The sequence below is a fragment of the Pseudomonas sp. NPDC086112 genome, assembly GCF_044746425.1.
In the GTDB taxonomy this organism is placed as follows: Bacteria; Pseudomonadota; Gammaproteobacteria; order Pseudomonadales; family Pseudomonadaceae; genus Aquipseudomonas.
Genome location: NZ_JBIVCD010000002.1, coordinates 1 through 57,671 on the forward strand (window position 1 = coordinate 1; position 57,671 = coordinate 57,671).

The following is a 57,671-nucleotide window of genomic DNA, read 5'->3' on the forward strand; positions in this document are numbered from 1 at the left end:
GGGCGCCGACACGCCGCTGAGCTATGCCTTGTCGAGTAACACCAGCGGCTTGCCGGCGCTGAGCTCGGCCGGGGTGGCGCTGGTGTACAGCGTCGCGGGCAACACGCTCACCGCCAAGGCCGGCGTAGCCGGTGCCGACGTGTTCACGTTCAGCCTCACCGCAGCGGGTGTGTACAGCTTCACGCTGCTCAAGCAGCTGGATCACGTGGATGGCAACGACGAGAACGACATCACCATCAACCTGGGCACGCTGCTGCAGGCCACCGACTACGATGGCGACACGGTGACGGCCGCGGCCGACAAACTGGTCATCACCGTCGACGACGATACGCCCGTTATAGGGACCGCCCCTGTGCAGGATCTCGATCCCACTTTGGGTGCGACGTCATGGACCTTTTCGGGTGACTTCGCCTACTCGATAGGTGCGGACCAGCGCGGGCCGACCTACTCTTCGGCAGCGGACAGTGATTTTGCCGAACTCGCCCTCTCTGGTTCGGCGAACGATGTTGCGATCGTTAATCCAACGGTCACCTGGGATTCAGAGAATCTCAACGCTGCCACGTTTAACATGTCGTTCGAATACGATCACGATCGCAATGCTGCCACCGCGACTGAACTGGTGGAAGGCACGCTGGTGTTTGACAAAGTCAATGACACCTATACCTTCGAGATGGATGCGCTGCAAGTGAAGCAAGACGTCACGCTGGGCGAAGGCACTGGATACGAAACGTATGACGTGGGTGGCACGAGTCCTTCCAGTGGCCCATCACCTGTGGCTACTGGGAAGCTTGGGGAAGGTTTCTACATCCAGATCACGGGCTTCGAGGCACCACTTAGTGCCGGCGGCAATACTGCCGTGGCGGCGGGTGAGCTTGTGAGCGGCACGCAGGCCCCTGTAACCTTGTCCAGCACTGCTCTGGGCGTTTCCGGAAATACGATCCAGGCAGGTGAAGCGGCCAACATCAATTTCTTCCAGACTGATCCGAAAGGAGATCTGGGCGCGACCAATTTTAGTTACGCGACCGATTTCTTTATCAAGTTCGATGGATACGAGACTGAAAGCGATGATCTTGTGCTTATAGTCAGTCTTGCTGATGCAAATAATTCTTCCATCACTACGACACGTGCCATCTACGTCGACCAAGGCGATGTGTACGAGAACGATACAAACAACGCCGATCTTGTTGGAACCAAGTACGAGGCCCTTATCCTCGATGACCTAGCCGATCCGAACGACCCGTTCCTGGACAACAATGATGCTCTATTGATTGTTGAAAGTAATGACTTCAACATTCAGGCCGGTGATAACTGGCTCATCAAGGGTATTCAGATTCTTTCGAATGATGCTGGCCTTACGGGCAGCGCGATAAATCTGAATCGCAATGTCGGTGCCGATGGCGCAAGCAGCACTGCCGCACAGCCGGTCGTTGGTCTCGTCGGGCCTGGAAACACGATTGCGGAGGATACGAGTACGAATCCGCTGAAGATCATCGATGCTGGTTTCTCCACCACCACGACTACACCAGCTACCCTTGATCTAACGCTGGATTTCAAAGTCGTCGATAGCGATAGCGATTTCACCGCTGTACAGACGATTGATATCGAAAATCCTGTCGTGGTCGAACTGGTGGGATTAACTAACTTGGCACCGACAGATTTCGTGCTTTGATCCGCTAAGAAGAGTACGCGCGCGACAGGATGTAAAACCTGTCCCGCGCGGTAATGCTGGCGACACGGTGATCGTATTGGTCGGTGTCAATCTTGCAACCGAAGTTGCACCGGGAGACTTCGTCTGATCCCTTAATTTGCATGACTTCTTCAGGAGGTGTTTATTGGTTAGCCTCGCGGCCCACAAGGCAGCGGGGCTTTCCATTTCCGGTCTACCTCCCGGTATCCAATGTCGGTTGCCAAACGGAATCGAGTCCCCAACACCCTCTCTGATCAGGGCTTATGGTTGATCCATGGACCCTGTACTCATCCCGTCGCCCCCTCCCAAGTAGTCTGAAACTCCCACCCCACTTGGGAGTATCGGCCGATGCGCAATAGCCGGCGCTTATCCATAGTTGCGGCCAATGGTCAACGGTCAGGCCAAGATGACCGCAACTGCTCTGGAGAAAGATCATGGCTATTGGAATCACCGGCGTGAACGTTTCGCTGGACGAAACGTCCGGTTTGCAGAATGCCACCGCCACGCCAACCCCTACGGGAGACGCTGACGACAACGACATTCTGGTGACCTCCCTGCCCTCGACCTTTGCTACCCGTTTGACCGCACTGAGTGCCGGTACCGCAACGGGGGCAGCGTTGAGTGGCTATACCGGTGCCGTGGGCAATACAGGCAGCAATGCGTTCACCATCACCGCAGACCCCGGAGCCAGCATTACCAATATCAGCTTCGTCGACAGCAATGGCGCACCGCTCAATGGTCTGGACAGCGGTCTGGATACCCTCGATGGCACCAGCATCCTTCTCTATACGGACGCGAACAACGACAACATCGTTCTGGGCCGAGCCGGGAGCGCTACCGGCGCGATCGTGTTCGCCGCCTATATCGAAGAAACCGGATCGCCGGTCTCGGGCGGCAAGATCTGGACCGTGGAGTACCAACCGCTCAAGCATCCAGATGCTGCGAACGCCGATGATTCGCTCAATCTGCTGAATAAGGTATTCGTCGGAACCAGTCAGGACCTGGAATTCAGCCTGGCCGGTGTGCCTTCCGGTGCGAACCTCTTCCTGATGTTCACGAAGGCAAACCCGGCAACTGAAACGGTCGATGGTGTCGTGCGGATCACGGATCCCACCATCATCGCCACCGGTAAGGACCCTGCAGACCAGTCAAGCGGCGCCAATATCAACACTGGCGACACGATCATTACCAGCCAGGCGGCTAACCCGACCACCTTCGGCACCAACAATCAGATGATTACGGAACAGGATGGCATCCGCTTTTCGTTCGTCACCGGTGCCAGGCAGGATGTGACCATTCCCAACCTGAGTCAGACCGAAGCAAATTTTGAATCCAACATCGACTTTACCGGCGTCTTCAACGCAAGGATGGCTAATTTCGACGTCGTACAGCTGCAAAGCGGCAAGAGTGCCGTGGTAAAAATCAGCGCATTCACCACCGCTGCTGAACCTGGCGTGAACTTCATCAACGGCTATGCGGGTGATACGTCAATTGCCATCACCAATGTTCGCGTCTTCAACAGCGCCGGGGTGGTGATCGAGAATTCAAACGGATCGGTGAATGATCCGGCCATTGGCATCACCTTTTCCGGTGGGGTTGCTACCATCACCGGCGTTTTGGCCGGCTACCAGATTGAATACACCACAGCGTCGGATCACAACCGCGTGCTCGTCGAGAACGGCGCGGCCCTCGACGCCAGGGGTAATACCCACGCCGATTTCGATATCGGTGGTTTCACGCTGGTCCAGGCCTCTGTTTCGAAAACCGAAATCGGCTCCAAAATGATCTTCGAGGACGACGGCCCGAGCGCGGACGTGGTTGATGGCGGCGGCGCGGTGACGATCGACGAGACGGCTGGCAACCAGGACAACGACAGCGACCTGGCAGCGGTTCTGGCCCTGTTCGACACAGAAGTAACGAATAAAGGCACGGACTTGAATCCAACCGAGTTCGCGATCAGCACCACACCTTTGGCCACCACGACACTGAGCAGCTTTGGCCAGGACGCCGCGGGCGGGACGAAAGTGCTGTCGCTGGCGATTGTGGGCGGTGATGGCACCGACTCGTTGCTCAACACCACCGATGGCAAGGACATCAAGCTGTTCAAGGAAGGCAATCTGATTGTCGGCCGCTATGACGTGGCCAATGGCACGGTCACGGCAGATGATCCGGCGGCGTTCGCGATTGCGCTGCAGCAGGACGGCAACGTGGCGGTGGCGCAGTATGTCTCGCTCACGCACCCTGTCGCCGGTAGTTCGGCGGCGGATCATGACGACCGGGTCGATTTGGCCGGCCTGGTCAATGCGGTGGTGACGGTGACCGACGGCGACGGCGACACCAGCACCGACAGCGTCGGCATCGGCGATGACATCAACTTCGACGACGACGGGCCGAGCGCGGACGTGGCCGATGGCGGCGGTTCAGTAACAATCGACGAGACGGCCGGCAACCAGGATAACGACAGCGATGCGGCGGCGGTTCTGGCGCTGTTCGACACGGAAGTGCTGAACAAGGGCACGGACTTGAGTCCAGCGGAGTTCGCGATCAGCACCACGCCTTTGGCCACTACGGCGCTCAGCAGCTTTGGCCAGGACCAGGAGGGTGCGACGAAAGTGCTGTCGCTGGCGATTGTGGGCGGTAATGGCACCGACTCGCTGCTCAACACCACCGATGGCAAGGACATCAAGCTGTTCAAGGAAGGCGATCTGATTGTCGGCCGCTATGACGTGGCCAATGGCACGGTCACGGGAGCCGATCCGGCGGCGTTCGCGATTGCGCTGTTGCAGGACGGCAACGTGGCGGTGGCGCAGTATGTTTCGCTCACGCACCCTATCGCCGGCAGCTCGGCGGCTGCCCATGACGATCAGGTCAATCTGGCCGGCCTGATCAACGCAGTGGTGACGGTGACCGACGGCGACGGCGACACCAGCACCGACAGCGTCGGTATCGGCGGCGACATCAACTTCGACGACGACGGACCGGCGGCGTCAGCCAACAGCACGGTGCTGCTCGACGACGATGCACTCACCGGTGGCAATCCCGGCGGTACGGACGACGATGTAAACGCGGCTAACGCAAGCGGCACGCTGGGCCACGACTTTGGTCAGGACGGGGCCGGAACGGTGGCCTATCTGACCAGCGGCGCACCCACAGGCTTCACCTATGTGGCCGATGGCACCAGCTTGTTGGTCAAGCAGGGCACGACCACGGTGCTGACCCTGACGATGGTTGCGGCAACAGGTGCCTACTCGGTGGTGCAAAACAATCCGATCGCTCATGCGGCGGGTCTGAACGAGAACAACCAGGCGTTCACCATCAGCTACCGGGTGACCGATGGTGATGGCGATACGGCCGACGGCACGCTGGGGATCAACGTCGATGACGATACCCCCGTTATCGAGACAGCCCCTGTGCAGGATGTCGATCCCACTTTGGGTGCGACGTCATGGACCTTTTCGGGTGACTTCGCCTACTCGATAGGTGCGGACAAGCGCGGGCCGACCTACTCTTCGGCAGCGGACAGTGATTTTGCCGCCCTCGCCCTTTCTGGTTCGGCGAACGATGTTGCGATCGTTGATCCAACGGTCACCTGGGATTCAGAGAGTCTCGCCGCTGCCACGTTTAACGTGTCGTTCAAATACGATCACGATCGCAATGCTGCCACCACGCCTGAACTGGTGGAAGGCACGCTGGTGTTTGACAAAGTCAATGACACCTACACCTTCGAGATGGATGCGCTGCAAACGACGCAAGACGTCACGCTGGGCGAAGGCACTGGATACGAAACGTATGACGTAGATGGTACGAGCCCTTCCAGTGGCCCATCACCTGTGGCCACTGGGAAGCTTGGGGAAGGTTTCTACATCCAGATCACGGGCTTCGAGGCACCACTTAGTGCCGGCGGCAATACTGTTGTGGCGGCGGGTGAGCTGGTGAGCGGCACGCAGGCCGCAGTAACCTTGTCCAGCACTGCTCTGGGCGTCTCCGGAAATACGATCCAGGCAGGTGAAGCGGCCAACATCAATTTCTTCCAGACTGATCCGAAAGGAGATCTGGGCGCCGACAACTTTAGTTACGCGACCGATTTCTTTATCAAGTTCGATGGATACGAGACTGAAAGCGATGATCTTTTGCTTATAGTCAGTCTTGCTGATGCAAATGATTCCTCCATCACTACAACACGGGCCATCTACGTCGACCAAGGCGATGTGTACGAGAACGATACAAACAACGCCGATCTTGTTGGAACCAAGTACGAGGCCCTTATCGTCAACGACCTAGCCGATCCGAACGACCCGTTCCTGGACAACAATGATGCTCTATTGATTGTTGAAAGTAATGACTTCAACATTCAGACCGGTGATAACTGGCTCATCAAGGGTATTCAGATTCTTTCGAATGATGCTGGCCTTACGGGCAGCGCGATAAATCTGAATCGCAATGTCGGTGCCGATGGCGCAAGCAGCACTGCCGCACAGCCGGTCGTTGGTCTCGTCGGGCCTGGAAACACGATTGCGGAGGATACGAGTACGAATCCGCTGAAGATCATCGATGCTGGTTTCTCCACCACCACGACTACACCCGCTACCCTTGATCTAACGCTGGATTTCAAAGTCGTCGATAGCGATAGCGATTTCACTGCTGTACAGACGATTGATATCGAAAATCCTGTCGTGGTCGAACTGGTGGGAGTGACTAACTTGGCACCGACAGATTTGGTGCTTTGATCCGGTGACCGACATCGCAAGCACTGACATTGTCTGAAAACCGCTGCAGGTACACAGCCTGGCTCCCGCAAGGGGCCAGGCTGTTTTTTATTGGGCCACTGCGGTCCCTGAGCCAAGGCCAGACGAGCCTTGCGGCATATCCTCATTCCCAAACGGAATAGGCGGCACCGTTCCTTAACGCCCTCGTGCTGTTCCCCCATCCAAGTAGTCTGAAACTCCCATCCCGCCTGGGAGTATTGGCCGATGCGCGATCCCCGGCGCTTAGCCATAGTTGCAGCGATAGGTCAACGGTCAGGCCTCGATGACCGCAATTGCTCTGGAGAAAGATCATGGCTATTGGAATTACCGGCGTGAACGTTTCACTGGACGAAACGGCCGGATTACAGAACGCCACCGCCACGCCAAGCCCTGCGGGAGACGCTGACGACAACGACATTCTGGTGGCATCGCTGCCCTCGACCTTTGCTACCCGTTTGACCGCACTGAGTGCCGGTACCGCAACGGGGGCAGCGTTGAGTGGCTATACCGGCGCCGTGGGCGACACGGGCAGCAATGCGTTCACCATCACCGGTGGAGCCAGCATTACCGATATCAGCTTCGTCGACAGCACTGGCGCACCGCTTAATGGCCTGGACAGCGGACTGGACACCCTCGATGGCACGAGCATCCTTCTCTATACCGATACGAACAACAACATCCTTCTGGGCCGAGCCGGGAGCGCTACCGGCGCGATCGTGTTCGCTGCCTATATCGAAGAAACCGGATCGCCGGTCTCGGGCGGCAAGATCTGGACCGTGGAGTATCAACCGCTCAAGCATCCAGATGCGACGAACGCCGATGATTCGCTCAATCTGCTGGATAAAGTATTCGTCGGAACCAGTCAGGACCTGGAATTCAGCCTGGCCGGTGTGCCTTCCGGTGCGAACCTCTTCCTGATGTTCACGAAGACGAACCCGACAGTTGTCGACGACAGTGGTGTCTTGCGGATCACGGATCCCACCATCATCGCCACCGGTAAGGACCCCGCAGACGAGTCAAGCGGCGCCAATATCAACACTGGCGACACGATCATTACCAGCCAGGCGGCTAACCCGACCACCTTCGGCACCAACAGTCAGATGATTACGGAACAGGATGGCATCCGCTTTTCGTTCGTCACCGGTGCCCGGCAGGATGTGACCATTCCCAACCTGAGTCCGACCGAAGCAGATGTTGAATCCAACATCGACTTTACCGACGTCTTCAACGCGAAGATGGCCAGCTTCGAGGTCGTGCAGTTGCAAAGCGGCAAGAGTGCCGTGGTAAAAATCAGCGCATTCACCACCGCTGCTGAACCTGGCGTGAACTTCATCAACGGCTATGCGAACGATACGCCGGTTGCCATCACCAATGTTCGCGTCTTCAACAGCGCCGGGGTGGTGATCGAGAATTCAAACGGATCGGTGAATGATCCGGCCATTGGCATCACCTTTTCCGGTGGGGTTGCTACCATCACCGGCGTTTTGGCCGGCTACCAGATTGAATACACCACAGCGTCGGATCACAACCGCGTGCTCGTCGAGAACGGCGCGGCCCTCGACGCCAGGGGCAATACCCACGCCGACTTTGATATCGGTGGTTTCACGCTGCTCCAAACCGCTGTTTCGACTGCCGAAATCGGCTCCAAGATGATCTTCGAAGATGACGGCCCTTCACTCGCCTTTGGTAACCTGATCGGCACCGGTAGCGTCCTGCCACAAACCGGATATTGGAGTCATTCGGCCGGCGCCGACGGGCTGGATGCGAACGGTCTGGATATTTCGGTGAATAGCTCGTTCACCCTCGTCAGGCCAGACAACACCACCACGACCGGGACCGCCACACTCGACGAGCTATCGCCCTCACCGGACGGCAATGGCGCATACCAGTTCGCCGGGACGTTGACCGGCGATTTCGACAACAACGCCGCCACAACGGATACCACCATCGACTACACGCTGAGTGCCTTGGCCGATGGCAGCTATGTACTGGATCTGGTGCAAGGCTTCAGTTCGACGGTCGTGCTCAGCAGTGCCGATGGCTCGCTCGGTGCCGGCGGCCCGGATCCAGTGCGCACCTTGTTGATTCCAGAGCAGGATCCGCCGACTATTCCTTCGCCATCCGAGGAGATTGTCTTTTTTGGTGTTACCGCGACCACGTCCTCAAGCGACATATTTTCCGCCATCGGGCTGGGAGCACCCGACCTCACCGAAGCACAGATAGAAAGTGGCGGGTTTGCGTTTATCGGCGCCGCGAACATGAACGTCAGCACCTCCGGCATTGGCATCGCCAACAACAACCTGGATGGAAACACGACAGCAGGCATCAATGCCGGTGACGAGAGTTTCGTCATCAATCCCGAGTCTTTGTTGTCGAGCATGAAAGTGTTCATCGACAACTCAGTACAAGGGTACAACCCGGCAACGGAAGAGCTGTACTACACGATCTTCTACGCGGACGGCACCACTTCGGGTTCGCCGACGAAGGTTCTTGCCGCTGATCTGACCTCGGAAGCCGGAGGACAGAAGTCCTTCGTCATCGAGAAGGCGGACGCGACGCTGATCGACGCTGTTCAGCTCACGATGGGCCTGGGCACGATCAAGATCCCGGTGATCCAGTTCATTCAGGAGACCGAGAGCCTGGCCAGTGATATCCAGCTGACATTCAACGCGACGGTGACGGACAGGGATGGGGACTCGGCGACGAGTACGTTCGACGCCAACCTGTTCGCCAACGACTTGACCGGATCTTTCGACTACACGCTGGTGGGTACGGGCGGTGAGGCTGATGCCTTCAACGTCGACTTGTCATTCACCGAGAACCTGTACCAGGTCACCGGCTTCGATGCGGGCGCAGACCTGCGAGATACGCTGGTGCTCAACGGCGACCAGAACGCGGTTGTCCAGATTGACAACAGCGGCTCAGACAGCATTGTGTCGGTCACCGAAACGGGCGGACAAGTCACGACCATCACCTTGGTCGGGGTTGATCTTCTGACTAGCAACGACATCGTTATCGGCAGCGTCTGAGGCGTCGCGCGCGTGAAAGGATGCGAGGGTGGCGCAAGTCACCCTCGCATTGTTTTTGCAGTTCCAATAGGCGATCCGCACGCTCGCATCACCTTGGGCACCCTGCGGCAGACCACCGACGAAGACGACTAGGCCGAAACTCCCACCCCGTTTGGGAGTATCGGCCAATGTGCAATTCCGGGCGCTTGGTCATAGTTGTAGAGGTCAATGGTCAGACCTCAATGACCGCAATTGCTCGGGAGAAAAATCATGGCTATTGCAATCACAGGCGAGGACGTTGTGCTGGACGAGACGGCCGGGTTACAGAACGCCACCGCCACGCCAACCCCTGCAGGAGACGCTGACGACAACGACATTCTGGTGGCATCCCTGCCCGCTTCCTTCTCTACCCGCTTGACCGCACTTGGAGCCGGTACCGCAACGGGTGCGGCTTTGAGTGGCTATACCGGTGCCGCGGGCAACACGGGCACCAATGCGTTCACCATCACCGGTGGAGGAAGCATTAGCGACATCAGCTTCGTCGACAGCGCTGGCGCCCCCCTCAATGGCGTGGACAGCGGACTGGACACCCTTGATGGCACCAGCATCCTTCTCTATACCGATACGAACAACAACATCCTTGTGGGCCGAGCCGGGGGCGCCGATGGCGCGATCGTGTTCGCTGCCTACATTGAAGAAACCGGATCGCCGGTCACCGGCGGCAAGATCTGGACCGTGGAATACCAACCGCTCAAGCATCCAGATGCTACAAACCCCGATGATTCGCTCAATCTGCTGGACAAGGTGTTCATCGGAGCTACTCAGGACCAGGGATTCAGTCTCGCCGGTGCGCCCTCCGGTCAGAACCTCTTTTTGATGTTCACGAAAGCGAACCCGACAACTGAAACAGTCGATGGTGTCGTGCGGATCACCGATACCACCATCATCGCCACCGGCAAGAACCCCGCAGACCAGTCGAGCGGCGCCAATATCAACACTGGCGACACGATCAATACCAGCCAGGGTGGTGGCCCGACCACCATCGGCACCAACAACCAGATGATTACGGAACAGGAAGGCATCCGCTTTTCGTTCGTCACGGGCGCCAGGCAGGATGTGACCGTTCCCAATCTGAGTCAGACCGAAGCAGATGTTGAATCCAACATCGACTTTACCGGCGTCTTCAATTCGACGTCGGCCAGTTTCGACGTCGTGCAGTTGCAAGGCGGCAAGAGTGCGGTGGTCAAAATCAGCGCATTCAACACCGCTGTTGAACCTGGCGTGAACTTCGTCAACGGCTATACAGGTGATACGGCGGTTGCCATCACCAATGTGCTCGTCACCAACATCAGCACCGGGCAGGTGATCGAGAATTCAGACGGTTCGGTGAATGATCCGTCCATTGCCATCACCTTTACTGGTGGGGTTGCAACCATCACCGGCGTTCTGGCCGGTTACCAGATTGAATACACCACAACGTCGGACCACAACCGCGTGCTCATCGAGAACGGGGCGGCCCTTGACGCCAGGGGCGATAACCACGCCGATTTTGATATCGGTGGCTTCACGCTGCGCGAAGCCTCTACTACGATCGCCGAAATCGGCTCCAAGATGAACTTCGAAGACGACGGACCAAGCGTCAGCGCCACCGGCACGGAGCCAGTACTGACGGTCGACGAAACGGTGCTGACGACCGACGCCACCCAGAGCTTTACCGCCAACTTCAGCTCGGCGTTTGGTGCTGATGGCGCGGGCACGCTGACCTATGCGTTGGGCATGACGGCCGGCCCTTCCGGACTGACCGACACGGCCACCGGCGAAGCGGTGAACCTGTCGCTTAACGGCACCGTGGTCGAAGGCCGCACGGCCACCACCAACCTGCTGGTGTTCACGGTCACCGTCGCCGCCAACGGTGACGTCACCCTCGACCAGCTGCGCGCGGTGGTGCATCCCGATGCCACCGATCCCGATGATGCAACGAGCCTGAGCTCGGACGATCTGGTCACCCTGACGGCAACCATCACCGACAAGGACGGTGACAGTGCCCAGGCGACCCTCAACATCGGCCAGAACCTGGTGTTCGAGGACGACGGACCAAGCATCCACACCACCGGCGACGAACCGACGCTGACGGTAGACGAAACGGTGCTGACAACCGACGCCACCCAGAGCTTTACCGCCAACTTCAGCTCGGCGTTTGGTGCTGATGGCGCCGGCACGCTGACCTATGCACTGGGCATGACGGCCGGTGCTTCCGGGCTGACCGATACGGCCACCGGCGAGGCAGTCAACCTGTCGCTCAACGGCGGTGTAGTCGAAGGCCGCACAGCCACCACCAACCTGCTGGTGTTCACGGTCAGCGTCGCCGCCAACGGTGACGTCACCCTCGATCAGCTGCGCGCCGTGGTGCATCCCGATGCCACCGATCCCGATGATGCGACGAGCCTGAGCTCGGACGATCTGGTAACGCTGACGGCAACCATCACTGACAAGGACGGCGACAGTGCCCAGGCGACCCTCAACATCGGCCAGAACCTGGTGTTCGAGGACGACGGACCAAGCATCCACACCACCGGCGACGAACCGACGCTGACGGTAGACGAAACGGTGCTGACAACCGACGCCACCCAGAGCTTTACCGCCAACTTCAGCTCGGCGTTTGGTGCTGATGGCGCCGGCACGCTGACCTATGCACTGGGCATGACGGCCGGTGCTTCCGGGCTGACCGATACGGCCACCGGCGAGGCAGTCAACCTGTCGCTCAACGGCGGTGTAGTCGAAGGCCGCACAGCCACCACCAACCTGCTGGTGTTCACGGTCAGCGTCGCCGCCAACGGTGACGTCACCCTCGATCAGCTGCGCGCCGTGGTGCATCCCGATGCCACCGATCCCGATGATGCGACGAGCCTGAGCTCGGACGATCTGGTCACCCTGACGGCGACCATCACCGACAAGGACGGCGACAGTGCCCAGGCGACCCTCAACATCGGCCAGAACCTGGTGTTCGAGGACGACGGACCGAGCATCAGCACCACCGGCGACGAGCCAACGCTGACGGTGGACGAAACGGTGCTGGCGACCGACGCCACCCAGAGCTTTACCGCCAACTTCAGCTCGGCGTTCGGCGCTGATGGCGCCGGCACGCTGACCTATGCGCTGGGCGCGACGGCCGGCCCCTCGGGGCTGACTGATACGGCCACCGGCGAGGCAGTCAACCTGTCGCTCAACGGCGCCGTGGTCGAAGGACGCACGGCCACCACCAACCTGCTGGTGTTCACGGTCAGCGTCGCCGCCAACGGTGACGTCACCCTCGATCAACTGCGCGCCGTGGTGCATCCAGACGCCACTGATCCCGATGATGCGACGAGCCTGAGCTCGGACGATCTGGTCACGCTGACGGCCACCATCACCGACAAGGACGGTGACAGTGCCCAGGCGACCCTCAACATCGGCCAGAACCTGGTGTTCGAGGACGACGGACCAAGCATCCACACCACCGGTGACGAACCGACGCTGACGGTCGACGAAACGGTGCTGACAACCGACGCCACCCAGAGCTTTACCGCCAACTTCAGCTCGGCGTTTGGTGCTGATGGCGCGGGCACGCTGACCTATGCGTTGGGCATGACGGCGGGTGCTTCCGGGCTGACCGATACGGCCACCGGCGAGGCAGTCAACCTGTCGCTCAACGGCGCCGTGGTCGAAGGCCGCACGGCCACCACCAACCTGCTGGTGTTCACGGTCACCGTCGCCGCCAACGGTGACGTCACCCTCGACCAGCTGCGCGCCGTGGTGCATCCCGATGCCACCGATCCCGATGACGCGACGAGCCTGAGCTCGGACGATCTGGTGACACTGACGGCAACCATCACTGACAAGGACGGTGACAGTGCCCAGGCGACCCTCAACATCGGCCAGAACCTGGTGTTCGAGGACGACGGACCGAGCATCCACACTACCGGCACGGAGCCAATACTGACGGTAGACGAAACGGTACTGGCGACCGACGCCACCCAGAGCTTTACCGCCAACTTCAGCTCGGCGTTTGGTGCTGATGGCGCGGGCACGCTGACCTATGCGTTGGGCATGACGGCCGGCCCTTCCGGACTGACCGACACGGCCACCGGCGAGGCAGTGAACCTGTCGCTCAACGGTGGTGTAGTAGAAGGCCGCACGGCCACCACCAACCTGCTGGTGTTCACGGTCAGCGTCGCCGCCAATGGTGACGTCACCCTCGACCAGCTGCGCGCCGTGGTGCATCCCGATGCCACCAACCCTGATGATGCGACGAGCCTGAGCTCGGACGATCTGGTAACCCTGACAGCAACTATCACCGACAAGGACGGTGACAGTGCCCAGGCGACCCTCAACATCGGCCAGAACCTGGTGTTCGAGGACGATGGACCAAGCATCAGCACCACCGGCACGGAGCCAATACTGACAGTAGACGAAACGGTGCTGACAACCGACGCCACCCAGAGCTTTACCGCCAACTTCAGCTCGGCGTTTGGTGCTGATGGCGCGGGCACGCTGACCTATGCGTTGGGCATGACGGCGGGGGCTTCCGGGCTGACCGACACGGCCACCGGCGAGGCAGTGAACCTGTCGCTCAATGGCACCGTGGTGGAAGGCCGTACGGCCACCACCAACCTGCTGGTGTTCACGGTCAGCGTCGCCGCCAACGGTGACGTCACCCTCGACCAGCTGCGCGCCGTGGTGCATCCCGACGCCACCGATCCCGATGATTCGACGACTCTGTCGGCGGACAATCTGGTGACGCTGATAGGGACCATCACCGACAAGGACGGCGACAGAGCCCAGGCGACCCTCAATATCGGGCAGAACCTGGTGTTCGAAGACGACGGCCCGTCACTTGCATTCGGCAACCTGATCGGCACCGGTAGCGTCCTGCCGCAATTCGGCTTCTGGGACCATTCGGCGGGCGCCGACGGGCTGGGTGCGGCGGGTCTGGATATCTCGGTGAATAGCCAGTTCACCCTCGTCAGGCCAGACAACACGACCACCACCGGGACCGCAACGCTCACCGAGCAGTCGCCCTCACCCGACGGCAATGGCGCATACCAGTTTGCAGGGACGTTGACCGGTGATTTCGACAACAACGCCGCAACGGCGGACACCAGCGTCGACTACACGCTGACCGCCTATGCCGATGGCCGCTATGCACTGGATCTGGTGCAAGGCTTCAGTTCAGAGATCGTGCTCAGCACTGCCGACGGCGCGCTCGGTGCCGGCGGTCCGGACCCAGTGCGCACATTGTTAATTCCAGAGCAGGATCCGCCGACAATTCCTTCGCCATCTGAGGAGGTTGTGTTCTTTACCGCGAAGGCGCTTGCGTCGACTTCGGACATCCTGACCGGTATCGGGCTTGGAGCGCCCGACCCCACCGAAGCCACGCTACAGACCAACCCCCTGCCCTCGTACATCGACCCGAGGGCCATGAACGTCAGCACCGCCGGCATCGGCGTCGCCAATAACCTGTTCCAGGGAGACAACCTGGCGGCAATCGGCGCTGCCGATGAAAGTTTCGTCGTCAATCCGGAGAGCTTGCTGACGGGCATGAGGGTCTTCATCGACAACTCCGTGGGAGGTTACAACACGGCGACCGAGGACCTGTACTACAGGGCCTTCTACGAGGATGGCACGTTCTCGAATCTCATCGAAGTGAACACCCTGACTCCGGAGGCAGGCGGACAGGTATCCTTCCTCATTGAGAGCGATGGCACGAATCTGATCGACGCTGTTCAGCTCACGATGGCCCGAGGCGAGATCAAGATCCCGACGATCCAGTTCATCCACGAGACCGAGAGCCTGGCCAGTGATGTCCAGCTGACGTTCAACGCGACGCTGACCGACAAGGATGGGGACTCGGCGACGAGTACGTTCGACGCCAACCTGTTCGCCAACGACCTGTCCGGCACCTTCGACTTCTCGCTGGTGGGCACGGGCGGTGAACGTGATGCCTTCAACATCGATTTGTCAGTCGATGAGAACCAGTACCAGGTTACCGGCTTCGATGCGAACGCAAGCCTGCGAGACACACTGGTACTCAACGGCGACCAGAGCGCGGTTGTCCAATCGATCGACATCAGCGGTGCAGACAGCATCGTCACGGTTGCCGAAACGGGCGGACAAGTCACGACCATCACCTTGGTCGGGGTCGATCTTCTGAGTAGCGACATTGTTTACGGCAGCGTCTGAGAAACGCGCGTGAAAGAATGCGAGGGTGGCGCAAGCCACCCTCGCATTCTTTTGTCAGTTCCAGATCGTATCAACCCCGGCACCCTGCGGCAGACGCGCCCAAGGGTGTCAAAACGTCTTTTTTTGACGTGAAACCAAATCCAGTTCCACCCACGTGGACTCGGGTGGTTTTTCGTTGTTGGTGAGCCCGTGCTTGAGCGCATACATCAGCAAATCGATGCGGTTGATCAGATTAAGCTTTTGATAGATGTTGCTGAGGTGGTTGTGCACGGTGTGCTCGCTGATGCCCAGACGCCCGGCGATGCTCATGTATTTGGCGGACGGATCCCCGACAATGGCGCGAATCAATTCCCTCTCGCGTAGCGTCAGCCGCGCCTGTTTTGCCTGCTCCAGATTGCATTTCAAATGGATATTCCCGGTCGCGGCATAGCCGGAAAGCCCACCGGCCCAGGCTCTATCCAGTCCGGTGTCGCGATGATGGACTGTGATGATGGCCTGGATGATCGATTCCGTCGGGTCTTCCGCCAGCACGATGCCACGTGCGCCCGCCTCTATTGCCTGGGCAACGGGGATGGCTTCGTACAAACCCTTGAGCACCAGCACTTTCATTTCGGCGTTGCGGGTGAGTCCCGCAACGACTTCCAAAGGGTTCAACGCATCTGGAAAAAAACTGAAAAAAATCACATTGGGGCGCAACTGATCGGCAAGGTCCAGCGCATTGGTATAGGTGGTGGCCTGGCCGCTCACTTCCATCTGAGGCTTCCTGGCATTGATCAAGTCTTGAAGGCCCATGAGAACGAGGGGACGACAATCGATCAGCATCACACGTATTGTTTTTTTGTGGGTCGTCATATTTTCCTGACTCCCTTGAAGAATTAATGACCTCCCTCCCTTGGCCTTCCTGAATCAGCAGCTCGCTCACCTGCCCATCGTGATCGAAGGACAGATGCGAACGCCGACAGGCCTTAACGGTGCCTGCCCGGGTATTCATTTTTGGGGCCCTTCCCACTGGCTTCACAAGCAGGGGTTGCGGGCGTTTCCGAAAGCCGGGCAAAGCCATCGAGGCAACATAAATAGGAATAATCATCAATCACTTGCGCGTGATGACGTGCTCCCTCGATCTGTTCAACTGAGTCTAGGCCAGACCAGCACACTGCCAGCACGCCCATCCGCCAGTCGTCGACTCACGCCTCATGCGGGTAGCCCAGCGGTTGTCAAAAACGCCCATTTGACCCTTTAAAATCAATATCTTAGGTTCTCCACGGCCGACCTGCGACCAAGGTCTGATCGCGATCGAAATCGTCAATTAACCGACAAATGGTCCGCGCACAGGCGCAACCGCGATATTGGCGTCAATTTATCGGCGACACAGTGGGTGTTCGGCAGGATCAGGGGGATGTGAAGTTTTGGCTGGAGCGGCCGGAGCTCAACCAGCCATTAACGCTTTCGACACTTTCGGTAGGCAGCTTTCCCGCCCAACGATTGAGCGTGAGGACATTCGTGATGAATTCGTATTGCGTCTTGAGCAGGTCACGACGCGCCCGGAATTCGTTGCGTACGCTGGTCAGTACATCGACGGCATTGACCATTCCGTAATCGAGCGCTTTCTCTGCGGCCACTCTGGACAGCTGTGCCGAAGCCAGGGCATTTCGGCTCGCGCTGATCTTTTCTCCGCTCGAATTGGCGGTCAGGTAAGCGCTGGTGATCTCCTTGACCACCCGGCGCCGGATCGCTTCCAGTTCCTGCTCGGCGGTAATCTGATCCTGGTAGAGCCCACGGACCCGCGCTGAGGTCGAGCCACCGCTGTACAGCGGCACCTGAACGCCAATCCCGGCGACATAGCTGTCGGTGCGCGGCGCCAGGGTATTGTTGTAGCCCTCGTTGGTCTGCTGCGCACTGAGCGTAAGGCTCAGGGTCGGATAGTGCCCGCCCTTGCCGCTGCGCAACGCAGCGCCCGCGGCTTCCACACCGCTTTCGTTGGCCTTGAGCGCCGGGTTTAACGCTATACCCTCGCGCACCCAGGTTTCCAGGCTCTGCGCCGAAACCCGTAGTTGCACGTCATCGCGAATCCGGTTGAGCTTCTCCTTGACCGGCCGGCCGACGATCTCCGCAAGGGCCTCGCGACTGATACTGGCCTGGTTCTGGGCATCCAGTTCCTGCGCCGCCAGCAAATCGACCCGGGCCTTGAGGTCGAGCTGATCAGTAATCATTGCCAGCTGCTTCTCATACAACGCATTGACTCGGTCCAGACTCTTTTGCGTGGTTCGACGCTCCGCCCTCACCAACTCCAGTTCATCCTCGGCGGCCAGCGCGGTGAAGTAACGCTGTGCCAGGTCCACTGTGGCCTCGGCCTGAGCATCCAGCGCTTGCGATTCGGACTGCTTGGCCAGGCTTTTGAATTTTTGGTAGTTCTCCCACGCGGCCTTGTTGTAGAGGTACTGACGCAGCACCAAGCTGTAGTTTTCGCTATCGTAACTGCGCTGCACCAGATCGCTCTCCTGATGAATCCGATTCGTCCCGGCATTGAGCGAGACCTGCGGAAACAGCGCCCCCATAGCCTCGCGCTGATGCTCCTTACCCGCCTGCGCTTGCGCATAGGAGGCCAATACCCGCGGATCTTCCAGCCTCGACTCACGGTACAACTGCATGAGGTCGGTGGAAAATGTCGAGGCACTGACACCGGTCGGCGTGGCCGCAATGGTTTGCGCCAGAGCGGTACCCGCCGCAAGCATGAACACACCGCCCAGCAAAACTGCTGATGCGCTCATGGTCATTCCTCGATCAACGATTGAGACATGGCATCGCGAGCAGGCTGCATCAAGTACTGCAACAACGTGCGTTGCCCGGTGATGATTAATACGTCCGCCGGCATCCCCGGCAACAATTTGCGCTCACCCAAGGTGCGCACGCCCTCCTCGGTTACCCGCACCCGCGCCAGGTAATAGGCCGTCCCGGCCTTTTCGTTGACCAGCCGGTCAGCCGATACGCTGCTGACCTCGCCTTCGATCACCGGCGTGGTCGAGCTTTTGAACGCGCCGAAACGGATATCGGCCCGCTTGCCGATGCCGATACGATCAATATCCACCGGCGCCACCTGGGCCTCTATGACCAGCTCGGAAACCGATGGAACGATATCCAGCAGCGGCGTCGCCGGGCTTACCACACCACCGATGGTGTGCACGGTCATGCCAATCACCATGCCCGCGTCGGGTGCGCGGATGACAATACGACTGAGCCGGTCTTCCAGGGACGAGGTTTTCTCTTGCAGGTCGTACATCCGGGTCTGTACCTCGGCCAGCTCCTTGACCACCTCAGTATTGAAATCCTTGTCAATTTGCAGAATCTGCAACTGTGTTTCGTTGATCTGTAGACGGGTCTTGTTAATAGCGGAACGGTGATCAGCCACCTCCGACCTGAGCATCCCCAGCTTGCGTTCCTGATCGAGCAGACGTTGTTTGTCAACGAACCCTTGCTTGAGCAGGTCGGTCAATTCAACGATTTCACCGCTGTAGGATTTCTCCAGATGAACCTTGGCAGCAATCATCGATTCCAGTCCCTTGATCTGTTGACTCAACTGGCCAATGCGTTCGCGCAACACCGAGATCTGACCCAGCCGCGAGCCCTGCCGGGCGTTGAATACCTGGGTCTCGCCCTGACGCGCCTCCACGCCGCGCAGACTATCCGGATCGGCTATCTCGCCAAAGCTGATCGCCGACAGTGTGTCGCGTTCGGCCCTGAGTCTTGCCTCCATGGCTCTGGTGGCGACCAGCTGGCCTCGGGTCATCTCGTATTCGAAGCGCAACTGGGCATCATCAAGAATGATCAGCGGATCACCACGCTTGACGATGTCACCGTCATGGACCAGTACCGCTTTGACGATGCCGCCTTCAGGATGCTGGACCGTTTTGCGGTAAGTCTGCACGGTGACCACCCCCGGCGCGTAAGCGGCACCGTCCAGGGGTGCAAGCGCCGCCCAGGTGCCGAACAGGCCAAAGGTCACCCCGACAATACCAATGCCCAGGCGGCGTGCTTTACGATCAGATGTCGGCAGGCCGGCGAAGCTTTCAATTTGACGACTGGGCATCGTAGGGTTCATCGGCATCGCCCTTGCTGGTTTTGACCGAAGCCATGGTGGCGCCTGCCGACATGGCGTGCTTTTGTGCCTGCTGTTTCTGCGCGAGTTCGGCGAGCACTTGCTCGCGTGGCCCATAAAGACTGATAGCCCCTGCGTTCATCACCATGAGCCGGTCCAGTTGCGACACGATGTTGGTTCGGTGGGTAATGACAAACAGGGTCGCGCCGCTCTGCTTGATCTGCTGGATGGCTGCCACCAGGGCGCGATCACCGACTTCGTCAAGATTGGAATTGGGCTCGTCGAGAATAATCAGTCGCGGGTTGCCATACAGGGCGCGGGCCAGTCCGATGCGCTGACGCTGCCCTCCCGACAGCGTGAGGCCCTCACTGCCAATGACCGTGTCGTAGCCATCGGGCAATTGCAAAATCATTTCGTGAACGCCAGCGGTCCTGGCTGCCTGAATGACTTTTACCGAGTCGACCTCGGCGAAGCGGGCAATGTTCTCGCTGATGCTGCCTTCGAACAGCTCAATGTCCTGGGGCAAGTAACCTATATACGGTCCAAGTTCATCTTTATCCCACGCGCTGATGTCCGCGCCATCGAGCCGGACCACGCCATGCAGCGGTGCCCATACCCCCATCAATGCCCTGGCCAGGGTCGATTTACCCGCGGCGCTGGGACCGATGATGCCGACAACACAGCCGGCAGGTACGCTGAAACTCATGTTGTTGATGATCGGGGTTCTCGAACCAGGGGCCGCGACGACCAGGTTCTCCACCTGCACGTGCCCCTGAGGCGCAGGCAATGACATACGCTCGGGCTGGGCCTGTTGTTTGTCGAGGATGTCGTTGAGACGGCCGTATTGCGAGCGAGCCGCAATAAAGCCCCTCCAACTGCCGATGATCAGATCGATGGGGGCCAATGCACGCCCTAGCAGCACGGCCCCGGCAAACACCAGGCCTGCCCCCACTTGATGGTCCACGGCCAGGTATGCCCCCAGGCCAAGGATCAGTGATTGCACCAGGATCCGGAAGGTCTTGGAAAGCGTGCTGATTATGGCACCTCTGTCGCTCGCTTGGGCCTGCAGCAACAGGACGTTTCTTTGACGATGCCCCCAACGGTCCATCAGGGTTTCAAGCATGCCCATGGACTCGATGACTTCAGCGTTGCGCAGATTTTTCGTGGTGTAGAGCGTCGCGCCGATATGTTCCTTGTTAGCCTGGGCCAGCGTCGGCCCCGTCAGCCTCTCATTGATAAACGCGAGCATTAACAACAGCAGCGCACTGCCCGTCGCTACCCAGCCAAACCAAGGGTGAAACATGAACATCACGGCGATGTAGATAGGCAGCCAGGGCGCATCGAAAAAGGCGAACAAACCATTACCGGAGAGAAACTGTCTCAAACCCGTCAGGTCGTTGAGCGACTGGGCCGAGGCATCCATACCACCGCTGTCCAGCGCCCGCTTGAAACTGGCCTTATAGACCTGGCGACTCAGCAACACATCCAGTCGGGTACTGACCCGAACCATGATGCGCGAACGGATCCATTCCAGGGAGCCGAGCGTGATGATCAGCCCGGTCATGATCAGCGTCAGCATTGCCAGGGTTGTCAGGCTTCCGCTGGTCATCACTCGCCCATACACCTGAAGCATATAGAAGGTGGGAACGAGCATGAGCGCGTTGATGAAAAGGCTGAAAAAACCAACAGAAATAAAGCTGTCTCTACAGGCTTTCAACGCATTTTTCAGGCTGTTTTCAGGTGTGCTCCGCATTGAAACCCCTGCTCGCAAAAACCATCTTCTGGAGCTTAGATCATGCCGAACGACTGTGTGCAGCAAATGGCCGGATCGCCTCCTCCCCCACAACGACCCGGCAGTGAGGGGCGCAAGCGATCGGCGACGAAGCCAGGATGCTCTATAACGTGCTGTCGCCCTTATCACGGGCTGGAGAGAGGTTTCTGGTGCAGGTTATTGGCCAAATAGCGGATTGCCAGGCAGGCGCGTCGTGCGCCTTCCTTCGCTTATGGCAATCCGATAGTCGGCACCGACAGGCCGGACTTCGTCGACCACATGGGTGGCGGAGGCTCAGAGGAAGGCGGTCAAGTCACGCACTGCGACAAAATGCGTCGCAGTGCGTAGCCCTCGCTGGCTGACGGGTGCCAGCCGTTTACAGATCGGTGATTTCCTTATGGCGTGGTACCAGCGCCTTCATGACGCTCCATGCCACCAGATAGGCCAACGCACAAATGGCAAACATGATCATGTAGCCGGTATGAATATCGCCGATCAGTTTGTAGTGATCGATCACCCAACCGCCGATCTTGGTCATCACTACGCCGCCCAAGCCACCTGCCAAACCGCCGATACCGACCACCGAAGCGATGGATTTTTGCGGAAACATGTCAGACACCGTGGTGAAAATGTTGCACGACCATGCCTGGTGCGCCGACGCGCCCACGCCAATCAGCAGCACCGGCACCCAGAAACTGATGTAACCCAATGGCTGCGCCAGTAACACCAGCAACGGAAAGAATGCGATTACCAGCATGGCTTTCATGCGACCGTCATACGGCGCGTCACCGCGTGACATGAAATAGCTGGGGAACCAGCCGCCGCCGATACTGCCGATCATGGTCATGCTGTACAGCACGGCCAGCGGCATCACGATGGCCTGGCCTTTCATGCCGTATTGCGCCGACAAATAGGTGGGAAGCCAAAACAGGAAGAACCACCACACGCCGTCGGTCATGAATTTACCGAAAGCAAAAGCCCATGTCTGGCGGTAGGTCAGCAATTTGAACCAGGATACTTTTTTGTCGGCAACACCCGGTACCGGGCGAGTGACCACCTGCACGACCTGGTCGCTGCGGATGTAGGCCAGTTCCTGCGCCGAGAGGCGTTTTTGCTGCTCCGGCTTCTCGTACAGCGCAATCCATACGCCCACCCAAACGAAGCCCAACATACCGATCACGATGAAAGCCGCTTCCCAGCCCCATAGACTGGCGATCAGCGGCACGCAGATCGGCGCCAGGATCGCGCCCACATTTGCACCGGAATTGAAAATGCCGGTGGCGAAGGAACGCTCTTTCTTCGGAAAGTATTCTGCGGTGGCCTTGATTGCGATCGGGAAGTTGCCCGCTTCGCCTATCGCCAGCACGGCGCGCGACACCATGAAGCCTGCGATCGAAACCGGAATCATGGCAATGCCGAGCGCACTGCTCACGGCACCTATCCCCTCACCCATCGGTACCGCAAAGGCGTGCATGATCGCGCCGGTCGACCAGATGCAGATCGCTACCACATAGGCGGTCTTGGTGCCGATCTTGTCGACCACGCGACCGGCGAACAGCATGGAAATCGCGTACACAAACTGGAAAACAGAGGCGATGTTGGCGTAATCGCTATTGCTCCAGCCAAACTGCGTCGATAGATCCGGCGCCAACAGGCTCAATACCTGGCGGTCGAGGTAATTGACGGTAGTGGCAAAAAACAACAGCGCGCAGATAGTCCAGCGATAGTTGCCGACGGCTTGGCCGATTCGCTGAGCATTGATGGGCTCGTTCAGATTCATGGCATCACTTTATTGTTGGATTAGGGTGATGAAGTCTCGGTTTTAAGCGAGATCAATGGGTCGTAGAGCATCGCCACAACGCGATGGGGCCGCGCCAAGGCCATTCAGACGCCTGGGTGTTTGCGATTAACTTGAGTAATCATCAGGTGCAACGATGCGCATGCAATCGGAGTGCTGCGCGCAGATGCCGGCAGCCAGGATTGCATCTTTGGAAGGGGCGTTTAGGGAGGTGGGAAAACAGGCTGAGTTCATGATGGGGGCCGACACTTTTTTTATTGTTAAGGGTTGAGCAGCCGATTAATCGTCTGTCGTCGTACAACTGTGCTTTTTATATCGATACCCCTACCCCGCTGTCAATCTGAAAAATGGCCGTCTGTCTCAAGGAGACACCGGCCAATATCAGGATTAAATCAAGAGAACCAGGGGAACGCTGGCCGATGGACCTTCAATTTCCCGGTATGACGGCAAGGTACCGGGTTCAACCATAGTCATACGATCACTTGCGCTCCACCTCCTTATGGCAGTGACTTTCCCTCAGTGGCCCTGCACGGTCCACGCCACAAGTCGGGCAACCAATGGGCGCACGACGAGCACGCAGATGAATGCCGAAGGCATTGCCACCCGGTACGCATTCATCACATTTTCCATGTAATGTTCACCTATTCCGAATTCCGCCAGGGTGATGACGAGACACATGAGAAACGCCATGATCGTTGCCATGTAAAGAGCAAAGACGTAAGGCGTGGCATGTTTAGGCAAGCGAAAACGCACGGTATTTTTAGCTGTTCTATCGGACATCGATTTAAGCCTTGTCAATCTTGAGTGGCGAAAGAGCGGCTAACCTAGCAAGCTGCCAAACGCACCGGTAGACGCGTTGCGCTTGAATCTTTCTTAAGCAAAATCAACGAATCGAGCATGAGGGCCCGATGGATATTCTTGGTTTGATCAATACCTATATCCGTGTGGTAGAAAACGGCAGCATCGCGGCGGCGGCCCGTGCCCAAGGCATGAGCGCCGCAGCGGTCAGCCAGAGCATCACGCGACTCGAAGCCCACTTGGGCGTGCGCCTGCTCTCTCGTACAACCCGAAGAATGGCGCTCACCGAAAGCGGCACTCGCTATTTCGAGAAAGTGCGCCACATCCCGGGCGATATCGATCTGGCCTCGCAAGCTGCCACGGTCGCCACCAAACCACAGGGGCCGCTTTGCATCGCCACCACCGCAGCATTTGGTCGGCATGTACTCGCGCCATTAATGCCCGCGTTCAAGGACGCCTATCCGCGCATCGACATCGAACTGATCAATACGGATCGCAGCGTTGATCATCGGCTGGAGGGCGTCGACGTCAGTATCCGCATCGAAGCGCAACTGAACGATCAGCTCATTGTCCGGCATATCGCTTCGTTTCCTTTCGTATTCTGCGCGGCGCCCGCGTATCTCGACCGCGCGGGCAAACCGACAACACCTGAGGAGCTGAAGCAACACACTTGCCTTGTCTTTCGCTACCCAACGGATGGTCGTTTTCTGCCCTGGACCTTTGTACTCAACGGCAGCCGCTTCGAGGCCAAAGTCAACCCGGGCTTCATCTGCGATGACATCGATACTATCGCGCAGATTGCTGTAAACAGCGGCGGGATCGCACGTCTGGCGAGCTTTATCGCTCAGCCACTGATCGACAACGGCCGCCTTCTACCGTTGTTCGAGCCGGGCAGTCGCAACACATCTTGCGCGGAGCCTGAGCCGATGCACATCTATGCCTGTGTCACCGAGCGATCGGCTTTGAATGCAAAGGTGCGCGCGTTCATCGATTTTCTTGAACGAGCGATGCAAAGCCAATCGCATGTTCTCGCCTGAGCCGCACGACGAGTTCAACTCAATCCGTGGCGATCTGCGCGCCTTCCTTGCGCGGCTCGGCACTGAAAAACAGGACTTTAACCACGATGACCAACACGGCCAGCGCGGCAAATAACAAACCGCTGTAAAGGGTGCCCTGCAAGCCCATGCGTGCCAGGAACCACCCACCCGTAATCGACCCCATAGTCACGCCCAGGTTGATGAAGGAGATATAAATGCCGGTGGCGAATTCGGGCGCTTCCGGCGCTTCGGAGGTCAGCCATATCTGCGTGACGATCAGCCCGCTGGTATGGGTCGCGCCCCAGATCACCACGATAACCAGCATGGTCATCAGGGACGGGCCGGCGAACAGGTACAACAGCCCATAGGCACTGGCCAGCAGGATCGGGTGCAAGAGGGTTGTCCGAACCATGTTCCGCCCGATCAGCTTGCCGGCATACAAATTGCCCGCGACGCCGCCAATACCGAAAACCACCAGCAGGATGCTGATCATCTGCGCGCTCATGCCCGCTTCCTTGGCCAGATACTCGGCTGAGTAGCTGTAGACGGAAAACATCGCGGCAAAAATCAGCGTCGAGGCGGTGATGTTCAGCCAGAGCGGGAACTTGCGCAGAATGGCCAGTTGCTCTTTATAGGAAACCCGCTGTTTGTCGGGCGCGTCCGGCAGCTTGGCAATGATCCCCAGACCGGCAATGCAGTTGACCACGGCGCAGAACAGAAACGACGCTTCATAGGAAAACTGCGCCGCGATCAGCGTCGTCAACGGCACCCCCAACACCATGCCCATGCTGGTGCCGACAAAAGCCTTGGCGGCGGCGCGGGTCGACTCCTGCGGTGGGTACAGCGAAACGGCAGCGACAAAGGCCAGGGAAAAGTACACGGGGTGAAACAACGCAGGGATGATCCGCAGCACCATCAGCGATTCAAAGTTGGGTGCGTAGGCCGATAGCACGCTGGTGCCGGCAAAAATGAACAATGCAATCGTCAGGATCTTCTTGCGATTGAAGCGCGACAGCAGCAAGACCATAACCGGGCCGAAGACCGCAATGATCAGCGCAAACAGCCCCACCAACAGGCCGGCCTGGGACGCACTGATCGCGAAGCGCTCGATGATCACCGGAAGAATTCCGACCACGCCAAACTCAATGGTGTAAACGCCAAACAGACCTAGAGCGAGAAAGTAGATCGGATGGAGCATTTTCATGAGTCTGACTCCAGCGTGACCACGACTTTGTTGCGGTCACTGTTATTCGCCCCATAAACGGCGTTGCACAGGTCGACGGTAAATTGTCCGAACATGCCTTCGAAGGCGGTATTGGTGAAGGCAACGACCGTCAATTGCTCGGCCGGGTCGACAAACCAGGAGTGTCCATAGGCACCGCCCAATCGCCAGCTGCCCACCGACTCGGCCGTCTGGGCGGCGGCCGGGTCCTTGAGCACGGTAAAGCCCAGACCGAAGCCGCGACCGGGCCAGTTTTCCAGTTCAAGTTCGCCGGTCTGGTTGGTGGCCATTTCTTCCACCAGCGCTTCAGTCAACAACGGCGCCCCGCCTTTGCGCAGGGTTTCGAGCAACTGGAGGAACTCACCGGCACTGCCGATCAATCCCGAACCACCGGAGTTGAAAGCCTGTGGGTCGAGGGCCCGGCTCGGCTCCAGCTTGATGCCGGCGGTGCCTTCGAAAACCGGCACCACTTCCAGCTCTTTCATGCGCCGCGGCTGTGGCTGATCGTTCAGGTACGCCGGGCTCAGGCGGCTGGCGTCGGACACGCTGAAACCGATATCGCGCAAACCCAGTGGCTTGGCGATCAGCGCGTCGATTGCGGCGGCCAGCGAGGTGCCAGTGACCGCAGCAATCACGCCGCCCAAGACATCGGTCGCAATCGAATAACCCCACGAACTGCCCGGTTTGTACAACAAGGGCGCGTGGCTCAGACGACGCAGATTTTCTTCTAGCGTCAGGTTGCTGCGCTCCATGCCATCGGACACACCGGCGTCACGATAAGGACCACCCTGATCGCTTTCCAGAAAACCATACGTGAAGCCGGCGGTATGGCTCAGCAATTGACGCACCGTGATCGTCGCTGGCTGGCCGTCGCTCAGGGTCGGCTTGAAGTAAGGCAGCCAGCGGCTGATGTCGTCATCCAGGTTGAGTTTGCCCTGGCCGATCAGCGCCAGTGCCGCCACCGAAACGATTGGCTTGGATACCGAAGACAGCCGAAACAAGGCATCCTCGCGCATCGGTAACTGCGTCTCGCGGTCGGCCAACCCTGCCGCGCGCTGGTAAATGAGCTTGCCGCGGTGAGCCACCAGCACCACTGCGCCTACCAGGCGCTGATCGTGCAAGGTCTGCTCCAGCACCGCGTCGATGCGCGAGCGTAGAGACTGTGATGGGCGGAGCGGTTCGTTGACTGACATTGGCGGGCCTGAATAGTTGGAAGAATGACTCGATGTCTCGAGGATAGAGGGGGCCGTTGTCAGGAAACAGAGGCTACAATTCCGAGGTCTACGGACCTTTTTGTCCGCAATCAAAGGAGTGAGTGTTGGATAAGCTCAATGGCATCACGGTGTTTGTGCAGGTTGCCGAAAGCCGCAGTTTTGTTGGGGCCAGTCGTTTGTTGGGGATCTCCGCCTCGGCGGTGGGCAAGAGCATCGCGCGCATGGAAGAGAAACTCGGCGCACGCCTGTTCCATCGCAATACCCGCAGCATCAACCTGACCAGCGAAGGCTCGTTGTTTCTGGAGCGCTGCCGCCGGGTGCTCAACGAACTGGAAGCCGCCGAGCAGGAACTCTCCAGCTTCAGCGAGACACCGCGAGGTAAACTGCGCATCAGCCTGCCGCTGCTGGGCAACGTTTTGTTCATGCAGCTCTCACGATTCATGCAGCACTATCCAGAAATCCAGCTGGAACTGGACTTCACCGATCGGCTGGTGGACGTGGTCGAGGAAGGATTCGACGCCGTGGTGCGCACTGGCCAGTTGCACGACTCCCGGTTAATGGCCAGGAAACTCGACAGCTTCAGCTTCTACCTCGTCGGCGCCCCCAGTTACTTTGCGAGCCACGGCTACCCGCAGAATGTCGAGCAACTGCAGGAGCACCACTGTCTGCATTACAAACTGCCCTCCACGGGCAAACTGGAAAAATGGCCACTGCCGGGGCTTGCCGAAGGTACTGAGTTGAAAGTACCGGCCACGATGGTCTGCAATAATCTTGAAATGCTGATCCACATGGCCCGCCAAGGCCTGGGCATCGCCTGCGTCCCTGAGTTTGCGGTGCGCGAGGCACTGGCGGGCGGAGAGCTGGTGTCAATACTGGACGACAAAGTGCTGCGCACACTGAACATCCAGGTGGTATGGCCGTCGAGCCGCTACCTGACACCAAAGTTACGAGCGTTTATTGACTTTGTTTGTGAGGGCGCAACGGCGGGCCTCAGAAGTGGCAACGCAGCGGTAAGCGGTTGAGGCGTTACAGGGCCGGTGTTCAGCGTCATGGCACGGAGGAACTGCTCGCGGGTCTGCGCATCGCGAGCAAGCGCAATTCATGAATCAGTTGCCTCCGATGCCTGAAACCGCGCCCGATACCGCCCCGGGCTCTCCCCCGTCCACTTCTTGAACGCGCGATGGAACGCGCTCGGCTCCTGAAATCCCAACTGCTCGGCAATATCGCTGATGCTCGCCTTGGTCTGGCGCAACCGGTCAAACGCCACCGCGCGCCGCACTTCATCCTTGATCTCCTGATACGAACAGCCTTCACGTCCCAGTTTGCGGCGAAAGGTGCTGGGGCTCAGGTGCTGTTCCAGGGCGAAGGCTTGTAAGGTCGGCCATTCGCTGTAATGGCTGTGGCGCAGACGCTGATGAACCTGCGAGGTCAGCCCATGCTGGTTGCGGAAGCGGATAACCAGCCATTGCGGTGCGGTGCGTAAAAACACTTTTAACGAAGCAAGGTCTTGAATCACCGGCAGGCGCAGGTAGTGACTGGCGAACTCGATTTCGGTGCGTTCGGTGCCAAAGGTCAGGTTGGGCCCCCAGAGCATGGCATCATCACGCAGCGACAAACGCTGATGACGAAAGTCCGCACGATCGATCGGAATGCGCCGCCCACCCAGCCAGCACAGCAGGCTGATCATCAACACCAGAAACGTTTCTTCGCCCAACCGGCTGACCTCGCTGTTCTGCGCACGGGTCTGCAAGCTGATGACCGCACGCTTGCCACGCACGCTCAACGTGCCGCGAAAATCACTCAGGAACAGGGCGAAATTGGCCAGGCACTGACGCATGGCTTTTTCCAGCGTCGGCTCCTGAATCAACGCCCGACAGATCAAGGCAAAACTGCCCGGCGGCATTCCATGGGAATCCAGCTGGAAAAATTCGTCGTTCAACTCTCGAATCTGCACCAGCCACAACGCGGCGAAAGCCGTGGCCGGCACCCGTGCCGTCGGCTGATCCATCAGTGCCGGATCAATTCCCACTTGTTCAAGCACTGACCGCAGACGCTGCGGTTCCTCACGTAGTGCATGGATCATGGGGTACATGAAGTAAACCGCCACCGAATCCGTTTCCCGCATTTGAATGCCTCTCTCGTCACATCTGAATATGGCAAAAAACGCCATCACCCTTGAACAGTTTTGGCATAGGCCAGTGGCGCTGCTGATTCTAGACTCGTGCCCAACAAAAAAGACCTATTCAGAGATCCAACATGAACCATTCCGATATTTTTGTAGTGAGCGCCGTTCGTTCTGCCATCGGCAGTTTTGGCGGTTCACTCAAGGATGTGCCGCCTATTCAGTTGGCAACCGACGTTTGCCGCGCCGCCATCGAACGTTCAGGCCTGGCGCCCGAGCACATCGGTCATGCCGTGATGGGACATGTGATCCCGACCGAGGCACGCGATGCCTACATCTCCCGAGCCGTAGCGATCAATGCCGGCCTGACGAAAGAGACGCCCGCCTTCAACGTCAACCGCCTGTGCGGTTCGGGTTTGCAGGCGATTGTCAGTGCCGCGCAAAGTTTGATGCTGGGGGATGCGGGCGCTGCACTGGCAGGCGGCGTCGAGTCCATGAGCCGAGGCGCGTACTTGTTGCCGCAGGCGCGCTGGGGCGCACGCATGGGCGACATGCAGGCCATCGACTACATGCTTGGGGTACTGCAAGACCCGTTTGCCGGTTTCCACATGGGTATCACCGCTGAAAATATCGCCGAGCACTATGGCATCACGCGTCAGGCCCAGGATGAATTGGCGCTGCTCAGCCAGCAGCGTGCTGCCCGGGCGATTGCCGAGGGGCGTTTTGCCGGGCAGATCGTGCCGATCGAAATTGAAACCCGCAAAGGGACGGTTACGTTTGCGACGGATGAGCATGTTCGGGCTGAGGTCAACGCCGAGCAATTGAGCCGTATGAAACCCGCCTTCAAAAAGGACGGTAGCGTCACCGCCGGCAACGCGTCCGGCCTCAATGATGGTGCCGGCGCACTGATCATGGCCACGGGCCAGACTGTTCAGGAACAAGGCCTCAAGCCTATGGCTCGACTGGTGGGTTATGCCCACGCAGGCGTTGAACCGTCGATGATGGGACTGGGACCGATTCCCGCCACCCGCCTGGTGCTCAAGCGCGCCGGCCTGACCGTTGCCGACCTTGATGTGATCGAGTCCAACGAAGCCTTCGCTGCCCAAGCCTGTGCCGTAGCGCAAGAACTGGGCTTCGATCCACAGAAGGTCAACCCCAACGGTTCGGGCATCTCGCTGGGCCATCCGGTGGGCGCCACTGGCGCGATCATCGCCACCAAGGCGATTCACGAACTGCATCGCTGCCAAGGCCGTTATGCCCTGGCGACCATGTGCATCGGCGGCGGCCAAGGCATCGCCGTGTTGTTCGAGCGGGTTTGATAAGGACATGCGCATGAATCTTCAGAACATTGGCGTCATCGGCGCAGGCACCATGGGCAATGGCATCGCGCAAGTCTGCGCCCTGGCCGGCTTCAACGTGACATTGATCGACATTGCCGAGAGTGCCTTGCAAAAGGCAATTGCGACCGTCGATAAAAACCTTGATCGGCAGGTCGCCAAAAACACGCTGACGCCTGAGCAAAAGCTCGCTGCCCTCGACAAGATTCGCACCAGTACCGATTACAACAGCCTGCAAAACGTGCAACTGGTGATCGAAGCCGCCACCGAAAATCTCGACCTGAAATTGCGGCTGCTGCAACAAATAGCGGCGCAGGTCAGCGCTGACTGCGTGATCGCCTCCAACACGTCGTCGCTGTCCATTACGCAGCTCGCCGCCAGTGTGAGCCAGCCTGAACGTTTCATCGGTCTGCACTTTTTCAATCCGGTGCCGGTGATGGGCCTCATCGAAGTGATTCGTGGCCTGCAAACCAGCGATGCCACCCACGCCCTGGCGCTGGACATGGCGACCACTCTCGGCAAAACCGCGATCACCGCCGGCAACCGTCCGGGTTTCGTGGTCAACCGGATTCTGGTGCCGATGATCAATGAAGCGATCCTGGTGTTTCAAGAAGGTCTGGCCAGCGTCGACGACATCGATGCCGGCATGCGCCTGGGCTGCAACCAGCCGATCGGCCCGCTGGCGTTGGCGGACCTGATCGGCCTGGACACCGTGCTGGCAATCCTTGAAGCCTTCTATGACGGCTTCAACGACAGCAAATACCGCCCCGCTCCACTGCTCAAGGAAATGGTCGCCGCCGGTTACCTGGGACGCAAAACGGGGCGTGGCTTCCATGTCTATGCCTGAGCGGTGCTCACGCTTCGCCGAATACCGGGACAAGGTGCTGGAGCTCTTTGCCAGCAAGGGTTTCGGTCAAGTCGGCATGCGTGAGCTCGCGACCTGCCTGGGGCTCGCCCCGGGCTCGCTGTATTACCATTACCCCAGCAAGCAGCACCTGCTGCTCGACCTGATCGAGGAGTTTTACGAAGAGCTGCTGGCCACGTTGGGGCGCATCGAACAAACGGCCCCGGCAAAACGCGACAGACTCAATCAATTGATTCGCGCGCACCTGAATCTACATCAGGAAATGCCCTGGCATTTTCGTCTGGTGGAGCGCGACAGCGGCTGCCTGAATGAAGAGCAGCAGCAACGGGTCCGGCAGCTGCGCGAGCAGTACGAACGCAAGTTGCTGCTGATACTGCGCATCCGCCCCCGGTTCAGTGAACAGGGCGTGTTGGCCGCCGGTCATGCCATTGCCGCCCTGCTCAACAGCGCGCCCAGTTGGCTGACGCACTATTCGCTGGATGAACAAGAGCGCGACAATCTGCTGGAAAACATGGTGAGTGGCGCCATCGAGCGATTACTGGCGCCAGGTGATAAGCCGCGCCTGGCCAGTGTGATCAAAAAACAGGACGTGTATCCACGGTCGCAAGACCCCATGCAATAAAATCCCGCACCGGGATTGGCACAACAGATGACGCACAAACAAAAACGCCGCTCAATGAGCGGCGTTTTTGTGTTTGGAGCGAAATACAAGATTCACCTGTATTTCGCACGCCTCAGGCGTTTCAGCTCCAGGGACGGTCTCCATTCTCGTCCTTGATGCGGGTCGGCAGACCCATCACATCCAGCGCCTTGAGGAACGGCTCGGCCGGTAGCTCCTCGACGTTGGCCATGCGTTGCACATCCCATTCGCCACGGGCGACCAACAGGGCGGCCGCCACAGGTGGCACGCCAGCGGTATAGGAAATGCCCTGGCTGTCGGTTTCGGCAAAGGCTTCTTCGTGGTCGGCGACGTTGTAGATGAACACTTCGCGCGGCTGGCCATCCTTGGTGCCTTTGACCAGGTCGCCAATGCAGGTCTTGCCGGTGTAGCCAGGCGCCAGCGAGCTCGGATCAGGGAGCACGGCCTTGACCACTTTGAGCGGCACGACTTCCAGGCCTTCAGCGGTTTTGACCGGTTGCTCGGAGAGCAGGCCGAGGTTCTTGAGTACGGTGAACACATTGATGTAGTGCTCGCCAAAGCTCATCCAGAAACGCACGTTGGGCACGCCGAGGTTCTTCGACAGGGAGTGCACTTCATCGTGACCGGTCAGGTACAGGTTCTGCGCCCCTACGACTGGCAGGTCGTCGGTGCGTTTGACTTCGAACATCGTGTTGCTGGTCCACTGACTGTTCTGCCAGCTCCACACTTGTCCGGTGAATTCGCGGAAATTGATTTCCGGATCGAAATTGGTGGCGAAATACTTGCCATGGGAACCGGCATTGACGTCGAGAATGTCGATCGAATCAATACGGTCGAAATACTGTTGTTGCGCCAACGCTGCATAGGCGTTGACCACACCCGGGTCGAAGCCCACACCGAGGATGGCGGTGATGTTCTTCTCTTTGCATTCCTCGAGGTGCTTCCACTCGTAGTTGCCGTACCAGGGCGGCGTCTCGCAGATTTTGCCCGGTTCTTCGTGAATGGCGGTGTCCAGGTAGGCCACGCCGGTATCGATGCAGGCACGCAGCACCGACATGTTGAGGAAGGCAGAACCGACGTTGATGACGATCTGCGATCCGGTTTCGCGGATCAGCGCCTTGGTCGCCTCGACATCCATAGCGTTCAGCGAGAAGGCTTTGATGTCAGCGGGCTCTTTGAGGCTGCCCTTGGCCTTGACGCTGTCGATGATGGCCTGGCATTTGGAGATGTTGCGCGACGCGATAGCAATACGACCGAGTTCATCGTTGTGCTGCGCGCACTTGTGGGCCACCACCTTGGCGACACCTCCTGCACCAATGATAAGCACGTTCTTCTTCAATTTTTCTCTCTCTCCTTCTCTGCCAGCTTACGAAAGGCTGGACATGTAGTCGTTGAAACCAAACTCACGAACCACCTCGACACTACCGTCGAGTTGTTTCACTACGATGGACGGCATTTTCAGGCCGTTGAACCAGTTCTTCTTGACCATGGTGTAACCCGCCGCGTCGACGAACGACAGCCGATCACCGATGGCCAAGGGACGATCAAATTGATACTCGCCGAAAATGTCGCCGGCCAGGCAGGATTTGCCGCACACCATGTAGGTGTGTTCGCCCTCGCTGGGCGCCAACTTGGCATTCAGGCGATAGATCAGCAGATCGAGCATATGCGCCTCGATGGAGCTGTCCACGACGGCCAGGTGCTTGCCATTGTAGAGAGTGTCGAGCACGGTGACTTCCAGCGAGGCGCTCTGAGTAATGGCGGCTTCACCCGGCTCCAGGTAGACCTGCACACCGTATTTCTGCGAGAAGGCCTTGAGCCGCGCGCAGAACTCGTCGATCGCGTAGCCTTCACCGGTGAAGTGAATGCCGCCGCCCAGGCTGACCCATTCGACCTTGTGCAGCAGATGGCCGAACCGCTCTTCGATGGTGCTCAACATTTGGTCGAACAGGCCGAAGTCGGCGTTCTCGCAGTTGTTGTGGAACATGAAGCCCGATATCTGCTCGATGACTTGCTCGATCTTCACCGGATCCCACTCCCCCAGACGGCTGAACGGCCGCGCCGGATCGGCCAGCAGGTAATCCGAGCTGCTCACCTGCGGATTGACCCGCAGACCGCGCACCTTGCCGGCTGAAGCCTCGGCGTAGCGCTGCAGCTGGCCGATGGAGTTGAAGATGATCTTGTCGCAGTTGTCGAGCATCTCCTCGATCTCGTCGTCGGCCCAGGCCACGCTGTAGGCATGGGTCTCGCCAGCGAACTTCTGTCGACCGAGCTTGAGCTCGTAGAGCGACGACGACGTAGTGCCGTCCATGTATTGCTGCATCAGGTCAAACACCGACCAGGTGGCGAAGCACTTGAGTGCCAGCAGGGCCTTGGCCCCGGACTGTTCGCGCACATAAGCGATCTTCTGCATGTTCGCCAGCAGCTTTTGTTTGTCGATGAGGTAGTACGGCGTCTTGATCATTTCGAGGCCTCCGGCAAGGCCAGCCAAAAAAAGGATGCGCATTGTGCCTTCACTGGCAACTTATCGAAAGAGCAGAGAGCGCAGTTTGCCGAGCCGTCCTTGATTGGATCCAGAAGCCAGCGTCAGCGGCAGCTCAAACGGCGGCTGCTTTCTCGAACACAATGCAGTACTTCATCGCTCGGGAAGTATCGACGCTATTTCGGTTTCAGATGCTGACTTTATTGCGTACCGGATCGTTCAGGGTTTCAGAATTTTGATACTGGCGAACGTTGATTCATCACGAGCCTGATCCAGCAAACTCATCGGCCTTGCCATTGGCAACGCCTGTACAACCGGCCTTGATGTCACTTGCGGTTGCGTTTGCGTCGCCAAGCGCTCATCGCTGGGTGGAATGCCGAAATACTCGCGATAGCACTTTGAAAAATGGGGTGTGGACACAAAGCCACACACCACCGACAACTCTACTATCGAAATCGGCGTTTGCTTGAGTAACTGACGAGCGCGGATCAGACGCAGCTTGAGGTAGTAGCGTGATGGGGAGGAATGCAGGTATTTCTGGAATAACCGCTCCAGCTGTCGACGGGACAAACTGACAAAGTTCGCCAGTTCGTCGAGGTCGATCGGCTCTTCCAGATTGGCCTCCATCAAGGCGACGATTTCCTGCAATTTCGGTTGGTGGGTACCAAGCATGTGTTTAAGGGGCACGCGTTGATGATCCTGTTCGTTGCGGATTCGCTCGTAGACGAACATGTCGGAGATGGCTGCTGACAGTTCATGACCATGATCGCGACTGATCAAGTGCAGCATCATGTCCATTGGCGCGGTGCCACCGGAGCTGGTGAAGCGGTCTCGGTCAAGGGTGAATAGACTGGAGCTGAGGTTCACTCGCGGAAATGCTTCCTGCATGGCCGCCAGAAACTCCCAGTGCACACTGCAATCGAAGCCATCGAGCAAGCCTGCCTGGGCCAAGGCCCAACTACCTGTGCACACGCCCCCTATCCGCTTCGCGCGCCGCGCCTGGGCTCGCAACCAGGTAATGTGCTCACGGGTCACCGCGCTTTGAATGCCAATGCCACCGCAGACGATCACAGTATCCAGTATCGGTGCGTTATTGATCGCCGCATCCGGAGTGATCGGCATGCCATCGCTCGCCCACACCCGCTCGCCCCCAAAGCTGAAGGTGTGCCAGCGGTACAGCTCTTGTCCGGTCAACTGATTGGCCATTCGCAGAGGCTCAATGGCAGATGCCAAAGAGATCAGCGTGAACTGGTCCAGCAGCAAAAAACCAATGGTTTGCAGAGGAACGGCCTTGGAGGTGTCGTATGCCATCGATGTTTTTCTCGCAGTGAGCGGCAATGGCCCGTGGCGCTGGCGGCGTTAACCGCCCCGCCACTGCTGGCGCACTGAAAAGATCGCAAGCAGGTTTATGCTGATATGGCTGCTATGCACTTTCCGCCGACACTGCACTGCGCGGCTGCCCATGCTGACGCGCGGTCACAAGGCCGATAAAGGAAATCACCAGTGCCAGGCCGATGGTCGAAGAAACTTCCATACGGTGCTCAGGCGTCACCATCATCACCGCCAACGCTGCGCAGATGAAGGCGATGACCAACCAGGTAAGCCAGGGGAACAACCACATTTTGAAGGTCAGCGTGACATTCTGCCGAAGCAGAATCTTGCGCATGCGCAGTTGCGACACTGCGATAACCAGGTACACCAGCAAGGCAATGGCGCCGGAGCTGGCGAGCAGAAACTGAAACAGTCCGGCGGGCATGAAGTAGCTGAACAAGGTCACGCCGGCACCCAGTACGGTGCTGGCGATCACCGCTGCCCTCGGCACGCCATCCGACGACGTCACCTTCAGCGGCTTCGGTGCATCACCGCGTTTGCCCAGCGAAAACAACATGCGCGAGGCAATATAGATCGACGAGTTCATGCAGCTGGCCACGGCAATCAACACCACCACATCTACCATTAACTTGGCGTGGGGAATGTTCATCAGCTCCAACGCTCGCTGGTAAGAGCCCACCGACGCCAGCAACGGATCATTCCAGGGCACCACGGAAATGACCACGAAAATGGACAGCAGGTAGAACACCCCGATCCGCCAGATCACCGAGCGTGTGGCTTTGGCGATGTTCTGCGCCGGATTGCTGGATTCGGCAGCGGCAATGGTCACCGCTTCTGTACCGATGAAGCTGAACATGATGGTGATGAATGCCCCGACAACCGCAGACAAACCGTTGGGCGCGAAACCGCCATGTTCCTCCATGAGTCGACTCAACCCGCTGGCTTCGCGCTCGGGAATCCAACCCATCAACACCGCAAAACCAAGACCGATAAAGCCGATGATCGCCACGACCTTGGCCATCGCAAACCAGAATTCGAACTCGCCGTATTTGGACACGCTGAACAGATTAGTCACGACCAACAGGATGATCGACGTCAAGGCAAACAACCAGGTATCGATCTGCGGGAACCATTGGTTCAATACATGCCCGGCCGCGAGCGCCTCGATGGGTATCACCAGCACCCAGAACCACCAATAGAGCCAGCCGATGGTGAAGCCTGCCCAACGCCCGATTGCCTGGTCGGCGTAGGTAGAGAAAGATCCGGTGTCCGGGTTGGCAACCGCCATTTCGCCCAGCATGCGCATGACCAGAACGACCAAAAGGCCGGAAAACAGATAAGCCAGCAATACCGCCGGCCCCGCCGCAGCGATGGCATGTCCGGAGCCAACAAACAAACCTGCGCCGATAATCCCCGCGATAGAAAGCATTGTGACGTGACGCGGCTTGAAACCCTGCGCCAACTGACCGTTCGAATCTCTGGAGTTCAGGTTATTCATTGTTTTTTTTTGTTCTCTGGTGATCGACGTTAGGCGTACTGACTGAGGGTCAGGCGATCATCATTTTTCCCTGTTGCCGCGTCTCGAACGCGGCGCACCTCAACGCTCCGGAGTTTCTAAATCAAGCATCACAGCCGCACCCGACCATGAAGTGACGCGCCACCTTACGCGTCTTGACCTGGAAGCCAGTAGCCCGAGTGCGCCACTTACGAGTCTGATTTCGACACGCGTTGCGCGTATCGCGTGTGGTGCACTACCCGAAAAAAAAGAGACCGAAGCTGGCCATTGCCACTCAGCAATATAGGAATCGGCCTATGGCTCAGTGCGCGCCACACCCCAAACCGATGTTCGGGTCGATACTGAGACAAGGTTTCCTCATCAAGCCGCCAGGTTCTGGACTACGCTGAAAACACAACCGGAGGCTTCCAACTATGTGCGGACGTCTTTCCCAGTACCGAGGCATTCATGACTTTGTCGCGGCGCTCAACATTCCAAACGCATTGATCAACTATGCAGGAGACCAGCCTTTAGAGCTCTACAACGTCGCGCCATCCGCTCAGCTCGCCCTCTTCCACCAGGAAGGTCAGTTTATGCGAGCCGACATGGTGCGCTGGGGCTGGCGGCCACGCTGGGCAATGGAGCATGCCGCGCCGATCAAGGTCCGAGTAGACGGAGTTGCCCATAATCCATTCTTCAGAACGATATGGCCGCATCGGGCGATCATCGCGATCGACAACTGGTTTGAATGGGTGGACGGAGGTGGAGCGAAACCACAGCCTTATCTGATCCGGCGCAAGGATCGCGCCCCAATCTTCTGCACCGCAATAGGCCAGTATCCCACCGCCGAGCATGCACCGGAGGCGCATGACGGCTTCGTGTTCATCAGCGCCGACAGCAAGGGCGGCGTGGTGGATATACACGACTGGCAGCCAGTGACGCTCAATCCCGAACTGTCGCGGGAATGGCTGAATCCAGCTACATCGGAAAAGCGCGCGGAGCAAATAATGCTATTACAGTGGGAACCGCCGGAGGCTTTCGAGTGGTTCAAGGTCGACCGCGCTATCGGTAATATCCGCAATCAACAAAGCGGCCTGATCAATCCCAGCGATCGACTTATCTGAGTTCCTGCTGGCCAAAAGCAGCCTGTGAATGAAGCAGTAACCTGCGACGATCAATCACAGGTCAATGCGGCTGAGACAACTCAAAAACCTGCTCAAGGAGCACCAAAGCGGGCGAGCGCAGCGTCGATAAAACGTCGCAGTTTAGCGGTTCTCTGACGATTGGCCGTGTAGAGCAAATGCATTTGTCGGCTTGGGGCCTGGTAATCAGCTAATACTCGAACTAACTCGCCGCTGCGCAATGCCGGCTCAAGAAAGTCTTCGGGGCCAAGGACAATCCCGAACCCGTCCAGTGCTGCTGACAGCAATGCTTTGCTCTCGTTGACCTGCAACCGACTGGCGACCTGTACCCGTTCAACCGCGGAACCTTTGCACAATACCCATTCGCGGTCGGCCGGCCGGGACCAATAGGAATAGCCCAGACACTCATGGCTCTTGAGATCACCCGGAATTTGCGGCACTCCACGTTCGGTGAGATAGCTCGGTGCCGCACAGGTTACCAATCGATAAGGCGCCAACGGCCTGGCGGTCAAACTGGACGTAACCAACGGGCCGATCCTGAAAGCCACTTCGTACCCCTCTTCCACCAGATCGACGAAGCGATCGGTCAAATGCAGATCAATTTCGACCTCCGGGTGTTGACGCAAAAACTCCGTCACAAACGGCATGAGGCTATAGGAGCCGAATGTTACGGGCGCGCTGATTTTCAGTTTGCCACGCGGGGTGTCATTCATGATCTGCGCAAGGGAGTCGGCAGCCTGAGCTTCGCTCAAAATGTGCTTGCAGCGTTCGTAGTAAGCGCTGCCCAACTCAGTCAGGCTCTGGCGTCGGGTGGTACGGTTCAGCAGCCGCGCACCTAGACGTTGCTCAAGCGCGGCAACATGCTTGGCCACCATTTGCGGCGACAGGCCCAATCGCTCGGCGGCGCTGGCATAGGAGCCGGATTCCGCCGCCATCACAAACGCCCCCATGCTCGTCAGGCGATCCATCATTCAACACTCCTGGTAACGAGACTAAGTAGCCGATGATTATTTATCTGCTCCTGGTTGGCAATCATCATAGTTTCTTCTTACCAACCAGCGGAGCAAGGACATGCGTATCGGCATTATTGGGGCAGGCTTCATCGGACGTGCAGTGGCGCAATTGGTCATCGCGGCAGGACACGAGGCGATGCTCAGCAATTCACGTGGGCCACAGACCATGAGCAGCGTGCTCAGCGGCATTCCTGGCAGTCAGGTCGGCACTGTCGAGGACGCAGCACAATTTGGCGAAGTTGTACTCGTGGCCATTCCTCTTGAGCATTACCGAAGCGTGCCGGCCAAGTGGCTAGAGGGCAAAACCGTGCTGGATGCCAACAATTACTACCCGGAACGCGACGGTCACATTGCCACTCTCGACCGATTCGAAACCACCACCAGCCGCCTGCTCGCCGAGCATCTGCCCCGCTCCTGCGTGGTCAAGGTGTTCAATGCAATCCTCGCCCAGGACCTGCTGCTGGACTCGCGCCTGAAAGCGGCGCCCGACCGGCGTGCACTACCAATTGCGGCGGATGACCTGGCGGCGAAAGCGCTGGTGATCACGTTGCTGGATGAGATTGGATTCGACGCGGTAGATGCGGGCAGCCTTGATGAAAGCTGGCGATTCGAACGGGCCAAACCCGCCTACTGCGTACCGCTGGATAAAGAGGGGTTGAAGGTTGCATTGGCGGCGGCCCAGCGGCAGGTCGAATTGCCCGAGGGAGCGTGGCGTCGCTGAATACCCACAACCTACTGGATCGAGAGAAGACTTGGAGCTGACTGAGGGCAATGTCAGCTTTGGGTCGATACGGGCGATTCGTGAGCGGCCGCTTTTGCCGGGAAACGGATGACGAGCCAGTTGCTCTCATTCGCGTCTTCACAGGACGAAGTAGCTGGAGGACTAATCCAAATCCTGTTTCGCTCGACATTTTGGGTAGGCGCTGCAGCCCCAGAATCGCTCTCCTGCTCTATCGCCTGTCTTACGGATACGAATTTCGAAAGCACTTCCACAACGCGGGCAACGGCGTTTCGCCAAAGGGTCGTTTCGCTGTTTCAGTCGTTGTACATGCTCGTAGTGGGTAGTGAGCGTACTGTCCCTCTTCCCGCTCTCCAGCGCCTTCACCATTACACTCACCTGCGCTTCGCTAAACACAGGCAGCTGAAAGGACTTGATATAGCGGATGCAGCTGACGCCTTGGGTGACATTGTCCGGCATGACGGTCTTGAAGCTACTGCCGCCGACGAAGGCGATTACAGAATGGATGTGCTCGGGCGGAACGCTGAGCAGCGCTTCTAGCGCTTTCAGGTGCTTGTAATTCTGCCGCAGCGGGTTCTGGAACCTGAAGCGATGCCGGAAGATCTGCTGTGTCCACTGGGCCTGGCGCTCACCGCCGAAAATCCAGCCGCCCATGTTTTTGGTCTCCAGCACGAAAATGCCAAAAGGCGACAGGAACACATGATCGATCTGGGTAGTGCCATCGGGCGTATCCAGTGTGATGTTGTGCAACCGGCGGTAGACCTGGCTATCCAGCCCATAGTGGGTGAATGTCCGCACCAGCAACTCACCGAACCATCCCTTGAACCAGGGCGTCTTGATGATGATGACGAGGACCAATAATGGCAGCAGCCACTTCAGCATGTCGAACAGCGGCTGGAACATCACAAAAATATTCATCGCTTCCTTTGCGTTGGGAGGGTGTGTCCGTACACCGGATGAGGCCACGCCTTCACCCTTTTTGTTCCTTTCTAGCTTAGGTGAGGTAACTGGCGTCTGCTTTCGGCCCTGCTGTGTAAAAACGTTTTAGAGCAGGTTTGACAGTCAGAACTGGAAAGAAAATGGACACCAGCAACTCAACCGCGCACCAGGTAGGCCCCTGATGGAACCCGATATCGCAGCTTCTTGCATTTTCCCGGTGCAGGCTGATGCCCCGGCGGACGATCAGGAAACCAAATTCGGCATTTACCCGGAGGTGGCATATGGCCGCGGGGTATCTCAACCTCACCGTACGCAGGCTCTGGCTCGACATTAACCATTTGCAATTGTCCTTCGGGCCCGGCTCTGCCAGCCGTCGGTGCATCCGAAACCCGATTTGCCTCTGCGCGAGTGAAGTTGTCAGCGTCGCGCCCAGTGTTCTGAGTGGATTGCTCAACAACCGCCATTTCCGCTTCGCGGCGCCTTTGGCTCTCCTCTGCCAACCCCTTCTGTACTGCGACCAGGTTCTCTTTGGTATTGGGTGGGGTACTCGAAGACTGGGCCTGCTGCGCCGCCTGGATCAATTGGAAGTTGCGGTTGCGCAACTCGACGTTGCGACCCACCCGCATGTTCGAGCGCACCGCCAAGGTTTCAGCCTGCTGGTACTGCCCCTGCTGAAGACGCAACACACCGAGGTAATGCAGCGTCGCGGGATTGTTCGGCTGGATATGCAGGGCACGCTCCAGCGTGGCGGCGGCCTGATCCAGTTGGCCATTTTCATACTGCCGCGAGGCGGTTTCGATCAGGGTCGTTGATGCGCTGTTGCTTTGCGCAGGCGCTCTTCGCTCGGCAGCAAACGAACAAAGCGACGCGACGGCGCAGAACACCAGAATGAGACCCGGCAGAAAACTCTTGGTTGGCATCAGGGGGCGGACTCGAGTGAATTCGGACGGCACTGCCGTAAAACAGACCACAGCGCTGCTCGGCAATCCAATACCGGGCCGCTATTGACCTGGCCAATACCCTGAAGTTCCTGCAGCAACGGCCGTCGCAACCAGCATCATTTTTACCAGCCCAACATCTAAGCATGAGCGATTGCTGCACTTCGCGCAGAGCAGAAAACGGCCAGAAGCGGGCATCGAGAAAGCAAACTTCAAAAATGGTCGAACGCTGAGAGCGTTGGCTATTTAAGCAACGGTTCCCTAGAACTTTTCCCTATTTATCGGTCTATGTGGATAGGTACATTCGCCAGGTAAGCACGCCCCCCGCAGGCTTCCCACTGCCAGATGGCCACACGCCCTATTGTCAATCAGAGGTTGTCTTCGCTCATGAAATTCCATGTCCCACGGATGGTGCTCTTCGGCCTTTTCGCGTTCGCGGCAGTGGGCTCGGCATCAGCCACACAGATGAAGACCTCAACCCCTGTTTTCGCAACTGAAGCCCCAGCCGTACAGGCTCCTGTCCAGGCCGCCGGCAACCCGTGGCCGACCTTGGCGAGTATGGCCGGCAAGCAGCCAGGGCCGTTGCTTGCCCATGACGACCGATACTGGCATGACGGCCGTTGGCATGATCGTAGGGACAATTGGCGCCGAGACGACTGGCGCAGAGATCAGTGGCGTAGAGAGCAAGCCCGCCGGGAAGCTGAACGCCATCGTGATTGGGAGCGCCACCAGGATCGAGCCATGCGGCACCGTTACAAGGATGATCACGGTTATTATCGTCGCTAGTGCGAAGCCCCGGAACAATCCACCTGCAACACGGGGCGATACTGCCAGCCTGCAAAACCAAGACTCAAATCGGTCCGAAATAGCAGTGCTCGCCTACGTCGACGAGCTACGAATCAGATGTTTGTTCAGCGCTTCCCAAGTGAGTCAGACACTTTTTCAACAGTATCAGCCAAAAGCGGTCCTTCGAATTACAGTCACTGCTGAGAATGAACGGCTTTGCTCGAACGAAAGACCAGGCAACTCGCCGCCACTAGCACCCACGCAGCAATACCGCCATACAGCATCACCCAGCCAAACCCGTGCGCCAAAGCTGCGTTGGCGACATCGACCGAAATCGTAGTCCCCTTGCCAGTCTGCGCCAACACAGCAGTGTTGCCGGCCGAAATATTCTCCGCCAGCAACCGTAGTTGCACATCATCGGGCGAACCATTTAACTGATTGCGCAGGGAAGACAGGATGCCTTCCACCAAGATGAATCCCATAAGCGCGATGTTGATGGCAAGACTGATCATACGAGCGCTGATATCGATGCCCGATGCCATGCCAGCACGTTCACTGGGCACCGATCCGGTGGTGGTATTGGTAACCGGCGTATTGGTCAACCCCAGTCCGATCCCGGCAATCAGGCAGCCTGGAAGCATTGTCAACCAGCTGGCATGCGTGACACTGCTGCCCCATTTCATCAGCAGGAACCCCAGACCTATGGTGAACAAGCCTGAGGGAATCACCACGTCAGGTCGATAGCGCAGCGCCAGCCGTTCGCCTAACGGGGGGACAACCAGCGTCGGCAGCGTGTAGGCCAGCAGTGCCAGGCCGGTGCCGACACTGGCGTAGCCCAGGCTATTTTGAAAGTACAGAGGCAGGTAAATCATGAATGGCCAGAAGCTGAAGTTCATGCCTGCCGACCCTAGCAAGGCACCGGAGAAGCGGCGGATCCGTCTGGATGTAACCGTCGGCACCTACCTCGATCTGCGCGCGCAGGTCGATGCCGATGGGCTCGATCTGGCCGTGGTCATGGCATTGCCGGGCAGCCAGGCCGGCGGTACCGTGCTGCGCGAAACCCGGTTTGTCTGGGCCGCTGCGCATAGTTTCGACTTTACCGGCGATGCCCCTTTGCCGCTGGCGTTTGCACCAGCGCCCTGCTTGCACCGCCAGGTGGCCATAGAAGCGTTGGAGAGTTCCACCGTGGATTGGCGGGTCGCCTTTACCTCTCCAAGTCAACAAGGGCTGCGGGCGGCGGTACTGGCGGGGCTTGCCGTCACCGCTCTACCGCTGGGCGATCTAGAGCCCGGTATGGTGGTGATTGACGGTCAATATGGCCTGCCACCGCTGCTGGATGCTGATTTCAGACTTATATGGAGTGTCACGGGAAAGACGCCCGCAGCCAATGCATTTGGACAACTGCTGGTGGAGATGTCTGAGTCGCCATTGATCTAGAACAAGCCAGATGTGGATTTCGCTTAGAAGCGCGATTTCCAGTCCAGTTTTGAGTACCTGTCGCGCTCACTGCAATCTTGTCATTTGCCAAGGCTTAGGGCAGGGTCGATACCACTGAGATCTCTGCCAAAGGAGTCACCCCATGTCAAAGCTATATCCCAGTATCGATCCCGAGGGGCTGCTCGAGTACTCAGTGGTCTACACCGACCGCTCGCTCAACCACATGTCGCAGTCATTTCAAGGCGTGATGAAGAACATTTCCAGGACCCTGAAACAGGTCTACAACGCCCAGGCTGTTGCGGTGGTCCCGGGCAGCGGCACATTCGGCATGGAAGCGGTGGCGCGACAGTTTGCCACCGACCAGCAATGCATGGTGATACGCAACGGCTGGTTCAGCTATCGCTGGAGCCAGATCCTTGAGATGGGCAACATCCCGGCGGCCACCACGGTGCTGAAAGCCCGACCGGTCGACACGGGTCGCCAGGCTGCCTACGCCCCACCCCCTCTGGACGAAGTGCTGGCAGCCATTCACGCGCAGAAGCCGCAGATTGTCTTCGCCCCCCACGTTGAAACCTCATCAGGGATCATCCTGCCCGACGAGTACCTGCGGGCCGTCGGCGAGGCCGTGCATGCGGTGGGTGGCCTGTTCGTGCTGGACTGCATCGCCTCAGGCACGCTTTGGGTTGATATGCAGAAATGCGCAGTCGACCTGCTGATCAGCGCACCGCAGAAAGGCTGGAGCGCCTCCCCTTGCTGCGCCCTGGTGATGCTCAGTTCTTTGGCCCTCGAGCGCATCGAGCAGACGCATAGCAGCAGCTTCGCCTGCGACCTGAAAAAGTGGCTTCAGATCATGCAGGCCTACGAACAGGGCGGACATGCCTACCATGCGACCATGCCCAGCGATTCTCTCGCACGATTTAACGACGTGATGAAAGAGACGCAAGCCTACGGTTTCGACAAGGTCCGCGGCGAACAACAGGCTCTGGGCGATCGGGTGCGCGCAATGTTGACCGGCAAAGGCATCAAAAGCGTGGCCGCAGCCGGCTTTCAGGCCCCTGGCGTAGTGGTGAGCTACACCGATGATGCCGACATAAAGAGCGGTAAGAAATTTGCCAACCACGGCCTACAGATCGCCGCCGGAGTGCCGTTGCAATGCGACGAGCCGGCCGACTTCCAGACCTTCCGCATCGGTCTGTTCGGACTCGAAAAGCTGCACAATATCGAGCGCACAGTCAGCACCCTCGAGCAGGCACTGGACGAAGTGATGGTTAACTAAGCCCTCATCTTGCCCGCAGCACATACCGAACTTGTGAATTCTGGGAAGGCATCCAGCCCTGGGCACTGCCGGCCGATGGCGCTGATCTTCGACGAATATGACGCTGGTCGCCGGGACGTCATGTTGAAACCATAAGGGAAAGCCCGTGCACGCGTCTTACTGACACGTGCGTCCTTCAGCGCTATCAGAAAAGGTTTCCAACATCCGAAAATAGCTCACTCGGTCGAAGGAACGGATGCTTTGCTGCCCAAGCGGATTAATTCATTGGAGAAACACAGGCCGACGATGATCAGTGCCGCTCCCGCGTACAGGCTTTCGCGCGGTACTTCGTTGAGCGCCACAAACGCCAGCAGCGCGGCGAACAGTGGCTCGGTCAGCTCCAGCGCTTGCACTTGGGATGGCTTTAGATACTCGATGGCCTTGGTGGTGCAGAAGAAGCCCAGGATTGTCGGCAGCGTGGCCAGCGCCAGCAGCGCGGCGATCGCCAGCGGCGACAGCTCGCCCATCGCGAAACCATCGGCCGCAGCCGGCATCAGCAAGTACAGGCTGCCAAAGAACAACAATTGTCGGGTGAAGTGCAGCCCCCCCGACACACCCATACGCTTCATGGCAACCGAAAAGGCCCCATAGCCGGAGCCGGCCATGGAAGCGAGCGCAGCACCTTGCAGGGTAAAGCCCTGCTGCAGGTCACCCCCGAAGATCACCGAGATCCCAGCGATAGCCAGTGCGGCACCAACGGTAGCGTTCGCGGTGATGGCATCCTTGAGGAAAATGCGCCCCAGAATGATCGAGGAAATTGAGGCACTGGCCATCAGCACCACCACCACACCTGCCGCAGCGTAGTGTCGATAGGCGGACGTTTCGAAATGGAACAGCACAAAGATGCCAAGGAATGCGCAGATAGCCGCCTGAGTCCATTTGGTCGACGCCGCCGGGCGCTTGAGGAAAAACAATAAGATCGAGAGCAAAACGCAACCCAGTACGGTCTTGATGACAGCGACACTGCTAGCGGTGAAACCATTACTCATGAGTATTTTGCTGAGTACACCGATCGTTGCGTTCAGTGCCGCAGCGGAGAGTGCAAATATGACGCCTTTGCTGAAAGTAGATTGCATTGATGACGATCCCTGTCGCTGAATTGTCGTTCGATAGAATGCCGCCCTATATCGACGGCGCAAAGTTTGAGGATACGAAGATCCCACCAACCCCAGTATTTATTGTGGCATAAGCTGGATCGCCCAGTAGGATGCTATTCGCCTTCTTGTCGCCGCCAAGGGAGAAGTCAGAGGGCCTGGCCCTTGGCTATGCAATATGAGTTGACGAACGCTGCAGTGTGCTGCAAAGACTGACGTATATCCGGTTTGGCTATTCCATGCCTGTTGGCAAATTGCTCGACCGCCGCTGTATCAAAACGAGTGGTCTGGATAAAGTCCAAGGCTTCGGGTTTTGTATTCAAAAACCACGCGACGGGAGGAATACTCAGTAGCAACTTCAGCAATCGGAGTGAAATGTGATGCTTGGGAGACTTTAAGCCCAAAGGTTGTGCCACCTGTACCAGGAGTTCTCGCAAGTTTGGAGTTTGGTCATCAAGCGCCAACAGTTCCTGGCCCACCATGGCAGGATCAAAAGCGCAAACTGCCACCAGCTCAACCAGGTAATCTACGGTGACCAGTGGCAGCCAGTGCTCGGCGGTACCGGGCACTGCAGTCAGCTTTCCCTGCACAAGGTTGCGTATCAGCTCCACCAGCGGCTGACCGTCAAGGATATGCCCCGTGCGGCTGTGGCCACAGACAGTCGCAGGGTGGACCACGGTAATCTCCCCGCCCTTGGCGGACATGACCTCCAGGGTCGCAAAATGCGCCTCCAGCTTGCTTCCCTCGTAACCACCGACATGTCGGTAGACGGCAGGCCAATTCGTCAACTCCGGATGACGAGGATCAATTCCGATGCGTTGCAGATGTTCATGATTTTTCAGCATGTAGCCGCCGATCATCACTAAACGGCTTTTTTGCTCAGCCGCCAACAGCGCCACGCGCTTTGCCCCTTCCACATTCACTGCACGAGAATGCTCCACTGAAAGCCCCCATGCGAAGTGGGCGCCCAGGTGGAATATGACTCTGGCGTGCCTTAGCACTTCTCGGTCAGCAAGACTCAGCCCGAGGTTGTCCCGTTCCAGATCGCCAGCTACGGCAAATACCCGGGTTGCGCACCCTCCCAAATTATCGACTTGCTCGCGCAGTGCAGCTAGTCGCTCTGGGCGACGCATCAACACCCGAATGGTGTGACCTTTTGCACTCAGGTACGCCACCAAATGTTGACCGATGAAGCCGGTACCCCCCGTGACAAAGCACTCCACGCTCATTTCCCTGCTCCTTGTTTAAGGTGAGAAATCAAGCGTAAACTATCGACCCAACTCTATAGTCAAGCGGTGTTTTCATGAAAATCGGCGAACTCGAGGCCCGCAGCGGCGCCAGCCGCCATACGCTGCGTTACTACGAGCAAATCGGCCTGATCTCACCGCTGCGGCAAACTAACAAATATCGCGTTTACACAACGCAAACTCTGCAGGATCTGGACTTTATCCAGCGCGCGCAAAGCATGGGGTTTTCCCTGGGGGAAATAGGCGAGATTCTGGATGCGCAGCGGAACAAGCTGATCGATTGTGCTGACGGCGCTAAGCTAATTGAAAAGAAGATGGCAGAAATCAAACAGAAAATCGCCAACCTCCAAAGCATTTATCGGTATCTGGATGAAGAGCGTGCAAACCTCGAAGCCAGTGCTGCCAAGCAACTTGAGCTTCAGCAGCTGAACAACTCTTCAAACTGAACTGTCAGCATCTAGAAAACGGAAGCTGCAGCCTGCTTCCAGTTTCAAGCCCCCCTTACGCATTTTCTAAAACCTTCTGGCCTGGCCCTGGACAGTAAGCGTCCGCCCAACAGACCTTGCGTGGTTAAACGGGCGCCCGTCTACGCGGCAGCTACTCGATAATCTCGCTCGGCCGCCGCATCGGCAGTCGCGTGAACACGCCCCTTAAATACGCAGTAAGCGCTCCGGCGAACACATCCCCTGAAGCTGATATGGAGCCATCGCCTCCATTGAACCGAAGCAGTAGTGTTATGCGGATTCTGTTTTCTATAATGACTGACCGGCCATGTTTAGGGTGCTTGTTATGCCAGCCTCCGCTGATCAAAACTCCGCTGTCGTTTTATGCGCAGCTTCCAATAACGACCTGGAAGATCTGGTAGCCATCAGGATTGAGGCCATGCGCGAGAGCCTTGAACGGCTTGGACGATTTAACCCAGATCGTGCGCGCGAACGATTTCTTGGTGGGTTCGACGCTAACAGCACACGCCGCATAGAAGTATCAGGTGATCTGGTCGGTTTTGTCGTTATCAAAGACCATCAGAGCGAGCTTCTGCTTGACCACTTGTATGTGATACCCAGTGCTCAAGGAGCAGGAATCGGTTCTGAAGTTCTTACTCAGATTTTCAGAGAGGCTGATGAGATCGGGCGTCCCATCAAGGTTGGTGCTCTCAAGGAAAGCGCTTCAAATCGTTTTTACACTCGCCATGGCTTTGTGTTCGTCGAAAGCGGTGAATTCGATAATTATTATGTCCGGATTAACGGTAATGCCGTTAATTTTGGCGACTAGGCAAATCTTGATACGGTGCCCCGTCAGAGGTTGCACCGTTAGATGGGCATCCACCTGTGCGGCAGTAGGTCGGTAATCTCATTCGCCCGCTGCGTCGGCAGGCGCGTGAGAACATCCTTCAGATCATGACCATTCAGCCGCTCAGACTGGATCAAGCTCATGATCGCCGCCGCTCGTTTGCCGCTGCGTAAGGAGCCGGCGAATAGTCAGTTTGAACGCCCGAAAGCCCATGGCCGGATTTGATTTTCACATCAACGAATTGCTCCAGATTTGCTAGACACATGATGTCTGCTTTGGGTCGATTGTGTTGAAAAAGTCGGCCATGGGAAATGTCCGTGGTGCACTGTAGACCATGGGTGAAAACGCCGGTCATATCAAACAAGGCCTGGCTCGATTGAAGAAATTGGACATCGGCTAGGTGCAACACCTTTGCCGAGGCTGCCTGAATCCGACTCCAAAGTGCCTATGGGCGCATCGTTCGAGGGTTCTGACGACGATCAGACGCTTGATGCCAAAAAGAGGCGGAGAGTTGATTCTGGCAAGCGATGAGCAGACATTTTTTTGCGATTTACTCTGATACGCTGCTGAAACACTCGTTTACAGGAGTTGTTCGCATGATTGGTAAGTTAATTTCGACGGGTTTCAGTTTGGCCACCTTGCCCGCCCGCCTGACTTTTCGCAGCGTCCGCGCCTTGGCCATGACGCCTGCCGAAGCCAGCCGCCTGCTGGCGGACATGCGTCAGGCATCGGATCAGGCGGTGCAGGAACTCCAGGGGCTGTTGGCCAACGTCGATGCGGACATGACCCACAAAACGGCGCACCTCAGTGCTGCCGACAAGCGCCTGGCAGCCGAACTGGCCCTACACGCCGCCGAACAACACCTGAACATGGCCGCGATCAACATTCTGCGGGCCGTCTGGCTGACGCTTCACTCGACGCCGAACTTGCCGCCAAGCGAGCTTGATAAGCGGCTTGAACAGACACGTAACGACTAACAGACCGTCCGGCGGATCGGTCGATCCGAGCGAGAAATGGGAGCTCAGCATCCTTGAATCGGCGCTTCATGTGCAGGAGGGGTTTATGGAGCGCTTACAATTCGGTTAGTCAGTCCGGTTCACCTCACTGGCAGCTATTGGCGACAGTTTAGTTGCGACCATCGCAGAGGAATTACACCTCCGTCTGTTCAGCCATTTCTAGGGCATCATCGACCTCGATACCCAGGTATCTGACAGTGCTTTCAAGCTTCGTATGACCAAGCAGGAGTTGCACAGCTCTCAGGTTCTTCGTCCTGCGATAGATCAGCGATGCCTTGGTTCGCCGGAGCGTGTGAGTACCGTACATGGTTGGGTCAAGGCCAATGGTTGTCACCCACGCTTTGACTATTCGAGCGTATTGCCTGGTGGATAGATGGTCTGAGCCGTGCAACCGTCACGGTGCGTGGTGGTCGCTGGGAACCGGCAGAAACCGGCCAGGAGCGGAAGCGCGGGAAGTTGCATTGCATTTGAGTATCTACGGACTAACCTCAGTGCATCATTACACCGCGCGCAGGGGGACTTGCCGCCAAGGTGTCATATCCCAACTGACCTCCATTTCACGTTGGCCAAGGAGTCTTATGAAGACCTTCTTGCTCTTGCTAAGGACGGCCCTGTTCGTTGTTTTATTTTCCTTTGGCTTGCTCTGTCTTCTCGTGTCTCTTTCCTCGTACAAGGAGGTGGACGAGACGAAGACTTGGCAGAAGTTGAATGCCACTGTCGCCACTGTCTCCATTTCTGAGGAGATGCGCAGTAAGGGTATGACCTATTGCTCTCTGGTTAACGTGACCTTTGAGTTGAGCGGACAGCAATACACTTATCCGCTCGAAATATCGCAGCGGCCCTGCAGAACCAGCCTGGAGTCGGTTGAAAGATCAGTTGCAACATTCAGGGAAGGAAAAGTGATCGAAATTCTTGTCGACCCAGCAAAGCCGGGTAGAGTGAAGCCAGGTACTTACTCACTAGGTGGGGGTTTTTACCTCGGCGTTTTCTTGGGCACGCTAGCCTTTATCGGGGCCGTAGCTGTCCTGGTGTTTCCTGCTAAGAAATCTGTCAAGTTGACGCAAGGAGAAAGCATTTCACATTCAACTTTGAGCAAGAAAGAAGTTCAGCAAGAAGTTCGCGAGCTACTCACCGCCGGCACTGCAAAGTCGGAAGTGTTTTCACAACTCTCCGGGCGGGGTGTAAAAGACAGTCATCTTGCCTACTTTATAGCTTCGTATGCAGATCCAATTCGTTGTGACGAGCACGATCGCAAGGTCAATATTCTCATCACGATAATGCTCGTCCAGGCTTTGATTGCATTCTTTCTGGGATTGGATATCGGCGCCAGGATGGGGCCAACGGCCAAATGGGTTATGGGTGTTTCAATGATCTTGATTCCCTTGTTTTTGGTATGGGGCTTCTACAACCATCGCGTCGGCGCCTACAACGCGTACATACTCCTTGCGCTTCTCCAATTCCCAAGATCGCTTGAGGGGTTTACATCGAGTCCGGCAACAACCACTATCGCATTAGCTATAAGTATCGTTATCCTGGCTTTTGTTTGGTACGTCCGAGGAAAAATCTTTCCAGACTTCGTCTTCGTCACCCCCAGGAAAATCAAAGGCAAGTACATATTTTCGGGCTGACCCTCATGCCGCCGGACCTGCCCGAACGGCTGTTCAGGCCTGTGAGTTCAATCGTTAGCGATGACTGCTTCGGGTCGATTTCAGCCGGTTCAAGCAGGCAGCTTTTGGCCGATTGTGTTGAAAAAGTCGGCCATGGTTTGCGCATCCGAAAAGTACGCGTCCGAGATTGAAATCTTTACTTTGAGTAGAGGATTCCGGGCTCAGATTTCGCGTAGCTGCGCGCAAAAAGGCTTTTTTCAGCAGTCAGTATGCGGGCAGTCTGGAAGGACCGACTTTTTCAACAGAATCGGCCGATTTCTGCCTGTCACCAAGGGCTGCAATCGACTGTGGATTCAACCGGTTTCTGTCGCCATCCAGGTCAAAAAATCATGGACCTGAGTCGTAAACTCTTTTGGCTTCGCGTATGGGTTCCTTGCCTGGGACAAGAAAAAAGAGATCTGCATTCTCATGCACGGGTAATGCTGAACAAATAGCTCGACATGCTCCTCCAGTGTTTGCGGCCACATCAGGTCCTGTTCAGAACGAAGTACTTGAGTTGACCGGATGAGTTTGCGCGAGGCTTCGCGTTGCAGGCGTAGGGATTGCGTCGGTGTAGTCGCCTGATCGATAAGATCGGTATACCGGGTAAGTACGGATTCAAAGTCACCATTCACGGCAATGGCGATATTACGCGACGGCTTGAACCGGTCGAAGCGCTTGGTCAGATCATTCCCCCATAAGCAACGACAGTGATGCTTGAGCCAATACCCCCAGCTCAATCGATTGTCAGCCGCCAATACTTCAGAACGACTACCGATGTCGAAATCGATCTTGATGACTTCGGTATGCCGACTTTCCAGCGTGCGCCTTTTCGACTCGAGCATTTCGAGATCCTGCGACGTAGGAGGGCTGTGCAGAACAAGGGTTAGGTCTAGGTCGGAAACTCCCGGTACGGCGTCGCCTCTAGCGACGCTGCCATAAAGATAAATCCCGTCCAGCAGAGGTTCCGACTGGGCGAGCGTCATGCAAACGTCCGCCAGCAAAGCCTGAAACTGTGGCTGCACCTCGACGTTGGACACGGTGAGGATACAACCGTCTGCATCAATGCCGCGAGGATGGAATCGTTCCATGAAGCCGTCCGTGAGTTGTGTTCAGAGAGCTACTTTAACAGAGCCAATATTGACTGCTTCTGGCCGATTGTAGCCCTTCGTGAGCGGCAGAAAACGGCCAGAAGCGGTCATTTACAGCTGGTGAAAACCCGAATTTCAAGGCCTGATAATCGCTGCGAATGTTGTAAATCTTCAGGCTCCTTGCGCAAGTGGTGTCTATAATTTTTCAGATATCGGCCCCATTGGTCAGTGAATACAAATGCCCGCAGATGACGATTCGCTGCCCGGTTCTGAAATTCTCTTCGACGAAGCTGATTGTGGCTTACTGCTTACCGCAGAAAATGGCCAGATCGCACAGGTCAACCTCACCTTCTGCCGCTGGATTGGCTACCGCAGGACAGAGCTGCTCGGTCGTCACATCCAAGACCTGATGAACCCTGAAGGGAGAACGTTTCACAAGACGTACTGGGCGCCCCTTATGCAAATACAGGGCGTGATCGCTGATGTGAAATTCGATCTCGTTCACTACAACGGACATTCAATTGCGATGATGCTCAGCGCCATCCGTTGTGAGAGTTCTGCTGGCATATTTCATGAAATGACGCTGTTCAAAGCCGAAGATCGGCAAAGGTACGAGCGCGAACTGCTCAATGCCCGAATGCTCGCCGAAAGACATTTGGCAAAACACCTCAAGGATCAACGGGTAATGGATATTACCCAAAACAAGCTGCGCCTCACTTACGCCGCGGCGGAAGACAGGGCTCTGTTCGCCGAGCAGCTTATCGGGATTGTCAGTCACGACCTGCGTAACCCATTGTCGGCGATAAAAATGGCAGCGGAGCTGCTGGGCCGCAGGGAAATGGATGCTAAACAAGCACAAATCCTTGGCCACATCACCCACTCCGCAGAACGCGCACAGCGTCTGGTGGCCGATCTGCTGGATTTCACCTTGACGCAGGTCGGGCGAGGAATCGCAGTCCTGCCCAAACCCGTCGATCTACACGAACTGGTGGCCGACTGCCTGGACGAGTTGAGTCTGGCGTTCCCCGGACATGAGTTGACCCACCTGCGTTATGGGCAAGGTGACTTTACTGCCGACAGTGATCGGCTGTATCAGCTCATCGGCAACCTGGTCGCCAATGCAGTAGCCTACGGTGCTGCCGATAGCGGAGTCACGGTTTCTTCGCGCTTCGAAGATCAAGCCATCATCCTTACGGTGCACAACCTTGGCACACCCATACCGCTGGAGTTGCTCCAGGACCTGTTCGAACCGATGATCCGTGGCAGTCATGACAATGCTGAACTTAGAAGTGTCGGGCTGGGCCTGTTCATTGTTCGTGAGATCGCACGGGCGCACTACGGCGAAGTGGCTGTAGCATCTTCTCTAACGAGCGGAACGACATTCACTGCAACCTTTCCTCGCACCTTAAGTTAGCTTGGATTGACCTTCACCCAGCCCCGTCGCCCTTCATTAATAGCCGACGATAGCCTGATGTGACTGGCCGCTATGGGTCGACTACTGCCCTTCGCAACAGGCAGCAATCGGCCGATTCTGTTGAAAAAGTCGATCATGGTTTCCACGGCTGGAAAGTATGTGCTTGAGATTGAAATCTTTGCCTTGAGCACAGGACTCCGGGCTCAGATTTCGCGTAGCTGCGCGCAATAAAGGCGTTTTCAGCAGTCCGTATGCAGGCAGTCTTGAGGGATCGACTTTTTCAACAGAATCGGCCAGGAGTGGTCAGTCGAAGCCAATATGATGGCGTTCCCCCTATATCGGCGTTTGGATAAGCTCGAAGCCTTCAAACGCAGCGAGCTTTGAAACCGTAATGCCTACTCGTGGCGATAAAGGCGGAAAATTTTCATTTTCAAAGCGTATAGGCGCGTCAGCGCCTTCCTTGTTCTCGAAGAAAAACGTGGAAACCAATTCTTCGAGGTATCGTCGCACCATTGAATACCCAGGGGGAACACTAGCCTTTCACGTCTCTTTACTTGGCGGCGCCGGTATTCAAATATCGCTTCCTCAAACTGCAAAGACTTAAGCTCCCCTGCCCTCACGGGGGCTTTTGTTCTCAGAGAGGCAGTTGCCCCCGTCGACCACGAGAAGCTCGCCCGTAATGTAGCTGGACTCTGGAGAAGCAAGAAAAGCTACCGCCGCAGCGACCTCCTCTGGTCTACCGGCACGCCCTACGGGAACATACTGCGCTGCGATCACTTCCTCAGGTGTGCTGGACTGCGTCGCGATCCACCCAGGGGCAACAGAGTTCACGGTGATGCCGTATGGTGCGACTTCCAGCGCCAAGCTCATGTTCATCCCCACAATCCCCGCTTTCGCCGCCGCATACGCGGCCTCGCCAGGGTTGCTGACGCGGGTGCCGGTCGTAGAACTGATATGGACGATGCGTCCGTAACGACGATTCTGCATCCCCGGCAACACTGCGCGGGTCAGCAAAAATACAGTGGTCAGATTACGGGCAATCGAAGTGTTCCACATATCGACGCTCATATTGGCCACTTCAGAAAACGTTTCGGCTTCACCCTGAATCGCCATACCGGCGTTGTTCACGAGTACATCGATTCGCCCCCATAGCGATTCCGCCCAAGTCACCAGTTCGACGACCTGAGCCGGCTGAGTGAGATCTGCAGCGCGTCCTTGCACCTCATAACCTGCCGCGATCAGTTCCGCGACGCGATCATGGATACGGGCACTGCTGCCGGTGATGATCAGCTTTGCGCCCGAGTCCCCAAGCCGTCGCGCGATGGCGAGACCAATCCCATGTTCGCTGCCAGCTCCACTGACCAATGCGACCTGACCACTCCAGTTTTTGAACATTACGATGCTCCACAGGGTTACACAGGAAGTACTGTCTGACAGTCCAGAGTAGATGCTAGCTGCCCGCATCGATGCACTAAAGATTGTGAGCGGCAGCATTCGGCCAGACTGTGATGCATTGATAGCCTGTATGCGCGCTCAGTCGAGTAGGCCTTTACCTCATGAACTACTCAGGCTCCACACGCAACAACGAACGCATGACACAAGGACATCCCGATGACACTGGCTGACCTGCAACGGCTATCCGTATCTCAGAGCGAACTGGTTCTTCCCTATCTCCACGCGATTAACGCTGCCGGGCATCCGTGGCCGGTCATCTTCATGACCGGTTTCGGCACCATCCCAATGTCGGTGCAAGCCATGAAAGCGGGAGCGGTGGAATTCCTGACCAAACCGTTTAATGACGACCAGTTGCTGGACATCCTGCACACCACCCGTCAGCGTGCAGCGACGGCGTTCGAGCAATGGCAACGCATTCAGAGCGCCCGTCAAAGGGCGGTCCTGTTGACACCCCATGAGCGCGAAGTACTGCCGCTGATTGTCGCAGGGATGTCCAACAAGCACATCGCCAACCGGCTAGGCACCAGTGAAGTCACCGCCAAGGTCCACCGCAAACACGGGCCATGGGGCAAGCAGTATCCGACGGTAGTGGCTGCTTGGCGCCGCGCTTGGGATCGTGTGATCCCATTTTTCGTTTTCCCGCCTGCGATCCGAAAAGTGATCTACACGACTGTCTACGCAAACCCTTCAGCGGCGACGCGTTGCTGACTGCTGTCGAGATGGCGCTTCAACCCCGGCACTAGAGTCATCAGGATGAACACCGCCAGTGCTCGCGCCCTCACCTGTGCCGGAACCACTCGACAGCACCGCCATTCAGGCCGCTACAGGTTCACATCTCTGGGCGTGAATCATTTCCCCTCACCTGCAGTCGTCAAGTGATGCCCATCGCTGCCGTCACCCGATAAGCGTTCCGCTGTCTTATCGAGAAACCGCACGCTATCGCACAAACATCCCAAACCACAGCACACCTGTTCAATCTCGGCCTTGTGGAATGCGTGACCATCTCCCCACGAAAGACCCGATGAGTTTTTCATCAACTCAACGGCACTTGTCGTCGAGCAACCCAAATAACCCTCGCCAATACTTAAGGAAAAATATCATGGCCCTCGCAAAAGCAGCTCCAGGCAAAACCCTTCTTACCCCAACTGACCATACCTTGATCATGATCGACCATCAGTCGCAAATGTCCTTCGCGACCAAGTCGATTGATGCTGTGACCCTGCGTAACAACGCCGCGCTCGTAG

39 protein-coding genes and 5 pseudogenes (1 of these 44 running past the window's edge) are annotated in these 57,671 nt (G+C 57.6%); 21 read left to right on the forward strand and 23 right to left on the reverse strand.

Features of this window, described 5'->3' with window-relative positions:
- From ACIPLA_RS02035 to ACIPLA_RS02050, 4 genes and pseudogenes are all read left to right on the forward strand, one after another.
- A pseudogene (locus ACIPLA_RS02035) lies at positions 1–1,669 on the forward strand (hypothetical protein); the annotation flags it as partial.
- Between the two features lie 452 nt (positions 1,670–2,121).
- On the forward strand, positions 2,122–6,414 hold the full coding sequence (locus ACIPLA_RS02040) for a beta strand repeat-containing protein (RefSeq protein WP_401171002.1): 4,293 nt from the start codon (positions 2,122–2,124) through the stop codon (positions 6,412–6,414).
- Positions 6,415–6,743: 329 nt separating this feature from the next.
- Positions 6,744–9,461: a DUF5801 repeats-in-toxin domain-containing protein gene (locus tag ACIPLA_RS02045; RefSeq protein ID WP_401171005.1), complete on the forward strand. Its 2,718-nt coding sequence runs from the start codon at positions 6,744–6,746 to the stop codon at positions 9,459–9,461.
- A 249-nt stretch (positions 9,462–9,710) separates the two neighbouring features.
- A complete protein-coding gene (locus tag ACIPLA_RS02050) occupies positions 9,711–15,659 on the forward strand; it encodes a DUF5801 repeats-in-toxin domain-containing protein (protein ID WP_401171007.1) in 5,949 nt (1,982 codons plus the stop codon).
- A gap of 108 nt (positions 15,660–15,767) precedes the next feature.
- Here ACIPLA_RS02050 and ACIPLA_RS02055 read toward each other — a convergent pair whose 3' ends face one another.
- From ACIPLA_RS02055 to ACIPLA_RS02080, 6 genes are all read right to left on the reverse strand, one after another.
- The gene (locus ACIPLA_RS02055) at positions 15,768–16,511 is read right to left on the reverse strand and encodes a response regulator transcription factor (RefSeq protein WP_192344511.1); all 744 of its coding nucleotides are present in this window, start codon (positions 16,509–16,511) and stop codon (positions 15,768–15,770) included.
- Positions 16,512–17,047: 536 nt separating this feature from the next.
- On the reverse strand, positions 17,048–18,427 hold the full coding sequence (locus tag ACIPLA_RS02060) for a TolC family outer membrane protein (RefSeq protein ID WP_401171010.1): 1,380 nt from the start codon (positions 18,425–18,427) through the stop codon (positions 17,048–17,050).
- Positions 18,428–18,429: 2 nt separating this feature from the next.
- Entirely contained in the window at positions 18,430–19,743 is a 1,314-nt protein-coding gene (locus tag ACIPLA_RS02065) for an HlyD family type I secretion periplasmic adaptor subunit (protein WP_401171013.1), read from the reverse strand.
- A complete protein-coding gene (locus ACIPLA_RS02070; RefSeq protein WP_401171371.1) occupies positions 19,724–21,505 on the reverse strand; it encodes a type I secretion system permease/ATPase in 1,782 nt (593 codons plus the stop codon). Before ACIPLA_RS02070 ends, ACIPLA_RS02065 begins: the two co-directional genes overlap by 20 nt.
- Before the next feature lie 394 nt (positions 21,506–21,899).
- The gene (locus tag ACIPLA_RS02075) at positions 21,900–23,303 is read right to left on the reverse strand and encodes an MFS transporter (RefSeq protein ID WP_401171016.1); all 1,404 of its coding nucleotides are present in this window, start codon (positions 23,301–23,303) and stop codon (positions 21,900–21,902) included.
- Positions 23,304–23,837: 534 nt separating this feature from the next.
- Complete coding sequence (locus ACIPLA_RS02080; RefSeq protein ID WP_123494915.1) at positions 23,838–24,101, reverse strand: DUF2798 domain-containing protein; 264 nt, start codon at positions 24,099–24,101, stop codon at positions 23,838–23,840.
- A gap of 128 nt (positions 24,102–24,229) precedes the next feature.
- Here ACIPLA_RS02080 and ACIPLA_RS02085 point away from each other — a divergent pair, with 128 nt between their 5' ends.
- Positions 24,230–25,156: a LysR family transcriptional regulator gene (locus tag ACIPLA_RS02085; RefSeq protein ID WP_401171019.1), complete on the forward strand. Its 927-nt coding sequence runs from the start codon at positions 24,230–24,232 to the stop codon at positions 25,154–25,156.
- A gap of 19 nt (positions 25,157–25,175) precedes the next feature.
- Here the strand turns inward: ACIPLA_RS02085 and ACIPLA_RS02090 are convergent, their stop codons facing one another.
- Both ACIPLA_RS02090 and ACIPLA_RS02095 read right to left on the reverse strand, forming a co-directional pair.
- Positions 25,176–26,360, reverse strand: a complete 1,185-nt coding sequence (locus ACIPLA_RS02090) for an MFS transporter (RefSeq protein WP_401171022.1) — start codon at positions 26,358–26,360, stop codon at positions 25,176–25,178.
- The gene (locus ACIPLA_RS02095; protein WP_401171025.1) at positions 26,357–27,571 is read right to left on the reverse strand and encodes a serine hydrolase domain-containing protein; all 1,215 of its coding nucleotides are present in this window, start codon (positions 27,569–27,571) and stop codon (positions 26,357–26,359) included. Before ACIPLA_RS02095 ends, ACIPLA_RS02090 begins: the two co-directional genes overlap by 4 nt.
- Before the next feature lie 125 nt (positions 27,572–27,696).
- Here ACIPLA_RS02095 and ACIPLA_RS02100 point away from each other — a divergent pair, with 125 nt between their 5' ends.
- Positions 27,697–28,614: a LysR family transcriptional regulator gene (locus tag ACIPLA_RS02100; RefSeq protein WP_401171028.1), complete on the forward strand. Its 918-nt coding sequence runs from the start codon at positions 27,697–27,699 to the stop codon at positions 28,612–28,614.
- Between the two features lie 77 nt (positions 28,615–28,691).
- Here the strand turns inward: ACIPLA_RS02100 and ACIPLA_RS02105 are convergent, their stop codons facing one another.
- Positions 28,692–29,717 carry an AraC family transcriptional regulator gene (locus ACIPLA_RS02105; RefSeq protein ID WP_401171030.1) on the reverse strand — a complete coding sequence of 342 codons (1,026 nt, stop codon included), beginning with the start codon at positions 29,715–29,717 and terminating at the stop codon, positions 28,692–28,694.
- A 131-nt stretch (positions 29,718–29,848) separates the two neighbouring features.
- On the opposite strand from ACIPLA_RS02105, the gene ACIPLA_RS02110 reads away from it, so the two are divergent.
- Genes ACIPLA_RS02110 through ACIPLA_RS02120 form a run of 3 tightly spaced genes read left to right on the forward strand, consistent with a single transcriptional unit; the run spans position 29,849 to position 32,538 of the window.
- The gene (locus tag ACIPLA_RS02110; protein WP_095631998.1) at positions 29,849–31,033 is read left to right on the forward strand and encodes an acetyl-CoA C-acyltransferase family protein; all 1,185 of its coding nucleotides are present in this window, start codon (positions 29,849–29,851) and stop codon (positions 31,031–31,033) included.
- 13 nt (positions 31,034–31,046) lie between these two features.
- Positions 31,047–31,898 (forward strand): 3-hydroxybutyryl-CoA dehydrogenase, encoded by an 852-nt coding sequence (locus ACIPLA_RS02115; protein ID WP_218395088.1) that lies wholly within the window; start codon positions 31,047–31,049, stop codon positions 31,896–31,898.
- Positions 31,885–32,538, forward strand: a complete 654-nt coding sequence (locus ACIPLA_RS02120) for a TetR/AcrR family transcriptional regulator (protein WP_218395089.1) — start codon at positions 31,885–31,887, stop codon at positions 32,536–32,538. The genes ACIPLA_RS02115 and ACIPLA_RS02120 overlap by 14 nt, the downstream gene beginning before the upstream one ends.
- Positions 32,539–32,659: 121 nt before the next feature.
- Here the strand turns inward: ACIPLA_RS02120 and ACIPLA_RS02125 are convergent, their stop codons facing one another.
- The 4 genes from ACIPLA_RS02125 to gabP all read right to left on the reverse strand — a co-directional run bounded on the left by ACIPLA_RS02125 (position 32,660) and on the right by gabP (position 37,868).
- Complete coding sequence (locus tag ACIPLA_RS02125; RefSeq protein WP_033036557.1) at positions 32,660–33,895, reverse strand: saccharopine dehydrogenase family protein; 1,236 nt, start codon at positions 33,893–33,895, stop codon at positions 32,660–32,662.
- Positions 33,896–33,922: 27 nt separating this feature from the next.
- Entirely contained in the window at positions 33,923–35,020 is a 1,098-nt protein-coding gene (gene nspC, locus ACIPLA_RS02130; RefSeq protein ID WP_218395090.1) for a carboxynorspermidine decarboxylase, read from the reverse strand.
- Between the two features lie 237 nt (positions 35,021–35,257).
- Positions 35,258–36,349 carry a GlxA family transcriptional regulator gene (locus ACIPLA_RS02135; protein WP_218395091.1) on the reverse strand — a complete coding sequence of 364 codons (1,092 nt, stop codon included), beginning with the start codon at positions 36,347–36,349 and terminating at the stop codon, positions 35,258–35,260.
- 112 nt (positions 36,350–36,461) lie between these two features.
- The gene (gene gabP, locus ACIPLA_RS02140) at positions 36,462–37,868 is read right to left on the reverse strand and encodes a GABA permease (RefSeq protein ID WP_063343841.1); all 1,407 of its coding nucleotides are present in this window, start codon (positions 37,866–37,868) and stop codon (positions 36,462–36,464) included.
- A gap of 431 nt (positions 37,869–38,299) precedes the next feature.
- On the opposite strand from gabP, the gene ACIPLA_RS02145 reads away from it, so the two are divergent.
- Positions 38,300–38,989 (forward strand): SOS response-associated peptidase family protein, encoded by a 690-nt coding sequence (locus tag ACIPLA_RS02145; RefSeq protein ID WP_401171036.1) that lies wholly within the window; start codon positions 38,300–38,302, stop codon positions 38,987–38,989.
- A gap of 92 nt (positions 38,990–39,081) precedes the next feature.
- Here the strand turns inward: ACIPLA_RS02145 and ACIPLA_RS02150 are convergent, their stop codons facing one another.
- The gene (locus tag ACIPLA_RS02150; protein WP_401171038.1) at positions 39,082–39,978 is read right to left on the reverse strand and encodes a LysR family transcriptional regulator; all 897 of its coding nucleotides are present in this window, start codon (positions 39,976–39,978) and stop codon (positions 39,082–39,084) included.
- Positions 39,979–40,078: 100 nt separating this feature from the next.
- Between ACIPLA_RS02150 and ACIPLA_RS02155 the strand changes: the two genes are divergently transcribed.
- Positions 40,079–40,741, forward strand: coding sequence for an NADPH-dependent F420 reductase (locus ACIPLA_RS02155; RefSeq protein WP_401171040.1), 663 nt, complete (start codon positions 40,079–40,081; stop codon positions 40,739–40,741).
- Positions 40,742–40,903: 162 nt separating this feature from the next.
- Here the strand turns inward: ACIPLA_RS02155 and ACIPLA_RS02160 are convergent, their stop codons facing one another.
- Together ACIPLA_RS02160 and ACIPLA_RS02165 are read right to left on the reverse strand one after the other, a co-directional pair.
- Positions 40,904–41,677, reverse strand: coding sequence for an NERD domain-containing protein (locus ACIPLA_RS02160; RefSeq protein ID WP_401171041.1), 774 nt, complete (start codon positions 41,675–41,677; stop codon positions 40,904–40,906).
- 176 nt (positions 41,678–41,853) lie between these two features.
- Positions 41,854–42,618: a tetratricopeptide repeat protein gene (locus ACIPLA_RS02165; RefSeq protein ID WP_401171044.1), complete on the reverse strand. Its 765-nt coding sequence runs from the start codon at positions 42,616–42,618 to the stop codon at positions 41,854–41,856.
- Positions 42,619–43,023: 405 nt separating this feature from the next.
- On the opposite strand from ACIPLA_RS02165, the gene ACIPLA_RS02170 reads away from it, so the two are divergent.
- Complete coding sequence (locus tag ACIPLA_RS02170) at positions 43,024–43,422, forward strand: hypothetical protein (RefSeq protein WP_256348550.1); 399 nt, start codon at positions 43,024–43,026, stop codon at positions 43,420–43,422.
- A gap of 194 nt (positions 43,423–43,616) precedes the next feature.
- Here the strand turns inward: ACIPLA_RS02170 and ACIPLA_RS02175 are convergent.
- Positions 43,617–44,360 (reverse strand): annotated as a pseudogene (locus ACIPLA_RS02175) (MFS transporter); the annotation flags it as partial.
- Between ACIPLA_RS02175 and ACIPLA_RS02180 the strand changes: the two are divergent.
- Both ACIPLA_RS02180 and ACIPLA_RS02185 read left to right on the forward strand, forming a co-directional pair.
- The gene (locus ACIPLA_RS02180) at positions 44,317–44,859 is read left to right on the forward strand and encodes a LysR substrate-binding domain-containing protein (RefSeq protein WP_401171048.1); all 543 of its coding nucleotides are present in this window, start codon (positions 44,317–44,319) and stop codon (positions 44,857–44,859) included. The pseudogene ACIPLA_RS02175 and the gene ACIPLA_RS02180 overlap by 44 nt on opposite strands.
- A 142-nt stretch (positions 44,860–45,001) precedes the next feature.
- On the forward strand, positions 45,002–46,135 hold the full coding sequence (locus tag ACIPLA_RS02185) for an aminotransferase class V-fold PLP-dependent enzyme (RefSeq protein ID WP_401171050.1): 1,134 nt from the start codon (positions 45,002–45,004) through the stop codon (positions 46,133–46,135).
- 215 nt (positions 46,136–46,350) lie between these two features.
- Here the strand turns inward: ACIPLA_RS02185 and ACIPLA_RS02190 are convergent, their stop codons facing one another.
- Together ACIPLA_RS02190 and ACIPLA_RS02195 are read right to left on the reverse strand one after the other, a co-directional pair.
- Positions 46,351–47,250, reverse strand: a complete 900-nt coding sequence (locus ACIPLA_RS02190; RefSeq protein ID WP_008075485.1) for a DMT family transporter — start codon at positions 47,248–47,250, stop codon at positions 46,351–46,353.
- 167 nt (positions 47,251–47,417) lie between these two features.
- Entirely contained in the window at positions 47,418–48,497 is a 1,080-nt protein-coding gene (locus ACIPLA_RS02195) for an SDR family oxidoreductase (protein WP_401171053.1), read from the reverse strand.
- A 74-nt stretch (positions 48,498–48,571) separates the two neighbouring features.
- Between ACIPLA_RS02195 and ACIPLA_RS02200 the strand changes: the two genes are divergently transcribed.
- Both ACIPLA_RS02200 and ACIPLA_RS02205 read left to right on the forward strand, forming a co-directional pair.
- Positions 48,572–48,961 (forward strand): MerR family transcriptional regulator, encoded by a 390-nt coding sequence (locus ACIPLA_RS02200; RefSeq protein WP_123494942.1) that lies wholly within the window; start codon positions 48,572–48,574, stop codon positions 48,959–48,961.
- A gap of 343 nt (positions 48,962–49,304) precedes the next feature.
- Positions 49,305–49,787 carry a GNAT family N-acetyltransferase gene (locus ACIPLA_RS02205; protein WP_218395094.1) on the forward strand — a complete coding sequence of 161 codons (483 nt, stop codon included), beginning with the start codon at positions 49,305–49,307 and terminating at the stop codon, positions 49,785–49,787.
- Positions 49,788–49,825: 38 nt separating this feature from the next.
- Here ACIPLA_RS02205 and ACIPLA_RS02210 read toward each other — a convergent pair.
- Positions 49,826–50,035, reverse strand: a pseudogene (locus ACIPLA_RS02210) (IS66 family transposase); the annotation flags it as partial.
- A gap of 366 nt (positions 50,036–50,401) precedes the next feature.
- Between ACIPLA_RS02210 and ACIPLA_RS02215 the strand changes: the two are divergent.
- Positions 50,402–50,782 carry a hypothetical protein gene (locus ACIPLA_RS02215; RefSeq protein ID WP_009043509.1) on the forward strand — a complete coding sequence of 127 codons (381 nt, stop codon included), beginning with the start codon at positions 50,402–50,404 and terminating at the stop codon, positions 50,780–50,782.
- Positions 50,783–50,954: 172 nt separating this feature from the next.
- Here the strand turns inward: ACIPLA_RS02215 and ACIPLA_RS02220 are convergent.
- Positions 50,955–51,215, reverse strand: a pseudogene (locus ACIPLA_RS02220) (tyrosine-type recombinase/integrase); the annotation flags it as partial.
- A 184-nt stretch (positions 51,216–51,399) separates the two neighbouring features.
- Here ACIPLA_RS02220 and ACIPLA_RS02225 point away from each other — a divergent pair.
- Positions 51,400–52,449 (forward strand): DUF3592 domain-containing protein, encoded by a 1,050-nt coding sequence (locus ACIPLA_RS02225; protein ID WP_218395096.1) that lies wholly within the window; start codon positions 51,400–51,402, stop codon positions 52,447–52,449.
- 332 nt (positions 52,450–52,781) lie between these two features.
- Here the strand turns inward: ACIPLA_RS02225 and ACIPLA_RS02230 are convergent, their stop codons facing one another.
- Complete coding sequence (locus ACIPLA_RS02230) at positions 52,782–53,558, reverse strand: nucleotidyltransferase domain-containing protein (protein WP_401171058.1); 777 nt, start codon at positions 53,556–53,558, stop codon at positions 52,782–52,784.
- A gap of 238 nt (positions 53,559–53,796) precedes the next feature.
- Between ACIPLA_RS02230 and ACIPLA_RS02235 the strand changes: the two genes are divergently transcribed.
- Entirely contained in the window at positions 53,797–54,972 is a 1,176-nt protein-coding gene (locus ACIPLA_RS02235; protein ID WP_401171061.1) for an ATP-binding protein, read from the forward strand.
- 600 nt (positions 54,973–55,572) lie between these two features.
- On the opposite strand, the gene ACIPLA_RS02240 is transcribed toward ACIPLA_RS02235, so the two are convergent.
- Positions 55,573–56,367 (reverse strand): SDR family NAD(P)-dependent oxidoreductase, encoded by a 795-nt coding sequence (locus ACIPLA_RS02240; RefSeq protein WP_401171063.1) that lies wholly within the window; start codon positions 56,365–56,367, stop codon positions 55,573–55,575.
- 297 nt (positions 56,368–56,664) lie between these two features.
- Here ACIPLA_RS02240 and ACIPLA_RS02245 point away from each other — a divergent pair.
- Positions 56,665–57,099 (forward strand): annotated as a pseudogene (locus tag ACIPLA_RS02245) (LuxR C-terminal-related transcriptional regulator); the annotation flags it as partial.
- Between the two features lie 427 nt (positions 57,100–57,526).
- Positions 57,527–57,671 carry the 5' end (the start) of a hydrolase gene (locus ACIPLA_RS02250; protein ID WP_008075462.1) on the forward strand. It continues 509 nt past the right edge of the window, so the window shows 145 of its 654 coding nt (coding positions 1–145); it begins with the start codon at positions 57,527–57,529; its stop codon lies beyond the right edge, outside the window.

What these genes read in the sequence shown, in the direction of transcription:
- ACIPLA_RS02040 (WP_401171002.1), top strand. Translation starts at nt 2,122, where the DNA reads ATGGCTATTGGAATCACCGGCGTGAACGTTTCGCTGGACGAAACGTCC.
- ACIPLA_RS02045 (WP_401171005.1), top strand. Translation starts at nt 6,744, where the DNA reads ATGGCTATTGGAATTACCGGCGTGAACGTTTCACTGGACGAAACGGCC.
- ACIPLA_RS02050 (WP_401171007.1), top strand. Translation starts at nt 9,711, where the DNA reads ATGGCTATTGCAATCACAGGCGAGGACGTTGTGCTGGACGAGACGGCC.
- ACIPLA_RS02055 (WP_192344511.1), bottom strand. Translation starts at nt 16,511, where the DNA reads ATGACGACCCACAAAAAAACAATACGTGTGATGCTGATCGATTGTCGT.
- ACIPLA_RS02060 (WP_401171010.1), bottom strand. Translation starts at nt 18,427, where the DNA reads ATGAGCGCATCAGCAGTTTTGCTGGGCGGTGTGTTCATGCTTGCGGCG.
- ACIPLA_RS02065 (WP_401171013.1), bottom strand. Translation starts at nt 19,743, where the DNA reads ATGCCCAGTCGTCAAATTGAAAGCTTCGCCGGCCTGCCGACATCTGAT.
- ACIPLA_RS02070 (WP_401171371.1), bottom strand. Translation starts at nt 21,505, where the DNA reads ATGCGGAGCACACCTGAAAACAGCCTGAAAAATGCGTTGAAAGCCTGT.
- ACIPLA_RS02075 (WP_401171016.1), bottom strand. Translation starts at nt 23,303, where the DNA reads ATGAATCTGAACGAGCCCATCAATGCTCAGCGAATCGGCCAAGCCGTC.
- ACIPLA_RS02080 (WP_123494915.1), bottom strand. Translation starts at nt 24,101, where the DNA reads ATGTCCGATAGAACAGCTAAAAATACCGTGCGTTTTCGCTTGCCTAAA.
- ACIPLA_RS02085 (WP_401171019.1), top strand. Translation starts at nt 24,230, where the DNA reads ATGGATATTCTTGGTTTGATCAATACCTATATCCGTGTGGTAGAAAAC.
- ACIPLA_RS02090 (WP_401171022.1), bottom strand. Translation starts at nt 26,360, where the DNA reads ATGAAAATGCTCCATCCGATCTACTTTCTCGCTCTAGGTCTGTTTGGC.
- ACIPLA_RS02095 (WP_401171025.1), bottom strand. Translation starts at nt 27,571, where the DNA reads ATGTCAGTCAACGAACCGCTCCGCCCATCACAGTCTCTACGCTCGCGC.
- ACIPLA_RS02105 (WP_401171030.1), bottom strand. Translation starts at nt 29,717, where the DNA reads ATGCGGGAAACGGATTCGGTGGCGGTTTACTTCATGTACCCCATGATC.
- ACIPLA_RS02110 (WP_095631998.1), top strand. Translation starts at nt 29,849, where the DNA reads ATGAACCATTCCGATATTTTTGTAGTGAGCGCCGTTCGTTCTGCCATC.
- ACIPLA_RS02115 (WP_218395088.1), top strand. Translation starts at nt 31,047, where the DNA reads ATGAATCTTCAGAACATTGGCGTCATCGGCGCAGGCACCATGGGCAAT.
- ACIPLA_RS02120 (WP_218395089.1), top strand. Translation starts at nt 31,885, where the DNA reads ATGTCTATGCCTGAGCGGTGCTCACGCTTCGCCGAATACCGGGACAAG.
- nspC (WP_218395090.1), bottom strand. Translation starts at nt 35,020, where the DNA reads ATGATCAAGACGCCGTACTACCTCATCGACAAACAAAAGCTGCTGGCG.
- ACIPLA_RS02135 (WP_218395091.1), bottom strand. Translation starts at nt 36,349, where the DNA reads ATGGCATACGACACCTCCAAGGCCGTTCCTCTGCAAACCATTGGTTTT.
- gabP (WP_063343841.1), bottom strand. Translation starts at nt 37,868, where the DNA reads ATGAATAACCTGAACTCCAGAGATTCGAACGGTCAGTTGGCGCAGGGT.
- ACIPLA_RS02145 (WP_401171036.1), top strand. Translation starts at nt 38,300, where the DNA reads ATGTGCGGACGTCTTTCCCAGTACCGAGGCATTCATGACTTTGTCGCG.
- ACIPLA_RS02150 (WP_401171038.1), bottom strand. Translation starts at nt 39,978, where the DNA reads ATGATGGATCGCCTGACGAGCATGGGGGCGTTTGTGATGGCGGCGGAA.
- ACIPLA_RS02155 (WP_401171040.1), top strand. Translation starts at nt 40,079, where the DNA reads ATGCGTATCGGCATTATTGGGGCAGGCTTCATCGGACGTGCAGTGGCG.
- ACIPLA_RS02160 (WP_401171041.1), bottom strand. Translation starts at nt 41,677, where the DNA reads ATGAATATTTTTGTGATGTTCCAGCCGCTGTTCGACATGCTGAAGTGG.
- ACIPLA_RS02165 (WP_401171044.1), bottom strand. Translation starts at nt 42,618, where the DNA reads ATGCCAACCAAGAGTTTTCTGCCGGGTCTCATTCTGGTGTTCTGCGCC.
- ACIPLA_RS02170 (WP_256348550.1), top strand. Translation starts at nt 43,024, where the DNA reads ATGAAATTCCATGTCCCACGGATGGTGCTCTTCGGCCTTTTCGCGTTC.
- ACIPLA_RS02180 (WP_401171048.1), top strand. Translation starts at nt 44,317, where the DNA reads ATGCCTGCCGACCCTAGCAAGGCACCGGAGAAGCGGCGGATCCGTCTG.
- ACIPLA_RS02185 (WP_401171050.1), top strand. Translation starts at nt 45,002, where the DNA reads ATGTCAAAGCTATATCCCAGTATCGATCCCGAGGGGCTGCTCGAGTAC.
- ACIPLA_RS02190 (WP_008075485.1), bottom strand. Translation starts at nt 47,250, where the DNA reads ATGCAATCTACTTTCAGCAAAGGCGTCATATTTGCACTCTCCGCTGCG.
- ACIPLA_RS02195 (WP_401171053.1), bottom strand. Translation starts at nt 48,497, where the DNA reads ATGAGCGTGGAGTGCTTTGTCACGGGGGGTACCGGCTTCATCGGTCAA.
- ACIPLA_RS02200 (WP_123494942.1), top strand. Translation starts at nt 48,572, where the DNA reads ATGAAAATCGGCGAACTCGAGGCCCGCAGCGGCGCCAGCCGCCATACG.
- ACIPLA_RS02205 (WP_218395094.1), top strand. Translation starts at nt 49,305, where the DNA reads ATGCCAGCCTCCGCTGATCAAAACTCCGCTGTCGTTTTATGCGCAGCT.
- ACIPLA_RS02215 (WP_009043509.1), top strand. Translation starts at nt 50,402, where the DNA reads ATGATTGGTAAGTTAATTTCGACGGGTTTCAGTTTGGCCACCTTGCCC.
- ACIPLA_RS02225 (WP_218395096.1), top strand. Translation starts at nt 51,400, where the DNA reads ATGAAGACCTTCTTGCTCTTGCTAAGGACGGCCCTGTTCGTTGTTTTA.
- ACIPLA_RS02230 (WP_401171058.1), bottom strand. Translation starts at nt 53,558, where the DNA reads ATGGAACGATTCCATCCTCGCGGCATTGATGCAGACGGTTGTATCCTC.
- ACIPLA_RS02235 (WP_401171061.1), top strand. Translation starts at nt 53,797, where the DNA reads ATGCCCGCAGATGACGATTCGCTGCCCGGTTCTGAAATTCTCTTCGAC.
- ACIPLA_RS02240 (WP_401171063.1), bottom strand. Translation starts at nt 56,367, where the DNA reads ATGTTCAAAAACTGGAGTGGTCAGGTCGCATTGGTCAGTGGAGCTGGC.